The organism is Bradyrhizobium sp. Ses1 (assembly GCF_059512365.1).
This window is the reverse complement of sequence record NZ_JCAMOQ010000059.1, coordinates 1-51,510: the sequence shown is the minus strand read 5'-3', so window position 1 is coordinate 51,510 and position 51,510 is coordinate 1. Positions and strand designations below refer to the sequence as shown.

59 protein-coding genes and 6 pseudogenes are annotated in these 51,510 nt (G+C 60.9%); 31 read left to right on the top strand and 34 right to left on the bottom strand.

The window, feature by feature from the left end; translation table 11 throughout:
- From AC5ZG5_RS39465 to AC5ZG5_RS39450, 4 genes are all read left to right on the top strand, one after another.
- Positions 1-375: carboxyl transferase domain-containing protein (locus tag AC5ZG5_RS39465; RefSeq protein ID WP_283813365.1), on the top strand; the 375-nt coding region annotated here is incomplete at its 5' end.
- A gap of 2 nt (positions 376-377) precedes the next feature.
- On the top strand, positions 378-2,393 hold the full coding sequence (locus AC5ZG5_RS39460) for an acetyl-CoA carboxylase biotin carboxylase subunit (protein ID WP_496165513.1): 2,016 nt from the start codon (positions 378-380) through the stop codon (positions 2,391-2,393).
- A 736-nt stretch (positions 2,394-3,129) separates the two neighbouring features.
- A complete protein-coding gene (locus AC5ZG5_RS39455) occupies positions 3,130-3,585 on the top strand; it encodes a hypothetical protein (protein ID WP_456646194.1) in 456 nt (151 codons plus the stop codon).
- Positions 3,586-3,861: 276 nt separating this feature from the next.
- Entirely contained in the window at positions 3,862-4,149 is a 288-nt protein-coding gene (locus AC5ZG5_RS39450; protein WP_130231187.1) for an H-NS histone family protein, read from the top strand.
- Between the two features lie 497 nt (positions 4,150-4,646).
- On the opposite strand, the gene AC5ZG5_RS39445 is transcribed toward AC5ZG5_RS39450, so the two are convergent.
- The 10 genes and pseudogenes from AC5ZG5_RS39445 to AC5ZG5_RS39400 form a co-directional block, all read right to left on the bottom strand.
- On the bottom strand, positions 4,647-5,144 hold the full coding sequence (locus AC5ZG5_RS39445) for a hypothetical protein (protein WP_130231185.1): 498 nt from the start codon (positions 5,142-5,144) through the stop codon (positions 4,647-4,649).
- 613 nt (positions 5,145-5,757) lie between these two features.
- Positions 5,758-6,513: a Crp/Fnr family transcriptional regulator gene (locus AC5ZG5_RS39440; protein WP_456646193.1), complete on the bottom strand. Its 756-nt coding sequence runs from the start codon at positions 6,511-6,513 to the stop codon at positions 5,758-5,760.
- A gap of 596 nt (positions 6,514-7,109) precedes the next feature.
- Complete coding sequence (locus AC5ZG5_RS39435) at positions 7,110-7,391, bottom strand: hypothetical protein (RefSeq protein WP_456646192.1); 282 nt, start codon at positions 7,389-7,391, stop codon at positions 7,110-7,112.
- 4 nt (positions 7,392-7,395) lie between these two features.
- Positions 7,396-7,581 (bottom strand): hypothetical protein, encoded by a 186-nt coding sequence (locus AC5ZG5_RS39430; RefSeq protein ID WP_130231043.1) that lies wholly within the window; start codon positions 7,579-7,581, stop codon positions 7,396-7,398.
- A 200-nt stretch (positions 7,582-7,781) separates the two neighbouring features.
- On the bottom strand, positions 7,782-8,705 hold the full coding sequence (gene ligD / locus AC5ZG5_RS39425; RefSeq protein WP_456646191.1) for a non-homologous end-joining DNA ligase: 924 nt from the start codon (positions 8,703-8,705) through the stop codon (positions 7,782-7,784).
- A gap of 544 nt (positions 8,706-9,249) precedes the next feature.
- Entirely contained in the window at positions 9,250-9,474 is a 225-nt protein-coding gene (locus AC5ZG5_RS39420; RefSeq protein ID WP_130231047.1) for a hypothetical protein, read from the bottom strand.
- 182 nt (positions 9,475-9,656) lie between these two features.
- Positions 9,657-10,127 (bottom strand): hypothetical protein, encoded by a 471-nt coding sequence (locus AC5ZG5_RS39415; RefSeq protein WP_456646190.1) that lies wholly within the window; start codon positions 10,125-10,127, stop codon positions 9,657-9,659.
- A 106-nt stretch (positions 10,128-10,233) separates the two neighbouring features.
- Positions 10,234-10,497: a hypothetical protein gene (locus tag AC5ZG5_RS39410; RefSeq protein WP_130231051.1), complete on the bottom strand. Its 264-nt coding sequence runs from the start codon at positions 10,495-10,497 to the stop codon at positions 10,234-10,236.
- Positions 10,494-10,862, bottom strand: a pseudogene (locus AC5ZG5_RS39405) (SOS response-associated peptidase family protein); the annotation flags it as partial. The gene AC5ZG5_RS39410 and the pseudogene AC5ZG5_RS39405, both read right to left, overlap by 4 nt.
- A gap of 34 nt (positions 10,863-10,896) precedes the next feature.
- Positions 10,897-11,136 (bottom strand): hypothetical protein, encoded by a 240-nt coding sequence (locus AC5ZG5_RS39400; RefSeq protein ID WP_456646189.1) that lies wholly within the window; start codon positions 11,134-11,136, stop codon positions 10,897-10,899.
- A 268-nt stretch (positions 11,137-11,404) separates the two neighbouring features.
- Between AC5ZG5_RS39400 and AC5ZG5_RS39395 the strand changes: the two are divergent.
- The 4 genes and pseudogenes from AC5ZG5_RS39395 (at position 11,405) to AC5ZG5_RS39380 (ending at position 12,925) form a co-directional block, all read left to right on the top strand.
- Positions 11,405-11,567: pseudogene (locus AC5ZG5_RS39395) on the top strand (cold-shock protein).
- Between the two features lie 191 nt (positions 11,568-11,758).
- A complete protein-coding gene (gene rpsU, locus AC5ZG5_RS39390) occupies positions 11,759-12,049 on the top strand; it encodes a 30S ribosomal protein S21 (RefSeq protein WP_456646188.1) in 291 nt (96 codons plus the stop codon).
- A 61-nt stretch (positions 12,050-12,110) separates the two neighbouring features.
- Positions 12,111-12,404 (top strand): hypothetical protein, encoded by a 294-nt coding sequence (locus AC5ZG5_RS39385; RefSeq protein ID WP_456646187.1) that lies wholly within the window; start codon positions 12,111-12,113, stop codon positions 12,402-12,404.
- 284 nt (positions 12,405-12,688) lie between these two features.
- Positions 12,689-12,925 carry a hypothetical protein gene (locus AC5ZG5_RS39380; protein ID WP_130231058.1) on the top strand — a complete coding sequence of 79 codons (237 nt, stop codon included), beginning with the start codon at positions 12,689-12,691 and terminating at the stop codon, positions 12,923-12,925.
- Positions 12,926-13,237: 312 nt separating this feature from the next.
- Here AC5ZG5_RS39380 and AC5ZG5_RS39375 read toward each other — a convergent pair whose 3' ends face one another.
- From AC5ZG5_RS39375 to AC5ZG5_RS39365, 3 genes and pseudogenes are all read right to left on the bottom strand, one after another.
- Positions 13,238-13,450: a DUF6894 family protein gene (locus AC5ZG5_RS39375; protein ID WP_130231064.1), complete on the bottom strand. Its 213-nt coding sequence runs from the start codon at positions 13,448-13,450 to the stop codon at positions 13,238-13,240.
- Between the two features lie 302 nt (positions 13,451-13,752).
- The gene (locus tag AC5ZG5_RS39370) at positions 13,753-13,887 is read right to left on the bottom strand and encodes a hypothetical protein (protein ID WP_283813346.1); all 135 of its coding nucleotides are present in this window, start codon (positions 13,885-13,887) and stop codon (positions 13,753-13,755) included.
- Positions 13,884-14,126, bottom strand: a pseudogene (locus AC5ZG5_RS39365) (SOS response-associated peptidase); the annotation flags it as partial. The gene AC5ZG5_RS39370 and the pseudogene AC5ZG5_RS39365, both read right to left, overlap by 4 nt.
- A gap of 136 nt (positions 14,127-14,262) precedes the next feature.
- Between AC5ZG5_RS39365 and AC5ZG5_RS39360 the strand changes: the two are divergent.
- The gene (locus AC5ZG5_RS39360) at positions 14,263-14,550 is read left to right on the top strand and encodes a hypothetical protein (RefSeq protein ID WP_130231060.1); all 288 of its coding nucleotides are present in this window, start codon (positions 14,263-14,265) and stop codon (positions 14,548-14,550) included.
- A 68-nt stretch (positions 14,551-14,618) separates the two neighbouring features.
- Here the strand turns inward: AC5ZG5_RS39360 and AC5ZG5_RS39355 are convergent, their stop codons facing one another.
- A complete protein-coding gene (locus tag AC5ZG5_RS39355; protein WP_456646186.1) occupies positions 14,619-15,566 on the bottom strand; it encodes a PhnA-like protein in 948 nt (315 codons plus the stop codon).
- Positions 15,567-15,820: 254 nt separating this feature from the next.
- A complete protein-coding gene (locus tag AC5ZG5_RS39350) occupies positions 15,821-16,315 on the bottom strand; it encodes a DUF4142 domain-containing protein (RefSeq protein WP_456646185.1) in 495 nt (164 codons plus the stop codon).
- Positions 16,316-16,517: 202 nt separating this feature from the next.
- Between AC5ZG5_RS39350 and AC5ZG5_RS39345 the strand changes: the two genes are divergently transcribed.
- Positions 16,518-16,667 carry a hypothetical protein gene (locus AC5ZG5_RS39345; protein WP_496165512.1) on the top strand — a complete coding sequence of 50 codons (150 nt, stop codon included), beginning with the start codon at positions 16,518-16,520 and terminating at the stop codon, positions 16,665-16,667.
- A 98-nt stretch (positions 16,668-16,765) separates the two neighbouring features.
- Entirely contained in the window at positions 16,766-16,933 is a 168-nt protein-coding gene (locus AC5ZG5_RS39340; protein WP_165435436.1) for a hypothetical protein, read from the top strand.
- 348 nt (positions 16,934-17,281) lie between these two features.
- Here AC5ZG5_RS39340 and AC5ZG5_RS39335 read toward each other — a convergent pair whose 3' ends face one another.
- Complete coding sequence (locus AC5ZG5_RS39335; protein ID WP_456646184.1) at positions 17,282-17,857, bottom strand: NADPH-dependent FMN reductase; 576 nt, start codon at positions 17,855-17,857, stop codon at positions 17,282-17,284.
- A 96-nt stretch (positions 17,858-17,953) separates the two neighbouring features.
- On the opposite strand from AC5ZG5_RS39335, the pseudogene soxR reads away from it, so the two are divergent.
- Both soxR and AC5ZG5_RS39325 read left to right on the top strand, forming a co-directional pair.
- Positions 17,954-18,397: pseudogene (gene soxR, locus AC5ZG5_RS39330) on the top strand (redox-sensitive transcriptional activator SoxR).
- 90 nt (positions 18,398-18,487) lie between these two features.
- Positions 18,488-18,952: pseudogene (locus AC5ZG5_RS39325) on the top strand (transposase); the annotation flags it as partial.
- Positions 18,953-19,205: 253 nt separating this feature from the next.
- Here AC5ZG5_RS39325 and AC5ZG5_RS39320 read toward each other — a convergent pair.
- Positions 19,206-22,313 (bottom strand): efflux RND transporter permease subunit, encoded by a 3,108-nt coding sequence (locus tag AC5ZG5_RS39320; protein WP_130228593.1) that lies wholly within the window; start codon positions 22,311-22,313, stop codon positions 19,206-19,208.
- Between the two features lie 13 nt (positions 22,314-22,326).
- Entirely contained in the window at positions 22,327-23,676 is a 1,350-nt protein-coding gene (locus AC5ZG5_RS39315; RefSeq protein WP_130228594.1) for an efflux RND transporter periplasmic adaptor subunit, read from the bottom strand.
- 137 nt (positions 23,677-23,813) lie between these two features.
- Between AC5ZG5_RS39315 and AC5ZG5_RS39310 the strand changes: the two genes are divergently transcribed.
- The 3 genes from AC5ZG5_RS39310 to AC5ZG5_RS39300 all read left to right on the top strand — a co-directional run bounded on the left by AC5ZG5_RS39310 (position 23,814) and on the right by AC5ZG5_RS39300 (position 26,314).
- On the top strand, positions 23,814-24,470 hold the full coding sequence (locus AC5ZG5_RS39310; protein WP_130228595.1) for a response regulator: 657 nt from the start codon (positions 23,814-23,816) through the stop codon (positions 24,468-24,470).
- A 21-nt stretch (positions 24,471-24,491) separates the two neighbouring features.
- On the top strand, positions 24,492-25,808 hold the full coding sequence (locus tag AC5ZG5_RS39305; RefSeq protein ID WP_456646182.1) for an ATP-binding protein: 1,317 nt from the start codon (positions 24,492-24,494) through the stop codon (positions 25,806-25,808).
- Between the two features lie 149 nt (positions 25,809-25,957).
- Positions 25,958-26,314 carry a hypothetical protein gene (locus AC5ZG5_RS39300; RefSeq protein WP_456646181.1) on the top strand — a complete coding sequence of 119 codons (357 nt, stop codon included), beginning with the start codon at positions 25,958-25,960 and terminating at the stop codon, positions 26,312-26,314.
- 18 nt (positions 26,315-26,332) lie between these two features.
- Here AC5ZG5_RS39300 and AC5ZG5_RS39295 read toward each other — a convergent pair whose 3' ends face one another.
- Positions 26,333-26,953 (bottom strand): LysR substrate-binding domain-containing protein, encoded by a 621-nt coding sequence (locus AC5ZG5_RS39295; protein ID WP_456646180.1) that lies wholly within the window; start codon positions 26,951-26,953, stop codon positions 26,333-26,335.
- Between AC5ZG5_RS39295 and AC5ZG5_RS39290 the strand changes: the two genes are divergently transcribed.
- Positions 26,890-27,420, top strand: a complete 531-nt coding sequence (locus tag AC5ZG5_RS39290; RefSeq protein WP_456646196.1) for an NADPH-dependent FMN reductase — start codon at positions 26,890-26,892, stop codon at positions 27,418-27,420. The two genes, AC5ZG5_RS39295 and AC5ZG5_RS39290, sit on opposite strands and share 64 nt — an antisense overlap.
- A 65-nt stretch (positions 27,421-27,485) precedes the next feature.
- The gene (locus tag AC5ZG5_RS39285; RefSeq protein WP_456646179.1) at positions 27,486-28,817 is read left to right on the top strand and encodes an NAD(P)-binding domain-containing protein; all 1,332 of its coding nucleotides are present in this window, start codon (positions 27,486-27,488) and stop codon (positions 28,815-28,817) included.
- A 957-nt stretch (positions 28,818-29,774) separates the two neighbouring features.
- On the opposite strand, the gene AC5ZG5_RS39280 is transcribed toward AC5ZG5_RS39285, so the two are convergent.
- From AC5ZG5_RS39280 to AC5ZG5_RS39235, 10 genes and pseudogenes are all read right to left on the bottom strand, one after another.
- Entirely contained in the window at positions 29,775-30,383 is a 609-nt protein-coding gene (locus AC5ZG5_RS39280) for a sll1863 family stress response protein (protein WP_456646178.1), read from the bottom strand.
- Positions 30,384-30,514: 131 nt separating this feature from the next.
- Entirely contained in the window at positions 30,515-30,730 is a 216-nt protein-coding gene (locus AC5ZG5_RS39275) for a hypothetical protein (RefSeq protein WP_130228597.1), read from the bottom strand.
- Between the two features lie 27 nt (positions 30,731-30,757).
- The gene (locus AC5ZG5_RS39270) at positions 30,758-31,546 is read right to left on the bottom strand and encodes a 3-hydroxybutyrate dehydrogenase (RefSeq protein ID WP_456646177.1); all 789 of its coding nucleotides are present in this window, start codon (positions 31,544-31,546) and stop codon (positions 30,758-30,760) included.
- Positions 31,547-31,609: 63 nt separating this feature from the next.
- Positions 31,610-32,400 (bottom strand): annotated as a pseudogene (locus tag AC5ZG5_RS39265) (acetoacetate decarboxylase).
- Positions 32,401-32,429: 29 nt separating this feature from the next.
- Entirely contained in the window at positions 32,430-33,602 is a 1,173-nt protein-coding gene (locus tag AC5ZG5_RS39260; protein WP_456646175.1) for a DUF3734 domain-containing protein, read from the bottom strand.
- Positions 33,603-33,641: 39 nt separating this feature from the next.
- Complete coding sequence (locus AC5ZG5_RS39255; RefSeq protein WP_456646174.1) at positions 33,642-34,241, bottom strand: PepSY domain-containing protein; 600 nt, start codon at positions 34,239-34,241, stop codon at positions 33,642-33,644.
- Positions 34,242-34,264: 23 nt separating this feature from the next.
- Positions 34,265-34,546 carry a hypothetical protein gene (locus tag AC5ZG5_RS39250; RefSeq protein WP_456646173.1) on the bottom strand — a complete coding sequence of 94 codons (282 nt, stop codon included), beginning with the start codon at positions 34,544-34,546 and terminating at the stop codon, positions 34,265-34,267.
- A gap of 58 nt (positions 34,547-34,604) precedes the next feature.
- Positions 34,605-34,823 (bottom strand): hypothetical protein, encoded by a 219-nt coding sequence (locus AC5ZG5_RS39245; protein ID WP_456646172.1) that lies wholly within the window; start codon positions 34,821-34,823, stop codon positions 34,605-34,607.
- A 19-nt stretch (positions 34,824-34,842) separates the two neighbouring features.
- Positions 34,843-34,998: a hypothetical protein gene (locus tag AC5ZG5_RS39240; protein ID WP_456646171.1), complete on the bottom strand. Its 156-nt coding sequence runs from the start codon at positions 34,996-34,998 to the stop codon at positions 34,843-34,845.
- Complete coding sequence (locus AC5ZG5_RS39235) at positions 34,995-35,195, bottom strand: hypothetical protein (RefSeq protein ID WP_456646170.1); 201 nt, start codon at positions 35,193-35,195, stop codon at positions 34,995-34,997. The genes AC5ZG5_RS39240 and AC5ZG5_RS39235 overlap by 4 nt, the downstream gene beginning before the upstream one ends.
- Positions 35,196-35,684: 489 nt before the next feature.
- Here AC5ZG5_RS39235 and AC5ZG5_RS39230 point away from each other — a divergent pair, with 489 nt between their 5' ends.
- A complete protein-coding gene (locus AC5ZG5_RS39230) occupies positions 35,685-36,122 on the top strand; it encodes a hypothetical protein (protein WP_456646169.1) in 438 nt (145 codons plus the stop codon).
- Between the two features lie 56 nt (positions 36,123-36,178).
- Positions 36,179-36,775 (top strand): TetR/AcrR family transcriptional regulator, encoded by a 597-nt coding sequence (locus AC5ZG5_RS39225; protein ID WP_456646168.1) that lies wholly within the window; start codon positions 36,179-36,181, stop codon positions 36,773-36,775.
- A 40-nt stretch (positions 36,776-36,815) separates the two neighbouring features.
- Here the strand turns inward: AC5ZG5_RS39225 and AC5ZG5_RS39220 are convergent, their stop codons facing one another.
- Entirely contained in the window at positions 36,816-37,466 is a 651-nt protein-coding gene (locus tag AC5ZG5_RS39220; protein WP_456646167.1) for a TetR/AcrR family transcriptional regulator, read from the bottom strand.
- 255 nt (positions 37,467-37,721) lie between these two features.
- Between AC5ZG5_RS39220 and AC5ZG5_RS39215 the strand changes: the two genes are divergently transcribed.
- The 6 genes from AC5ZG5_RS39215 (at position 37,722) to AC5ZG5_RS39190 (ending at position 44,667) form a co-directional block, all read left to right on the top strand.
- Positions 37,722-38,549 (top strand): sensor histidine kinase family protein, encoded by an 828-nt coding sequence (locus tag AC5ZG5_RS39215; RefSeq protein ID WP_245474942.1) that lies wholly within the window; start codon positions 37,722-37,724, stop codon positions 38,547-38,549.
- Positions 38,546-39,661 (top strand): efflux RND transporter periplasmic adaptor subunit, encoded by a 1,116-nt coding sequence (locus AC5ZG5_RS39210; protein WP_456646166.1) that lies wholly within the window; start codon positions 38,546-38,548, stop codon positions 39,659-39,661. The genes AC5ZG5_RS39215 and AC5ZG5_RS39210 overlap by 4 nt, the downstream gene beginning before the upstream one ends.
- Positions 39,658-40,734, top strand: coding sequence for an efflux RND transporter periplasmic adaptor subunit (locus tag AC5ZG5_RS39205; RefSeq protein WP_456646165.1), 1,077 nt, complete (start codon positions 39,658-39,660; stop codon positions 40,732-40,734). Before AC5ZG5_RS39210 ends, AC5ZG5_RS39205 begins: the two co-directional genes overlap by 4 nt.
- The gene (locus tag AC5ZG5_RS39200) at positions 40,731-43,892 is read left to right on the top strand and encodes an efflux RND transporter permease subunit (RefSeq protein ID WP_456646164.1); all 3,162 of its coding nucleotides are present in this window, start codon (positions 40,731-40,733) and stop codon (positions 43,890-43,892) included. The genes AC5ZG5_RS39205 and AC5ZG5_RS39200 overlap by 4 nt, the downstream gene beginning before the upstream one ends.
- 14 nt (positions 43,893-43,906) lie before the next feature.
- Positions 43,907-44,413: a hypothetical protein gene (locus AC5ZG5_RS39195; protein WP_456646163.1), complete on the top strand. Its 507-nt coding sequence runs from the start codon at positions 43,907-43,909 to the stop codon at positions 44,411-44,413.
- A 74-nt stretch (positions 44,414-44,487) separates the two neighbouring features.
- Positions 44,488-44,667 carry a hypothetical protein gene (locus AC5ZG5_RS39190; RefSeq protein WP_130231109.1) on the top strand — a complete coding sequence of 60 codons (180 nt, stop codon included), beginning with the start codon at positions 44,488-44,490 and terminating at the stop codon, positions 44,665-44,667.
- A 31-nt stretch (positions 44,668-44,698) separates the two neighbouring features.
- Here AC5ZG5_RS39190 and AC5ZG5_RS39185 read toward each other — a convergent pair whose 3' ends face one another.
- Genes AC5ZG5_RS39185 through AC5ZG5_RS39175 form a run of 3 tightly spaced genes read right to left on the bottom strand, consistent with a single transcriptional unit; the run spans position 44,699 to position 46,654 of the window.
- Entirely contained in the window at positions 44,699-45,046 is a 348-nt protein-coding gene (locus AC5ZG5_RS39185) for a DUF1634 domain-containing protein (RefSeq protein ID WP_130231111.1), read from the bottom strand.
- Positions 45,043-45,915, bottom strand: a complete 873-nt coding sequence (locus AC5ZG5_RS39180; protein WP_207231172.1) for a sulfite exporter TauE/SafE family protein — start codon at positions 45,913-45,915, stop codon at positions 45,043-45,045. Before AC5ZG5_RS39180 ends, AC5ZG5_RS39185 begins: the two co-directional genes overlap by 4 nt.
- Complete coding sequence (locus tag AC5ZG5_RS39175) at positions 45,908-46,654, bottom strand: GntR family transcriptional regulator (protein ID WP_456646162.1); 747 nt, start codon at positions 46,652-46,654, stop codon at positions 45,908-45,910. Before AC5ZG5_RS39175 ends, AC5ZG5_RS39180 begins: the two co-directional genes overlap by 8 nt.
- Positions 46,655-46,764: 110 nt before the next feature.
- Between AC5ZG5_RS39175 and AC5ZG5_RS39170 the strand changes: the two genes are divergently transcribed.
- The 5 genes from AC5ZG5_RS39170 (at position 46,765) to AC5ZG5_RS39150 (ending at position 50,083) form a co-directional block, all read left to right on the top strand.
- Positions 46,765-47,289 (top strand): DoxX family protein, encoded by a 525-nt coding sequence (locus AC5ZG5_RS39170; protein ID WP_456646161.1) that lies wholly within the window; start codon positions 46,765-46,767, stop codon positions 47,287-47,289.
- A 93-nt stretch (positions 47,290-47,382) separates the two neighbouring features.
- Positions 47,383-48,267, top strand: a complete 885-nt coding sequence (locus AC5ZG5_RS39165) for a haloalkane dehalogenase (protein ID WP_028168524.1) — start codon at positions 47,383-47,385, stop codon at positions 48,265-48,267.
- A gap of 267 nt (positions 48,268-48,534) precedes the next feature.
- Positions 48,535-49,020: an HPP family protein gene (locus tag AC5ZG5_RS39160; RefSeq protein WP_080664103.1), complete on the top strand. Its 486-nt coding sequence runs from the start codon at positions 48,535-48,537 to the stop codon at positions 49,018-49,020.
- A 45-nt stretch (positions 49,021-49,065) separates the two neighbouring features.
- Entirely contained in the window at positions 49,066-49,260 is a 195-nt protein-coding gene (locus AC5ZG5_RS39155) for a hypothetical protein (protein ID WP_456646160.1), read from the top strand.
- 634 nt (positions 49,261-49,894) lie between these two features.
- Entirely contained in the window at positions 49,895-50,083 is a 189-nt protein-coding gene (locus tag AC5ZG5_RS39150) for a hypothetical protein (RefSeq protein ID WP_130231115.1), read from the top strand.
- Between the two features lie 251 nt (positions 50,084-50,334).
- On the opposite strand, the gene AC5ZG5_RS39145 is transcribed toward AC5ZG5_RS39150, so the two are convergent.
- The gene (locus AC5ZG5_RS39145) at positions 50,335-50,694 is read right to left on the bottom strand and encodes a hypothetical protein (RefSeq protein ID WP_130231117.1); all 360 of its coding nucleotides are present in this window, start codon (positions 50,692-50,694) and stop codon (positions 50,335-50,337) included.
- Positions 50,695-51,510 lie beyond the last annotated feature (816 nt).

Sequence of the window (51,510 nt, the reverse complement as noted above, 5' to 3'; positions counted from 1 at the left end):
TCGCAATGCACGGTGCCGCTCGTCACCATCATCACCCGCAAGGCCTATGGCGGCGCCTTCGACGTCATGGCCTCGAAAGAGATCGGCGCCGACATGAACTATGCCTGGCCGACGGCGCAGATCGCGGTGATGGGGGCCAAGGGCGCGGTCGAGATCATCTTCCGCTCCGACATCGGCGACCCCGACAAGATCGCCGCGCGCACCAAGGAATACGAAGACCGCTTCCTCTCCCCCTTCATCGCCGCCGAGCGCGGCTACATCGACGACGTCATCATGCCGCATTCGACAAGGCGACGCATCGCAAGGGCGCTCGCGATGCTGAAGGACAAGAAGGTCGAAGCGCCGGCGAAGAAGCACGACAATTTACCGTTGTAATCATGTTCAAACGCATTCTGATCGCCAATCGCGGCGAAATCGCCTGCCGGGTCATCAAGACCGCTCGCCGCATGGGAATTCAGACGGTCGCGGTCTATTCCGAGGCCGACCGCGACGCCCTCCATGTCGAGATGGCCGACGAGGCCGTGCTGATCGGCCCGCCGGCGGCGGCCGAGAGCTATCTGTTGATCGAGAAGATCTTGGAGGCCTGCCGCAAGACCGGCGCCGAGGCCGTCCATCCCGGCTACGGCTTCCTGTCCGAGCGCGAGGCGTTCCCGCGCGCGCTGGAGGCCGCCGGCATCGTCTTCATCGGTCCGAACCCCGGCGCGATCGCCGCGATGGGCGACAAGATCGAGTCCAAGAAGGCGGCCGCGAAGGCAAAGGTCTCCACCGTGCCGGGCCACCTTGGCGTCATTGAGGACGACAAGCACGCGGTGCGCATCGCCGACGAGATCGGCTATCCCGTGATGATCAAGGCCTCCGCCGGCGGCGGCGGCAAGGGCATGCGCATCGCGCATTCGAAGGCCGAGGTCGAGGAGGGCTTCAATCTCGCCAAGGCCGAAGCGAAATCCTCTTTCGGTGACGACCGCGTCTTCGTCGAAAAATTCATCGTCGATCCCCGCCACATCGAGATCCAGGTGCTCGGCGACAAGCACGGCAATGTGATCTATCTCGGCGAACGCGAGTGCTCGATCCAGCGCCGCAACCAGAAGGTCATCGAGGAGGCGCCGTCCCCGCTGCTCGACGAGACCACGCGCCGCAAGATGGGTGAGCAGGCGGTCGCGCTGGCGAAGGCGGTGAGCTACGACTCGGCCGGCACGGTCGAGTTCGTCGCCGGCCAGGACAAGAGCTTCTACTTCCTTGAGATGAACACGCGCCTGCAGGTCGAGCATCCCGTCACTGAGCTCGTCACCGGCATCGATCTCGTCGAGCAGATGATCCGGGTTGCCGCCGGCGAGAGGCTCGCCATCGCGCAGAAGGACGTCACGCTGACCGGCTGGGCGGTGGAATCGCGTCTCTATGCCGAAGACCCGTTCCGCAACTTCCTGCCCTCGATCGGGCGCCTGGTGAAATACCGTCCCCCGGTGGAAGCCAGCCAGGACGGCATCACCATTCGCAACGACACCGGCGTGCAGGAGGGCGGCGAGATCTCGATCCACTACGATCCGATGATTGCGAAGCTCGTCACGCATGCGCCCTCGCGCGCCGCGGCGATCGAGGCGCAGGCCACCGCACTCGACTCGTTCTATGTCGACGGTATCAGGCACAACATCCCGTTCCTGTCGGCGCTGATGCATCATCCGCGGTGGCGCGAAGGCCGACTCTCGACTGGCTTCATTGCCGAGGAATTCCCCAAGGGCTTTGCGGTGCGCGTGCCGGAAGGCGAGGTCGCACGGCGCATCGCCGCCGTTGGCGCCGCCATCGATCACGTGCTCGGCGAGCGCAAGCGGCAGATTTCGGGACAAATGGGCGGCCGCGTCGTGCAGCGTGAGCGCCGCCGCGCGGTCTGGCTCGATCGCCAGGAGATTTTGCTCGAGGTCGGCCGCGAAGGCGACGCGATCGCGATCCGCTTCATCGATGCCGAAGGCAACGCCGGCAATGCGCATCTGCTGCAATCGCCGTGGAAGCCGGGCGATCCGGTCTGGCAGGGGACCATCGACGGCCACTTCGTCGCGGTCCAGGCGCGCCCGGTTCCCAACGGCATTCGTCTGGCGCATCAGGGCGTCGAGGTGCCGGTTTATGTCTGGACCGAAGCGGAAGCAGCTTCCGCCCGGCTGATGCCGGTGACGACGGCCTCCGACAGCGGCAAGAAGCTGCTCTGTCCGATGCCCGGCCTCATCGTCTCGATCGCGGTGGGCGAAGGCCAGGAGGTCAAGGCCGGTGAGACGCTCGCGGTCGTCGAAGCCATGAAGATGCAGAACGTGCTCCGAGCCGAGCAGGACGGCACCGTGAAGAAGATCCACGCCAGTGCCGGCGCAACGCTCGCGGTGGATGCACTGATTTTGGAATTTGCGTGAAATAAGCGTCGAATGTCCAGACGGTCGCGGCTGCCACTGAGCAATTGTCGAACTCGATCGCCGAGATCAATCGACAGATGGGAGGGCGGCCGAAGCGACCGGTTCGACAGCAGCAAACGTGCGAGGGTTGGCGGACGAGCTCGGCGCGCAAGCAGAAGCGCTGCGCGCGAAGGTCGACGGTTTCGTCAACAGGATACGCTGAGCCAGACCGGGAACGACCAGTTCAAGGCTCCAGGTCGACTGATATAGACCGGGCGAATAAGAAGTATCAGCACTTTTCATTTTCCTTGAATATGCGAGGTCTCTGACACGTAACGATTCTTGCGGCGCACCTGGACGCGCCAGTTCCCGGACGGCAATTGAGTGAGGCTGGCCATGGCCGTGTGCACTCCCCAATTCGCGTGCGCTACGTGTGCACTGAGAGGTCAAAGCGGGTACAAACGTGTGGAATTTCGGCTAGTTTGGAGGTCGCACGTTCATGCTTCATCCTATTGAGAGCATAAGGTAAATCATTGAAATCGCAAGACTATCGCTTTTCTGTGGCCCCCATGATGGATTGGAGCGAGAGTTCAAGTCTTTCAACTGGTTAGAGGGCGGCGTGTGCACGACGTGTGCACCGAGAGATCAAGAAAAATCTATTGACGGCAAATCTGAGCAGTTGGTCTGAGAGATGATAGGGACGTCGGGCTGGACGCAGGACAGCCACCTGCGATTGAGAAGCTGATCTCATTTTCGCTTGGCGAACGGACCTGTCTTCGTTTCGCCAGCGGGGCAGGGCTTCGACGTATTTGCCATTTACGCCATCAGCGACATCATGGTCGCGTACCCGAAATGGGCAGATAGCGGCCTTCGTTGGTTCGAGATATTCGATCGCGTCGATATAGCCGCGGCCCAGCGCCAAGCCAAACTGAACCGGGACGTCGTGCCTCAGCGATACGGTGTCGCGTCGGTGCTCTTCAACGAGCTCCGTCGCCAGTTCGAACCTCCTGCACCAGCAAAACGCGACAAAAAAGCCGAAGCCGCGGCGGCACGCGCAACGACCGACGCGGCTCGGCTAGCGCATATAGAGCGTCGGATCGATCTGGGTGCAAGCTGGCGGCGCTGCGCGATGCCACGCCAAATAATAAGCGCTTCGGGCGGGCTGTTCGCGAGCAATTCGATCTTCACGACCCCTTGCTCGTCACCGAGATGATGCGCGTAGCCCGGCTATATGGCGAACGGCCGGAGATATTTCGCACCGTCGGCTGGCGCCCCCTGGTGGAATTGGCATCCTCGAGAACAACCGCGGTGCAGCGCCGCAAGTTCGAGGCCCGAATCTTGAACGGAGAACGGCTCAGAGGCGCCGAGATAATCCGCGCTCGCCACCAAAATCCGATTTAATTGCGCATTTTAGTCTCAGTTTAACCAAGATGAGAAATCTTAGTTTTTACCCCGGTGGGCCTGCGACTTCGAGAACGGGGACACATCAATGAGACGCGCTGAACTCGAAAGAATGGATCTTGACCATCTATGGACTTTGCACGTGGAAATCTCGGACGTGCTGAAGGAGAAGATCACTCAAGAGAGGCGACGGCTGGTCGACAGATTGAATCGATTAGAACGGCCTATTGCCGCACGGCGACCATATCCGCGAGTCTCTCCGAAATATCGAAATCCCGATGATCCGGCTGAGACCTGGGCCGGTCGAGGCAAGTGCCCGCACTGGCTGGCAAAGCAGTTGGCATCAGGCCGGCGGATGGACGAATTCAGAATATGACCCGAGGCTGGCTCCTACTCGAGGCGGCGTAGCTATCAGGCCACTTGCGGGACGGGCAATCTGAGCCGGATGGCGGACTCGACTGGTAACGACGCATTCGGTCGCGTGGAGCGCCTTGGCATGGTGGCCCGGTCGACTGCACCGCATCGTGACGAAGTTGCCGCAAGAGCATCACCGGGAGCCTTCAGGATTTCCGCTGTCACGGCTAGGGCGGACGTTGCTCAGCGTGAGCTTCGACGCCGGCTCGTGACTCAAATGCGACATCAATTCGATGGTGCCGCTCGAAGGTGAGTCACGTCAGCCTTCCCATCTTTCACAGTCGGTTTGGCAATGTGGCGACGCTGCAACCTTGGCGCTGGAGCTGCCGCTTTCGGTGATCTCTACGTGCCGGCCGAGTGGGTGCTGGCGCGCAACGAAAGACTGGGGGCAATGCGACCCGCTCAGGCTTGCCCGGCTCGGGTACAGACCTTTTTCGGATTGCCGCGAACCGCAGTCTCTCAAGGCCGCCGAAACGCCACTGCAGCGGATTTTTTCATCTCGGTTAGATACTGACGGGCAGCCTTGCTTATTGCGCGAATGGCTTGCCAGGCCTCGGTGTTTTTCAGCCATGCCTTGGCTTCGCGGAATTTTGTGTACGCCCAAGCAAAGGCAGGAATTGTCATCAGTTTGTCGCGGGTAAGACTGAACAGGCGCTCGACCAGGACGAGCTTTAGAAGCTCGCCGACGATCAACGTTACAACACTGCTCACCATCTGACCGGTAGCAGCCAGATAAGCCGCCACCGGTTTGACCGGTTCCAGCAGGATCACCGGCACCGAAAACAACGCCAACGACGGGTAGGGCCGCAACGATCTGATCCAGGCGCGCAATCGCCTCAGCACCACACGCCTGGCCAGCCAATCCGAGATCGGCTTGGCGATGGCCATGAAAACCGCGTCCGCCAAGAAATACAGGGCGGCCAAGACATAAGTGATCGGTTTCAGGATTCGCTTCAATGTCAACTCTCCTAGCAAATCCAAACACCGAGAGTTCGAAAGGTTTCACCTGCCAGTGCGACGCGGGTCTCATTTCACGGAACAGGTCAGTTCCCCTGACTCCATTGGTCTTCGATATCAGGGAGCTTATTCGCGCGGCTAGGCGGAGGATTATCGCCGTGAGGGGATGAGGTCAGATGAGAGCGGGTCTCATCCTTGCTGCTGCATTCGTGGTGACGGAGCGCCGGACCCCCACCGCACGCCATCCTGTGCACAGTCGCTCGGCCAGACAACGGACGGGCCGAGCGTATGGCGCGATACGCTCGGCCCGCGCGATAAGCTAACAGCGGCAGACCGGCTCGGAAGCCACCACACGCAAAACGAAGCCCCACTCGGGCCGATGTCTCCTCCATCGAGGCAAGCATGCCGCCAGTGCAGGCGGCGATCACTGCACTGGACCCTAGTGCGGCACTTACACTGTCTGGTTAGTCCCGATGCGGGGTGCGGGCAAACTGTAAAATGGTCCGCTGACCGAGGTGGACCGGAAGTGACCGGCCGACTTCTCAAATGGCGCTTTTGACCCTTCTGCGACATGGGCAACTGGATTTACTGTGATGCAAAACCACGCTTCCCCTCAGGGGATACGCCCTTCATCTGGTACGGCCAATGAGATAGGTCGGGCCGTGTTCATCGCGAAGATCTTCTCGAATTCGAGTCGCATATTGCCGTGGCATTCGCACGCCGCGGCCGCGAGCCGCAACCGGTCGATCTCGATTTGGCCTCGTCGATCAGATTTGATCGCTCCTGATGCGCGCAGATCGCGCATCAGGAGCGTCACCGTCGTTCGTCGCACACCAAGCATTTGCGACAAGGTCGCCTGGGTGAGCGGAAGAACGTCGTGGTCGATGCAGTCGCAAAAATGGAGTAGCCATCGGACCATGCGGTCTTTGACCGTATGCAGTGCATTGCAGGCTGCGCCCAGTTGAAACTGCATCAGCATCGCCCTGCCGTGCATCTGGACCGCGTGCCGGATCGTAGGGCTCCGGTTGAAAGCGGCCTGAAATCGCGACGCGGGGATTCGCGAGGCGGTGCCCGCTGCACGAACGATCGCGGTAGTGGCCGAAGGTGACGACCCGAGCACCGAAAGAAGGCCAAGTGCCCCCTCGCGCCCGACTACGGCGGTGTCGACCGTCCGTCCGTCCGCCATGTCGATCATCAGCGAGATGGCGCCGCTGCGAGGGAAGAAGACATAGTCGATCTCGTCCCCCGCTCGCGCAAGGATCGCGTCCTGATCAAGCGCGACCGTCTCCAGCGCGGGCCGCAACAGATCGAGATCCGATACCGGCAGTGTTGCCAGGAGGCAGTTAGGCATTCCGCCCGGACGCGTCACTGCAGATGACCCGCGGTGAGGCACTTCATTCCGGGCGGTGCGAAGCGGCGGCCTGACATATGTTTAGATCTGCTGTCGCTACTCGCGCTGAGATCCAACTCACTTGCAAATTCGGATATTCCAACCGGATGTCGGCTCAAGCGTGAGTCCTCATCGACACGAACGGATCAATTTTAGGGGCTTGCGCCGCGACATGAGCGCGGCGAGTAAGGGAAGAGAGTCAGTGCAAACGGCAGTATCGATGCAGTTGCAGCGCGAAAATACGCAAGCTGCAAAAGGTGCTCTTCTCCACCGGCGTTGGGTAGCACCGATCTTCGGTTCCACCCATGTCGAATATGAAGGTCAGCTGGCCTTTGGCGCATTCCGGGTGTCATACAATTGTTATAATTGGACCGGTGCGTCGATCGATAGGGACGGGCGAACAGTGCTGACGGGTAGTGGACTAGCCGTTGCCCGCGTTGGCACGATGGCGTTCTGATCGCCAAGAGGTAACAGATTTAGCGGCTTCCGGTTATGGCTCGACTCGGATACCTCGGGGAATGTCCGCCGTCTCGCCGCTGTTGAGGGCATAGCCGACATCAAACACACGCATAGCGTCACGGGTCGTTTGCGACGCGCGCCAGTTCCTGGCAGAGCGGGCAGGTGATCGCTTCGTCCTTAGCCAGATAAACCCAATCATTCGATGCGTCTTTGCCGCAAAGCGTCCAGTACACTCGCACATCGGGGTGGATGTCGGCGCCTTCACAGGCGTGCACAAGGTCGCGCTTGTCGCACCAGTAAATCGGGAGGCCGTTAATGGTGCGAAAGCTCGTGGCCGGTTCGGGCTCCGACCATGTGCGTTCTTCGGGGTCGTAAGGTTCGATTTCAATAGTTTTCATCGCTCTAGCTCCTTTCATCCGCTTTCGGCACCCCATATCGATCGGCCGACCCGGCGGGCAGCGGCTCGCTTATTTGGTGCTCGATGGCGACGCCCTCCGGATCGTTTTCCTTAAGCCACGCCTGCGCGTCATCTTCGGTATCGAATTTTTTGAAGGTGTTCCGTCCTTCGTAGATCCAGACTGTTGTCATCAGAGAGACTCCTCAATCTAGGTCATCATCCGCCGTTACCGTCGCCTCAACGTCCTCCGGCATCTCGGGCGGATTACCTCTGTTGCACCACGGGCACGGGGCGCCGGCTCCGCCGCATGTGCAAGCTCGCGGCCCTTCCCACGGCCTATCCAGGTGGTTCTCGCACACAAAGCGGCAGTTATCGCAACGCGCGCACCATCTCATCGCAAGTCCTCCCGCAAGCCTTTGAAGACGGGGTGCCGCACCTTGCCCTCCGCGGACTTGGCGCGATACTCGATCTCGGCGAGCAGCTTCGGCTCGACCCAGATGCCTTTGTGCGCAATGCGCCTGCTGTAGGGCTGGGTCTTCCTAATCAGCGGCGTCAGGCGCTTCTGCAAGTCCGCGGCCGATGCCTTGTCGAAGCCGTGGTCGACCTTGCCGGCATAGACCAACTCGTCGCCCTTGCGCCGACCGAGATAGATCCCGTCCCATTTGCCTTCGTCCAAGGCGAACCCAGCGATTGTCAGCGTCTCACGCTGGCGGCAAGTCACCTTCAACCACTCGGCGGCTTGGCCTGACGCATAGCGGCTACTGCGCACTTTCGAAACCACGCCCTCAAGTCCGACCTTGCAGGCGTGCTCGTACATCTCGCGTCCGTTGAGGTCGAAGCTTTCGCTGAATTGGATGGGGGTCTCCTCGATCAGCTTTCTGAGATGCGCCTTGCGTTCGTTCAGGGGCAGCTTCCGAAGATCGTAGCCGTTCAGATAGAGCAGATCGAAGGCCACCATCACGATCTTGGTGGACTTGCCCTTCAACTCATTCTGCAGGACTGAAAAATCGGTGGTGCCGTCCGGAGACGGGACGACAACCTCGCCGTCGACGATCGCGGATGCCGCATTGATCACGTAAGCGTCGGCGGCAATCTTCTTAAAGCGCTTGGTCCAGTCGTTTCCGCGCCGCGTGAATACCTTGATGTCGTCGTTCGCAAGGTGAAGCTGGACGCGATAGCCATCGAACTTGATCTCGTGAATCCAGCGCGTCCCGGAAGGCACCCGATCGACCTGGGTCGCCAACGCCGGCTCGATGAAGCCGGGGGTAGGGCCCTTGGTGCCGATCGCGGCCGGCTTCTTACGCTGAAACGCCACTCGGATGACTCCACGCGACGAAGGCCGATTCAAAGTGGCGCAACATGATTCGTTCCGGCCCAGAGTGGTCCAGGTGTTTTGCCGCTGTTCCGACTCCGGAACTTGGAAACCTTTTTTGGTATTGCCGAGTTTTCCTGATGCCGGTTGGACCTACCTCAGAGAGATGCCATGCAGGAGTATCGCATTTTCGTTCTAGGTCGGGACGGACGCATTATGGACCGATACGAATTCTTGGCTCCTGACGATAACGCGGCGAAAGAGCACGCCGAGCAGATGGTGGATGGCCACGACATCGAGCTATGGGAGCGAGGGCGAAAGATAGCGGAACTGAGGAGCAAGGAGTGCCGGGCGCGATGACGATGGAAGATATGCTTCAACTTGCCTTGGTGGTTGTCTTTGCCGCGGTTTTGATGGCGACTAGCCAAGCTTTCACGCAATATCGATCGTCAAGACATGCCGACGTGCCTGCTCTCGCAGTGATCTTGCGTGCGGAGAGACCGACGTTCCCTCCTATTTGAGCATGTCTTGGTATCAAGGGAAAATGTCAGCTCTGATTCCTGCGGCGTCTGATCAGCCAGTAGACGCCGTAGCCAATGGCAAGGATCGGAAGACCTGCACCAGCGATTGGCCCGGGGGCTCCGCTGACGTTTTTGTTCTGACCGGGCGCGTTCTCGCAATTTCCCCTGTCATTGCAGGCTTGCGCAGGCAGGGTGATCGTCGTCAGAGTGAGGGCCAAAATCGCGGCGGCTATGCCAAAACCGCCCTTCATCGCCTTCTCCTTTATTACTGACCGACATTTAATGTGAAATTAAATTATATATTAAAAATATAAAGGTTCAATGTGTTTATTACCGAACTTTCCCGGTCATATCAGGTTACTTCCTTTTCAGGAGGGCGGCTGGTATGCGCGCTTCAACACGCAGTGCCAAAGAGCTTTGCGAGCTACTCGCGTCAGATACCGATGTGCTCGCACAAAAGATGTCGGATTTGCTTTCGCTTCGAAAATTCGTTGCCGACGCTGAAATCGTCGCCGCTTCGCATGGCAGCATACCGAGCGCGCCGCTGATGGACCTTGGCGGCCCCGCTGCTGGCGGAAGGAGTTGGCGTTTGCCGGATCGAACTGTTCAATAAATCTCGCAATGCAATCAAATTGTCCAGCGTCATAACAATGCGAGCACGCACGACGCTTTCATGTTCAATCCGATCCGAATCGAATAGCGGACCTGCCTTTGGGCGAACGTGTGTAAATGTGAGTGTCATGAGCGTCCCAGGCCCCGACGCCAGATTGATTTTTCCTATGCAAAGCACTTCTGGAATATTGCCTGGGTCTACCGTGAGCGGTTTCTCAGCCCATAGATGGTCTCCCACGAAGTTTTCCGATGTTACGAGATTTATCACCCCGCTTGCGGAATCTTCGCCCATCCCAGAAGTACGCTCTTGCGACTGCTTCGTTCCTCAATGCGCGGTGAAGCACGTCGGTGGCCATGTCACCGGCCAGCCACATCAGCGAATGATGAATTGATGCTAGTCAAGCAAACAGCTTGGCGCCTTCCGGAGTGATCTTCACGTAGGTGCCGCTTTCGTGCATCCAGAGCCAGCCGCGCTCGATCGCGAGCGCTCGTCCAGCCCCGTACTCGACCGGCGAGCCACCGTCTTGGAAGACGAACGGATAGTTGATTTTCTCGACGTGAATGCGCCCATCTTGCACCGGCACGACTTCGTGCGCGAGCTCCATGATGCGGCGGGCGGCCTTCTCCGGATCGGCGTAGGGTCGGTCCTCGATGTATTTCATGCTGCGAGTTTATCTTCTTTGTCTGGGCCGCGCATTACGATCTTCAGGGCGTCGTCAGGGAGTGGCCGCTGAAGGGCCTTGGCCTCATCCCACGGCGCGCGCAGCCAGACGTCGCGCTCCTCGTCCGTCGTCAGGTCATGGATCGGCTCCACGACGGCGTTTGGCTCGGTGGTCAGGAAACCATATACGAGGTGAGGGCCGGGGACCGGCTTCGACTTGGTGCCGCGGTCGCCCTTGAACTCGGTCCAGATTCCGGCAAAGGACGTAAGCGGCCGGTCCTCGTTCAGGGCAAACCACACGACGTCCTTTTTGTTGGTCACCGGGTTCGGTTCAGGCGCGTACTCGGCGAAGCTGTTGGAGGGGACGGCAGCCAAGCGGTTCCGTTCCAGCCCAGTAGGTTTATTTCCGACGATCCGACTCGGACTTGTTCGCTGCCTTCAATCGGCCTCGGATATATTCAGCCAAGTCGCCGACCTCATCACGCATGGCCTTTTCCGTGATCCCCTCGCTCTTGGCCATTTCGACGCAGCGCCGCGTTAACTCGGCCACGTCTTGCGAGGCGCCGGGCGTCCCGTACTGCTCAGCGGCGTGAACGCTATTCTCGATCCAGAACTCGATAAATTCGCGAGCTGTCGGCAACTCTCATCCTCTTAGTGACAAACTCAATAGTAGCATGCCATGGCAAATTCTCTCGCATTTCCCCTTGTATTCCCAGGGGAGCTATATAGCTTCAGGAAGTTCGATTAGCCGTTGTGCCTTGTTGAATGGTCTAGGCGGCCCTTTTCAAAAGACATCGTCGGATTGAATTCGGAGCTCGTGTGTGTTCACGCGAGATGCGGCGCTTTGGAGAGTTATCATGGCGACGGGTACGGTTAAGTGATTCAATGACCAGAAGGGGTTCGGATTCATCCACCCCAACGATGGCGGTAAGGACGTGTTCGTTCATATCAGCGCGGTCGAGCGAGCGAGCGAGCCTTGGTGGACTCGCCGAGCGCCAGCGGGTGAACTACGAGGTCAGGACCGACCGGAAGAGCGGTAAAGACAGCGCAGACAATCTGTCCCTCGCATAAAAGTTTTCCGTCATTCCACGGATGTACTGGAATGACGGTGCGGCCCGCTCGATCTCGGGATTGAGCGGGCTGTTGCACGCGAAGGGCAATCCGTTCCTTCAATCTGGGATCATCGGCCGCGTCGTCGCCACGGTTCGCGGCTGCAGCACTATAGCTGATCTGGTGCCCATAACTCGGAAGGAGCAGCAACTTTGCAAGTAATTGTTCGCGAAAACAACGTCGACCAGGCGCTTCGAGTTCTCAAGAAGAAAATGCAGCGCGAGGGCGTGTTCAGGGAAATGAAGCGCCGTCGCTCCTATGAGAAGCCCTCGGAAAAAAAGACCAGAGAGAAATCAGATGCCATCCGCCGCGCCCGTAAGCTGGCTCGGAAGCAGGCCATCCGCGAGGGGCCCATCGTCGTGCCACCCAAAAGGGAAAGGGTCGTGAGCAACCGTATGCAAACGCTGCCCGCCACAACAGCGCAGCCAACTAACGAGGTCTGAACGACGACGACGGAGGAACCTACGAAGGGGCGCTTCAGGGGCTGAAGATCAGGAACGGATCATGAAGTTGAATGAAGCCCAGATAACGAGAACGCTCTCGCAGTTTCAAGCGCAAGTGCTTGCTGAGGATCATCCGGCAGTCGCACAATTCCGCGAAATGTTTGGGCAGCACACTTTCTTTCTAGATGCCAGGGGACTGCACGTGTTGGAACTGCTCGAAATTCCTGGGATGGAAGCTGAGGAAGGAGAGGTAATAAGTCTCGCGGATTGGACTGATGAGGACTTTACGACATTGAGGACACATCGGCCCGAACCGACGGGCGTTGTTGTCCGCTTGAAAGAAGTTCAGCACTGAGACGACTTCGACGGGCGAAGGACGTGGCGCGCCTTGGTTGGATGAAGCCGCGGATCCTTTCCAAAATAACCTAAGTGAACCGCTGTCGTAGAGGCTACAAGCGTTCTGGCGCTAATTCACGATCCTACTTCGATATATCAGGCTGTCAGGGCGTTCAGCAAAATCGCGAGGGAAGCTGAAATTGGAACCGTCAGGACCGCCAGGAGTCGGTCGTGATCGCTCCTGGCAACCCGCTCCGCGAGACCGGCGCCGAGAGCTACTTAGGGGCCTTGGAGGAGGCAGAAATGACTTATACCCACGAATCGAAGAAGCCGACCGCGGCCCGGCGAGAGGCTCAAAAGGCCTTTAGGGAAGCGGATGCCAAGGTCGCGATGTCCGAGTATGAACGCAATCAAAAGGCGTTTCATGCAAACCGAGAGCGGTTGAGGTCGGAGCGACTGGCTCGCGAAGCGGCAGCAACAGCTAAAGCTGCACAGAGCGAAAGTGCTGACCATGTCAGAAAGAAGAGAATTGTATCGTAGTCCGAACGGAGACACGTGGTTCCTCGGACGCGAGCCTACAAATGGAAATGCGTTCATAATCCATCAGCCGAATGCGCCTTCCGGTGGTCGATTGTCACATATCGAGGTAGGCGAGTTCTTGCGCAGCGACGTCAAAGGACCTGAGCACCAGGCCCTCTTGCGCTTGATCGGGACGTTGGTCGACGTCCCGCCTTAGGCGTAGAACATCCAAGCGCTGCTGGCCTGACGGACGTCCCACGCGGTGCTGGTCCGCTCGTTCCTGGCGCTCGCCTACTAAGTGGCTGAGGCGGCAGAGCCGGTCGCACTCGATGTTCATCCTTCTTCGCTCGTGATCCTGATCCGGTAAAGCACGCGGTCGCCAGCCTTGACATCTAGGCTCCAGCTCTCCCCCGGCTGCAGCGAACTTTCGATGTCGCGGGTGAGCGACAGAGCTTCCCGCCAAGCGGCGCGATTGTCTCGAAGCTCCGTTCCGGTTTCGTCGCGAAACGGGAACTGTCCTTCGATATGAAAAAAGTAACGAGGCATTGACCGCAAACCACGACATTCCGACGGCAAAACGACGAGCTTCCGCAACCGTTCCTAAGCCGCTTTGCTATTAGGAACGTTAAACGAGTGGGGAATTTGGGCTTCTACGCAGGGCCCATTGGCGCGAGGGAGCGAGCGCACAGATCGGTGTGTCGGTTATGGCTGATCATGCAGAAATTTGTCGCACGCGAGCCGAGCAATACCGCCAACAAGCTGCGCAGACGGTTTGTCCGATAGACAAGCAGCAACTGCTGCGGCTTTCCGAAGAATGGCTGAGGCTCGCACAATCACCCGCGCTCGGCTCAGACGCGGACTTGGCTGCCGGCGGCCGTCAGCCTCGCGTAGGTGCCGCTCTCATGCATCCAGCCTCGATCGATTGCGAAGCGGCGCGCGGCTTTCTCCGGGTCGGCGTAGGGGCCGGGTTCGATGTATTTCATGCTGCGAGTTTATCTTCCTTGTCGGGGCCACGCATGACGATCTTCAGGGCGTCGTCTGGCAAGGGCCGCTGGAGAGCCTTGGCCTCATCCCATCGCGCGCCGAGCCAGTCGTCGCGTTCCTCGTCCGTCGTGAGGATGACCGGCATGGCCTTGTCATGGATCGGTTCTACGACAGCGTTCGGCGCGGTGGTCAGGAATCCATAGACTAGATGAGGGCCCGGGATCGGCTTTGACTTGGTGACCGCCGGATGGCGGCATGGCTGGTGTTTCGGGGCCATGGCACATTATAGGATAGAGAAAAAGCCGTGAACAAGCTTTGGAACCGCGGCCTACTACCGTCTGTTCAGGCTCATGAGCTGACTAAGAGGTGCGACCATGAAACGCCTCGGCATGGGCCAGATAACTCTCTTGGCTGTCCTATTCGGTATCTTGATCCTCACAGTCGTTTGGGCCGTCTCAGTATGGAATGAGAGCGGTGAGGCCGTCATGGACAAGCACGGCTGGATCGCGCTCGGCCTGGGAACATTCTTTTCCCTCTCGATCGGTTGCGGACTGATGGCTCTGATGTTCTTCAGCAGTCGCAGCGGACATGATGAGGTCGCCGATCCCTTCCGAAGACGGGAGCCACCTGAGTCAAGCGGCCGTGATTTCCCGTCTGGCTAGGACGGGTGGGTATTGCGGCCCCAGCGGGGCCGCGTCCAACGTGGGCTAGACGTCTTCTTCACATTATTTCAAGTGAATGATCGTACTGGTCCACGCGTCACCGTCGGCGTTACCGCACTGACCTGACCTGCAAAAAACGCCGCCAGAGCACCAAGCAGAAGAGCCAGAGCACCGAAGAGGGCACCGCGCGACACCGTCTTGGCCGTGGTATCAACCGCTTGCTTTGCTTGTTCTTTGGTTTTGGCGAGCGCTTCTCGGTACTGCTGTTGGTACTGTGCAACCTGAGCCTTGGCTTCATCGACGGAAATATTCTGCGCCTTGGCCAGAGCATCAGCAGCCTTATCCGTCGCAGCGGCCTGTTGTGCGGGGTCTCCCGAGAGCGCCGCACGAACGGCTGTTGCTGCGGCGTCCCGAAGTGCCGCGGGATCCCGGCCGCCGGAGGCACTGCGAACCCTGTTCTCGATGGTCGCCGCCGGATCGCTGATGGTGTTCAAGGAAGGCGCTGCGGTCTGGACCGCAGTTTGAACGGACCCGCCGACGGCTTTACCGGCTCCTCCCAGTGCTGACGATGCCGTGCTCAGGGTGCCGCCAATCAGACCCGAGGCTGCCGACGAAAGCAGGTACACGACGATGAGGGTGGAAACCGCCCACGCAATCAGACCGTGATACGCCGTCGTCGTGTGGGACGCCTTTCCTGAAAGCCGCCCAGCGATGTAGCCTCCGATTGCAGCCGCAACTATTCCGGAGATAACCCACCAGATACCAGCTCCAATGGAAAGTGATCCGGCGCTCGGAGTATCTCCCGCCGCGACGTCGATGGTCGACAGCCCTACGCCGATTCCAATCATGTTCAGGATCATTTGCATCACGAGAGCAATCGTGGCACCGGCCAAGACAGCACCCCAAGAGACCTCATTCAGCATGATGGTGCGGACCTCGTCGGCGGGAGCGACTGCACTCGCCTGGGGAGGATTTCGGTGGTCGCCTGGACGACCCACTTCCGGGGAATAAGCCATTTTGAGTGCTTCTAAAAAAGAACTTGGGTCCGTAACCTCCTCGTTCCAACGATGTTCCTACGCTTGCGAGATCGCTCCTGCGTCCACCTGACACAGGCAGACTGCGTTTCCACTCCAAATTCCAGGCGACCACGAGTCCCATTCAGGCGGGTGAGTGCGGACCCAACCCCACCTTGGGGAGCGGGGTTTGGCTCGGCACAGGTTCGAAGAGCGTTCGATGCCCAAAGCGAATGGTCGACCGTGGTAAGCGGACTCTATCGACCCGATATCCGCTTCGAGTTCAGCGATTTGGCCGTATCGAGGTGCTCCTCCAGCACCGGAATCTGGGCTTTGGCGTATTCCCCGGCCGCGTCGGACTGCTTCGCTGCCTTCTTGTGTTCTGCGATGTCCTTCTGATGATCGGCGACCATATGCCTCGCGAACTCCTGGTCGAATTTCGCGCCGGTCATTCTAGCCATCTTCTCATAGTCGGATTTCTGTTTGGCGTTTGGGCCGTCAGGTGGGGCAACGCCTTCGGATTTCGCCGCATCCATCGCCTTCTCGTTGGCGGCAGAATGATCGTTCGACAGAGTCTGTCCGAACTTCTTTACACCATCGCTTTGGCCGTTCTGCTGCGCGAGCTGCCCCATTTTAACTTCCGCGAAGTTACCTTCGATGGCTTTTTTCAAGAAGCGCTGACTAGCCGACTCGGCTGCATGGGCTGATGAGACCAGAAGCAGTGCAAAGGCGGTAATGGATAGAACCTTCATGGTCACCTCCGGCAATACACGCGCTCCCAACCTAAGAACCTGGCTCTTAGTTCCTAATCGAGCGTAGAGACCCAACTTCTAGAAGGAGCGTGCACCCACACATCAAGAAAAATTTCGTCACAACCAACGTGAGTAGGTTTTGTGGCGCATGTACAGGTCTGGGCTTCCGATGGCAGGTGGCTGGCGAGAGTGCTTACGTGTAATGTTCCGGTATTCGGAAGTGGGACAATCTTCGGCCGAGACCGCGGCACCGAAGAAACCGGCCAAAAAGACGAGGAAGGCGGCGGCCGGTCAGAAGGAGATGCTGATGCCGATCGCCGGCAAGAAGCCTGCGAAGGAAACGGCGGCGTAAGAAGCCCGCGTCCGGCCGGCAACGGAAGTCGGCGTGAGCGGCAAAGCACGCGCAGCAGGAGGTGGTATCCCTGGGGCAAACAACCCAAGGAGCAGTACATGAGCCCAATCTTTCCCGAAGAATTTTCGGCCAGGTTGACCGACCGGAATCCGTTCGCGATCATTGACGGCATGCCGCCTCGAGATCCCGACGAGGAGGAAGAGGAGGACGACGAGGACGAAGGCACCGACGAACCGGCGGTCGTGCGCGAGCCGGACGAAGACTAGATGAGCAGTCTTACTTCGTCAGCTCGCGGACTTCGCCTGGACTGAGATCCAGGGTCGCCTCTTGTTTCGGGGCTCAGGCGGTAGTCGGCGAGGGAGGCGGTCCAACTTTCCGGTACGGCGCACAACAGTAAGCGGTGTTTTCCTCGCACATTGACCAAGCGCGGTAGACCGTTCCGAAATCTACGGCTGCAACATCGACGGCAACACTGCGCCAAAGCAGACTTTTGTTTCTGCTCACCTGTGACCCAAAGTTTGAAGCGAGTGCCGTCGCCGTACCAACGATGGGCAGCGAAGCGCGGTACCCTGGCACGCTTCGCTGATTCTGAAGGAGGAATTCCCGCTAGGTGTTCAGGCGACCTTCGCCAAGTTGTCCTGACGTTCTTCGATGTTTGCAATAAGGTGCCGCACTGCCTCCAGCATGAAGTCCAAAGTATCTGTATCGACAAGCCGCCCGTCTTTCACTCGCTCATGAGCGGATGATATGACAATCTGCGGCCTGATGGTGATGTAGGCCCCGATGCCAATCAGCGTTTCAGTGAGCTGAGCTTGTGCCCGAACACCGCCCGTTGCTGCTGGGGATGAAGAAAGCGTAAGCGTGGGTTTGCCCTTCAATGAAGCTGAGCCGTAGGGGCGAGATGCCCAGTCTAGCGCATTTTTGAGCACGCCTGACATACCGTAATTATATTCCGGCGTCGCAAGAATGATGCCGTCGGCATAAGCAATTGCCTGCCTGAAATCCTGCACCGCAGCCGGCGGAGTGTGGTCATGGTCGCTGTTGTAGAGCGGAATATCATTCAGCGGGTAGACGAGCATTTTTGCCTCTTGGTCTACGGCCTCAGCGAGACTGTGAAGGATCGCGGTATTAAATGAGCCTGCTCTAAGGCTCCCTGAGATGCCGAGCAAACGGAGGGGCTGTGTTGACATGAAATCTCCTACGATGAGTTAGCCGTGACGGCTTGCAGGTGAAAGCCAACAAGGCTTATAAAACCTCATGTATAGATGAGGTCAATGGCGATAATCATGACACCTACAAAAATTCTCTCTGTCGGCGAAGTGGCACGGCGCAGCGGCGTGACCGTCGCCACCTTGCATTTTTACGAGTCTAAGGGGCTCATCAGATCGAGCCGCACTGCCGGAAATCAACGCAGATACGCGCGGCGGGTGTTAAGACGCGTGGCTGTGATCAGGATCGCTCAAAGAGCCGGTATTCCGCTCTCGATAATCAAGGAAAACCTCGACCGTCTACCCGAAGACACATCCCTTTCGGAGCGAGATTGGCATTAGTTTACGACGCAGTGGAAGGAAATGTTGAACGAACGCATTACCGGCCTGTTGCAGCTTCGCGATCAGCTTGACGATTGTATTGGCTGCGGCTGCCTCTCGCTTTCACAGTGCCCTCTCAGAAATACGGAAGATCATCTTTCTCGCGAAGGCGCAGGACCCCGCCTTCTTCTCCGTCGATGACTGCTTTGGGCAGATTTTGTTGAAAAAGGGCGCAGTTGCGACTCAGAGATAGCAGTGATTCAGTCTGTCTAATTGGCAGGACTGAAGATCATGATGGGACATCAAGTCGAACAGGCTGCTTTGTTCTATGAGTTCGCGCTCGAGAGGCACTTCCGACCCCTTACTTCGCTCGATCGATAGATTTGTCGATCTTGAACAGATTAGCAGGACCTGGCGCCCTTCTACAGTAAGATCGGGCGGCCTTCGATCGATCCTGAGCTGATGATACGGATGCTCCTGATCGGCTATTGCTTCGGCATCCGATCGGAGCGGCGGCTGTGCGATGAGGTTCACCTCAATTTGGCCTACCGGTGGTTCTGCCGGCTCGACCTGGACGGTGCGGTGCCGGATCACTCGACGTTCTCAAAGAACAGACATGGTCCTTTCCGAGAAAGCGGTCTCTTCCGTCGCGTGTTCGAGAGCGTCTTGCAACGTTGTATCGAGGAGCGGCTGGTCGGAGGTGAAGGATTTTCCGTCGACGCGAGCCTGATCAAGGCCGACGCCAATCGGCAAAAGGGGATTCATCTGGTCGATTCTTTTTTCCGACGGCGCTTCCCGCCCTTTTCGGCGCTGGGACCTTGAATCTCGGGAAGAGGTCGGCGTTCGAAAGGCCGACAAATTTCAGCACCGCAGATGGGAACTACCCGTCGCCTCGGCGCACTTGAGACACGTGCTTCAACGGCAGGCCCTACGTGAAGCGACCGCAGCGGACGACAGCAGGCCTGCCGTGGACGATTGAACGCGCGCGTCTCGGCATCGTCACCTGTCGTCACTCTGCCGGTTGCGGCGCGTGGGAAGCATCGAGCGCGTCCGCGCGAACGGAGCGGCGCGCTTGGCAGAACCAAGGATAGAGAGCAGGGAGCACCAGCAACGTGAGCAAGGTCGCGCTGATCAGGCCGCCGATGACGACGGTCGCGAGGGGGCGCTGCACTTCGGCGCCGGAGCTGGTCGAGACCGCCATGGGCAAGAAACCAAGGCTGGCTACGGTCGCCGTCATCAGCACGGGGCGCAGCCTCGTCATGGCCGCCTGCCAGGCAGCCGAAGCGGCAGCGAGACCCTCCTTACGCCGCTCCTCCATGTAGCTCACCATCACAACACCGTTCAGAATGGCGATGCCGAACAGGGCGATGAAGCCGATCGCGGCCGAAATGCTGAACGGCATGCCGCGCAGCGCGAGGGCGAAGATCCCGCCCACCGCCGCAAACGGCACGTTGAAGAAGATCAGCGTCGCGAGCCTCGCGCTGCCGAACATCAGATAGAGCAACAGGAAGATGACGGCGAGCGCCAGCGGGACGACGCTCGACAGCCGCGCCATGCCCTCCTGAAGATCCTGGAAACTCCCACCCCAGGAGATCGTATAGCCCGGCGGCAGGCGGACCTGGGCGGAAACCGCCTGCTGCGCATCGGCCACGAAGCTCGCAAGGGGCCGTGCGCGCACGTTGGCCTGCACCGTGATGACGCGCTTGCCGTCCTCGCGCTCGATCTGCGCGGGGCCGGGCTCCCAGCGGATGTCGGCTAGATCGCCGAGAGGCGCTGAAACGCCGGCGCCGTTCATCACGCGCAGCGTCCGGATATGGTCGATGCTGCCACGGTCCTGCGGAGCCAGGCGGACGCGGATATTGTACCGCTCTTCCCCATCCTTCATGGTGCCGACGGTGCGTCCGCCCAGAGCTTCGACGAGATCGAGCACCTGGGTCGCATTGAATCCTCGCCGCGCGATCGCGTCGCGATTGACGATGACGCGGAGATACGGCTGGCCAACCGTTTGTTTTGCCTGCACGTCGGCGGCACCGGGAACGGTCGAGACCACGCGCGCCACGCGGTCGGCGAGGTCGTGGAGTGTTGCCGTGTCGGTGCCGTGGACGACGATGGCAAGGTCCGCCATCACACCCTGCAAGAGGTCGTCCATACGCATCTCGATCGGTTGCGCCCAGCTTTGGCTAATACCAGGGACGCTCTGATCTAGAGCCTGCTTGTAAGCTTCAATCAGCCCAGCCTCGGTTTGCGCGGTGCGCCATTGTGATTTCGGCTTCAGCGTAATGAAGGTGTCGCTTTGCTCGATCCCCATCGGGTCGGTCGGTATCTCCGAGCTGCCGCCGAGTGTGGTGACAGTCTCGACTTCGGGGAATTTCTTGAGCGTCTTCTCCACCATGGTCTGGGTAGCGATCGCGGATTCGAGCGAGATGCCGGGCAGCTTGGTGGTGGTGACGGTGAGGGCGCCTTCCTCCAAGCGCGGCAGGAACTCCGCGCCGAGACGAGAGCCGATCATGAGGGCGCCGCCCAGCATCAAGGTCGCCACGAGAATGGTGATTCCGGGATGGCGCATCGTCCTCGTGAGCACGGGCGCGTAACCGCTCCGGGCAACGCCGATGATCCGGCTGTCGCGCTCGGCGACCGGCTTGCGCAGGAAGAACGAAGCGAGCACCGGCATCAGCGTGAGTGTTAGTACGAGCGACGCGACCAGCGCGAACATCACGGTCAGCGCCATCGGGCGGAACATTTTGCCCTCGACTCCCTGCAGGCTGAGGATCGGCAGATAGATCAGCGAGATGATTGCGACCGCAAAGGCGACCGGGCGCGCCACATCATGCGCGGCCTCGCGCACCACCTGCTCGACCGGGAGAGATGACGCCTCCGCACGACGGCGCACGATGTTCTCGATCATCACCACCGCGCCGTCGACCAGGAGGCCGAAATCGATCGCGCCGAGGCTCATCAGGTTGCCGGAGAGGCCGGCGAAATACATGGCCGTGACGGCGGCCAGCATCGACAGCGGGATGGCCAGCGCCACGATGACGGCGGCGCGGAAATTGCCCAGCAACAACAACAGAACAATAATGACCAGGAAGGCGCCTTCGGCCAGGTTGTGAGCCACCGTCTGCAGAACGCTGTCGATCAGATCGGCGCGGTTGTAGTAGGGAACGACGCTGACGCCAGGCGGCAGCGTCTTGTTGATCTCTTGCACGGCGGTTGCCAGACGCTGGGCGACCACGCGCGTGTTCTCGCCCAGCGTCATCAATGCGACGCCGACCACCGCCTGGCCGTCGCCTTGGCTCGTCACCGCCCCGAGCCGCGGCATCGGCGCCTCGACCACCTCGGCAACGTCCTTGACGTAAAGCGGCGTCCCGCCAGCTGCGGTGCGCAGCACGATGTTGCCGATGTCGCCGAGCGATTCTAGCAGCCCTTCGCCGCGGACGACGGCCTGCTCGCCGTTGCGCGCGATCGTCGCGCCACCAATGGCACGATTGTTCTGAGCCACTGCGTTGTACATCTCCTCGATGGATAGACCAAAGCGCATCAACTCGGGTTCGGAAACTCGGACCTCGTAGGTCTTGAGTTCGCCGCCGTTGACGTTGACCTCGGTGATGCCGGGGACCAGCTTGAGCTGTGGCGCAACCTGCCAATCCAGGATCGACCGCAACTGCATGAGCGAGTAGTTCTTGCCCTCAACCCTGAATTGGTAGATCTCGGAGAGGCCGTCGGAGAGCGGGCCGAGCCTGGGCGCTCCTGCTTCTGCAGGGAGCGCTGTCTGACTCAGCCGCTGCGCAACAAGCGTGCGGTCGGTCAAAATGTCGCCGCCATCGGCGAACTTCACATAGATGACAGACAGTCCATAGCGCGAGATCGAGCGGTAGCTCGTCATACCGGGCAGGCCCTGCAGCGCCAGCTCGATCGGCGTGGTGATCGAGCGCTCCACGTCCGGCGGAGCCAAACCCGGTGCTTGGGTGGTGACCAGCACCTGCAGCGGCGAGATGTCAGGGTCGGCGTCAAACGGCAGGCGTTGCATGCTCAAAAGACCGGCGGCGACAAGCCCGGCAATGAGGACGAGGACGAGCATACGGTTGCCGAGGGCGGCATCGACGATCCTGTTGATCATGGCGATGTCTGCCTTAGCCCTGGTCCGGAATAGTGGACTGCATCAGAGCCGCCTTGAGCCAATAGCTGCCCTCGCCGACGACCGGCGTGTCCGCCGCAAGGCCGCTCGTGATCTGGGTCTTTCCGTTTGCTACCTGGCCGGTACGAACCGCACGCCAGGCGAACTGGCGGTCTCCCGCCGGAATGAACACGACGCTCTGCCCGTTGACTTCCTGCAGGCTTTCGCTCGGCACCATCACAGCGTCGCCGCCCTGCGGCGAAAGGATGGTAACGGTCGCGAACATGTTGACGCGCAACGCCTCGTCCGGATTTGGCACCTCGCAGCGTACTTTAGCCATTCCGGTCGCCGGCTCGATCGCGTCGGGGATGTAGGTGACACGGCCGGTAAACACTCGCCCGGGAAAAGCCTTCACTCTCACTTCCACGGCATCCCCGACCTTGATCGTGCCGAGATCCCTTTCCGCCACGTCGGCCTGAATCCAAACGGTCAAGAGGTCGGATACGGTCAGGATCGAGGTTGCCGGATCGACGATTTCCCCTTTCGCAACGGAGGCTGAATCAACCACGCCGGCGAATGGCGCGACAATGGCGCCCCGCGTGTCGAGCGTTGGCTGATCGCCGTCGGGGGCTGCCCCCGCGGTGCCGGCGCGCATCGGCAAGAACCGGGCCTCCTCTTCCCGGTACTGCTGCAACTCGGCTTGCTTGGTGCGGAGATCGGCTTCCATGGTGGCCACGGTGGCGCGCCGAGTCTCAACCTCGGCCTGCGTGACGAGGTCGCTGCGAATAAGGTTTGCCGCGCGGTCGTAAGCAGCATTTGCCGCTTTGAGTTGCGCCTTTGCCTGATTGAGTGCCGCCTCGGCGCCAAGAACCCTGCTATGGGCGGCACTGAGGTCGAAATTGTCGAGGACGGCCAACCGCTGACCTGCAACGACCCGATCGCCGGCGTTTACGTCGAGCGCCTCGATCCGGCCGCGCGCCATGGGCCTTATGCGGGCAAGGTGGAGCTGATCATATCCGACGCTACCCGTCGCCGACACGGCACGCACCAGCGGACCGGACTTCGCCTTTTCGATCTGCAATTGCACGTTCGCGAGCTTCCGCTCCGAGAGAGTAATTGTTGCTGGCAGTTCCGGATCGGCGACAACTGCCGCGGGGGCGCTCACGGACGCCGCGATCGAGGCGAAGGGCAGCAAGCGGCCCGCCGCGAATCCCGTAGCTAAGGCGATAGCGACCGTCGCGACGCTGAGGAGCAACCGGGGCTTCGCAAGCGTCGATGCCCCACGAAAAGGCACTGAGCCATGGTTGGACCCCGACCCATTGATCGCGAATACGTGAGCTGTGCGTGATAGGCTCGTATGGTTCATGTTCACTGTCCGACAAAAATCGTTGGCCGGGATCGTTAGCGGGCTTTTCTGACGCGGGCCTGAAGCCTACTCTCGGTCGCGTTCAGGCTGGCTTCAGCTTTCTGCTGCAATTGGCCTTCATGACCACGAGTGGGCCTATGCGAGTGTTGCTGGTTGAAGACGAGCCGCATCTCGGATCCGCTGTGCAGGAGCATGTTCGCGCGGCCGGACACGCCGTCGACTGGTTCGAGCGGTTGGAGCTGGCGGAGCACGCGGTGCGCACAGTGTCTTACGATGCGCTGCTGCTTGATCTGCACCTGCCCGATGGGCGCGGACTGGATTTCCTGCGCAAACTTCGCCGCCGCGGTGACGCGCTGCCGGTCGTGATCCTGACCGCGCGCGATCTCGTCAGTGACCGGATCGAGGGGCTGAAAGCGGGAGCTGACGATTACATCGTCAAGCCCTTCGACCTCGACGAAGTGAATGCACGTCTGGAGGCCGTCAGCCGCCGGTATTTCGGCAACTCAGTGCCGGTCGTTCAGGTGGGGCCGGTGGAGCTGGAGTGGGAATCGAAAATCGCGCGGCTGGACGGGCGATCCGTCGAACTGAGTGCGCGGGAGTGGGCCGTGATCGAAGTGCTGGGTCGGCGGCGGCAGTCCACGGTGTCGAAGGAGCAGATCGAGGATGCGCTGTACGCATTCGGCGAAGAGATCGAGAGCAACACCATCGAGGTTTATGTCAGCCGCGTTCGCCGCAAGCTCGGGCGCGATTTCATTCGCACGATACGCGGTCTCGGCTACCGCTTGGGAGACTAGGACGTGGCAGGCAGGAGTCTGGTGTCGCGGCTGATCTGGGTCTTGAGCTCGTCAATGGCGGGGCTGTGGCTGCTGGGCAGTGTTGCTGCTGGCACGCTGACGATATTCGAGGTCCACGAGCGGCTCGATGATGCGATCGAGGAGGTCGCGCAGCGGCTGGTGCCCGCCACCTACGATGCCACCCAGCAACCGCAGGCCATGCAGCAGATGGCCAAGCGCCTCGTCGCAACGATGGATCCAAGAGCCCTGGCCTATCAGATCGTCGGTCCGGCGGGCGAGATCGTCATGCGCTCCGAGAACGCGCCCGCGGTGCCGTTTCCGGTGCCGCGCCAGGCGGGATTTCACGACATCCCGCAATACCGGGTCTATTCTCAACCAGCGGCTGTCGATGGCTACTTCATCCAGGTTGCCGAGCCTGCCATGCACCGCTCCGAATCGCTGCGGCGCGCCGTCGCACTTACGGTCGGACCGCTGTTGCTGTTCCTGCCGCTGTCCTGGTTCTTGATCCGCTGGGCTGTGTTCCAGAGCATGCGCTCGCTGGAGCGGTTGCGGAGCGAGATTGGCCGCCGCGACGGCTCCAATCTGTCGCAGATTCCCGATATGGGCCTGCCGACGGAGCTCGCGTCGATGCTGGCGGCGGTGAACCGGCTCTTGGAGCGGCTGGAGCGTGCGCTGGCTACAGAGCGGCAGTTTGCAGCAAACAGCGCACATGAATTGCGAACGCCAATCGCGGCCGTGCTGGCCCAGATGCAATTATTGTCGGCCCAGCTCGCCGGCACGCAGCACGCAGAGCGCGCGGCGCGTATCGTCAGCCAGATAAAAGGGCTCAGCGGCCTTGCCGAGAAACTGCTGCAACTGTCACGGGCCGGGGCAGGCATCGGCATGCTGCGAGAACGCATTGATATGCTGACAGTCGTGCAGGTCTTGGTCGATGAGTTTCGCCGTCGCGAGGACGTGGGCGCCAGGTTGGTCGTCACCGCCGAATGTCCAGACGAATTTATCGTGCAAGGGGAAATCGACGTCCTCGGCATAACGCTCCGAAACCTGATCGAGAATGCCGTCCGCTATGGCGCCCCCGAAGAGCCGATCGAGATCGTCATCGGCCGCGACCGGCAGATTCGCCTGCTTAATGGCGGTGCCGTCATTCCGGCTGAGACACTCGAGACTTTGAAAAAGCCTTTTGTCCGTGGCTCCTCGGTCGGTGCCGGCGGCGGTCTCGGGCTCGCCATCGTCGACAGTGTTATGAAACAGATTGGCGGCAGCTTGACGCTCATTTCTCCCGTGATGGGTCGTAGCGCCGGCTTCGAGGCACGGTTGGTCTTCCCTGAAACGATCTGAAGTCTACGTCGCATGCGACGAGATGAGGTAACGACGACGTTATCCGGCTCCGACGTCGGAGCGTCAGCGATCTGTTCAGCTAGACGTCAGGTCTTCCTGCCATGTCCACAGCGTCTGAACGCTGGTGGGCCAATTGCAGGATGTCTCGAATGAAATTGATACAGATCTCGGCAACCACCATCGTGTTGACGTTCACGTATCCGGCTATTGCCGTGCCGGTCGTACCGCCTGATCCTCCCTTCAGTGCGGCGCGCATCGAACGTCTTCCTCCCGAGGTAAGAAGGGTGGTTCTTTCGAGATGCGGCGCGCACGCGGAAGCCGGCCACTATTTCGCGACATACGACAATCATTCGAACGTAATCCGGCTCGACTACTCGGCCCTTTACTGCCCGAGTGCGCCGAAGGTGTGCGATGGGCCGGCCTGTCTGCTGCAAACTTATGTGCTTCACGGCGGCAAGTATGTCTTGTCGCAGTCCCGAAGCTACCATCCGCCCTTCTCGCGATAGAAACGGCGACAATCAGACTTAGGTATCGCTGTTCAACAGCTTCAGAAAGGTACGGGCCGCGTGGTCGGGCGGTCCCGGGTTGTCTGCGTCTTCCGAAGCGAGATAAGCCACGACCAATTCCCAGCAGATTTCAGGCTCGGCGAGCCGGGCTATTCCAAGCGAGGGCTGGCGTGCTTCTGCAATCGCCTCGGGAAGAAGAGCAATTCCCATCCCCCGCCTTACCAGCTCAAGCAACGTCTCGAGATCGCTGACTTCGAATGCGATATGCCGGCTGATGCCAGCCCCGAAAAATCCCTGATCGACTAATTTTCGCGTACCCCAATCGGGCTCGAAATCGACAAAAGGCTCATCCTTCAGACTGGCGAGGGAGACGTTACTCGCGTCGGCCAAGGGATGGTTCGGAGCACATGCAACGACAAGGGCCTCGCAGGCGATCATGTCGGCTTTGATGTCGGCAGGGGATTCGCCCATCGGCAAGAATGCTAGGTCGAGCCGGCCGCCTCTGACCCTTTCAATGAGCTCTGTTGCACTGCCTTGACGCAATCTGACCTCGACTCCGGGATGCTCGGCGTGAAATCGCTCGCAAGGCCTCCTATTCAGCCGCCGTATTGTCCAGCCTTCGAGATCATCTTGCCCCAATGGCAACGCTTGAGATTCGTGATCTGCGGCTGCCGCTCTACAGTGAAGATGACGATGGGGCAGCCACGCCGGGGGAGGTGCGAGACTTTCGGCAAGCCATAGATGCCAGCGACGGCGTTGTCATTGTCACGCCGGAATGCAATCACGGTATTCCCGGCGTGCTGAAAAACGCGCTGGACTGGGCGTCGCGTCCGTTCGGGAAATCTGTGCTGATCGGAAAGCCTGTCCTTGTCATGTCGGTTTCGCCGGCCTTCACGGGTGGCGTGCGTGCCCATGCACAGCTCAACGAGACGCTGCTCGCGATCCAGGCGCGCATTGTCCCTGGTCCGCAGGTTGTGATCGGCGGCGTCGCCGAGAAGATAAACGACGGTGTTCTGGTCGACGAGGCCTGCCAGCGGTTTGCGCTGGCTGCGATTGATCGTTTGCTCGCGATGCCGCGTACGATCAACGGATCGTTGCCAGCCTAGTTGTGCTGCGGCGCAATCCGAAGCTGATCGCTCGTGGCGAATGCGAACGACGGAGGAGCGAAGTTATGAAGGTTGGTTTCATAGGATTGGGCCAGATGGGCTCCGGCATGGCGGCGTCTCTGCTGAACGCCGGGTACGAGGTCACCGTCTACAACCGCACCCCATCCAAGGCGGACGGGTTGGTGAGAAGGGGCGCCATTCCTGCCAAGCACGCATCGGATGCGTGCGCCGGAGACGTGGTCATCACGATGCCCGCCAATGATGCCGCGGTCGAGAGTGTCGTCTATGGTAATCAGGGGCTGCGCGCCAGTCTCCGCAGGGGCGCCGTCCACATTTCATCAAGTACGATCAGCGTGGCTCTTTGCGAACGACTTGGCGCCGACCATCTCGCTGCCGGCCAGCGCTTCGTTGCGGCGCCGGTGTTCGGGCGTCCCGATGTCGCCGCGGCCGGAGAACTGACCGTTGTTGCCGGCGGTAGTCCGGATACCATCGCCGAGGTGAGTCCGGTGCTGGAAGCAATCGGCCGACGGACCTTCGTGATCTCCGATCAGCCGAAGGCAGCCAGCCTCCTCAAGCTCAGCGGCAATTTTCTCATCGCCTCGGTCATCGAGGCTCTCGGCGAAGCCATTGCGCTCGTGGGGAAGGAGGGCATTGACCCGGAGCAATATCTTGAGATTTTGACCTCAACCCTCTTCAGCGCTCCTGTCTACAAGACCTACGGAAAACTGATCATCGAGGGGAAGTTCGAGCCGCCGGGTTTCGCTGCACCGCTCGGCTACAAGGACATCCGGCTCGTCCTCGCCGCCGCCGATGAACTGCGCGTTCCGATGCCGCTTGCGAGCCTCTTGCGAGATCGGTTTCTGACCTTGTTCGCGCACGGCGGTGATAAGCTTGACTGGTCCGCAATCGGCCGATTGGCCGCGCGGGATGCCTATTGCGACGAACTCTGCTCCTGGTCGCCGATAACCCTGCGGCTCCTAAAGCGAGGTCTGGTCAGAGGGGTCGAATGCATCGACATGGAGAGCCAGCTCCGGTTCGAGCTCGCCAACATCCGTCGTGCCTTCGCGAGTGAAGACGCTCAAGAGGCCCGGCGCGCCTTCAAAGCGAAGCGGTCGCCCAAATTCGTCGGCAATGAGACTTCCCGTCCCACCAAAGGTGCTGCAGGAGCGAACGTAATGGATCACTCGTCCGCGGAGGGTAGAACCGCATCATTGCCCGCCGCTGACAAGCTGCGTAAGGTGCGGTCGCAGTTGGCGCTCGAAATCGCGGCGCCCGACGCGGCCATCGTAGAAGCGTGGGGTGACGATGTGCAGCAGATGGCATCGATCGTTGAGGGCAAGCGGGTGATACTCCAAATTTCGGATGATGCGATAGATCGATCGTCGGCAGCCGGCTGATCGAGCGGCGGATCGGGAAATTCAGGATGCACTGGTCGGCAGGCTGGACGAGTCGACAGGCATGGCACTTGCGCGGATCTAGCGAGTGCGAGCACTTCTCTTATCCGCTTGAAAGCGGACCTTGAGCGGGCGGGGTCTGAGGTCAGCTAAGGGCACGATCCGAATTGACGGAGAGGGCAGCTTACGAATGCGGAGCGGACCTGTATGGCAGTGGGAGGAGCGGCCCGGGACCAAAGGTCTTTTCCTGATCTCTGACGGTATCTGCAGCTCTGTGCCAGTCGAGCTGTGTCGTCTTGATTGCGCACGCGGCGCGCCATCTAGTCGATAGACTCCGATGGTGGCGGAATTGCCAATGCTTCGTGAGGGCCAATTATTTCTGTGAATTCAAGACCGAAAAAATTGCGGCGGGTATGCCGTCGGCATTTGTCCGTCAAACTTGAAAATTTGTGCTTGTAAATCAACGACGAAACGTCGTTCGAAATGATAGAGTGGGAGTAGTGTGGCTGGCTACTTTCGCGGGGTTTTTCGTAGGTTTTGGTGGGGCAGTTCTCCAGCTCCTTTCATATAGGCCAGTACTTAAGCTATCGCGCTCTGACCTTCATCCTGCTTTCGCGAACTGTGTATTGTGGGGCATTCTAGCGTGCAAAAGGACGGAGCTGGGAGGGCCTAAGCCTGAGTTGAAGGAGGCAGCACTCTTGGCGCAAACCGGACGTTCGGCCCGCATGTCCCAGAAGCGTATACAAGGTGAACCATGTATTTTGAGCTTCTCTCATAGCCGCCCTTCGGTGCGGCCTCGCTGAAGCGGTTTATCGTTCTCGCAACACTCCCGTTTACCGGACACGAACAGCAGGTCGGCGCGCTGGTTACATTGAGTGCCTAGCACCTGGCTCTGTAGGAGCGCATGGGCCGACCTGCCAACGCCGGATCGATGATGTCACGTGTTGATCCGAGGGAGTGTTAGCTCTTCGAGCCAGAGCCCCTCAGCGCATTCCAAGCTGCCTGATTGGCCTGATCGAACGCCTTGCGGGATTCCGCGAGCGCTGCGCTTAGAACGGACCATGACTCGCCACCGGCCTGCTTCAGCTTCTGCAGACGAGCTTCCGCTTCGGATGCATCGGATTTCATCTGCTTGAGGGCGGCATCGAAGTCCCCGGCGTGACTTGCGGCCACCTTGCTGGCCGCCTCACGGAACTTGTCGGCGGCCTCGCGCCAGGCCTTTGCCTGCGCGGCGGCGATGTCCTTGAAGGTGGCCTGCTGCTGCTCGACCTGCCTGCCGGCGCTTTCGAAATAGATCTTCATCCGCCCTTCGAAGCCAGCCCATTGCTTCTCGAGCTCCGTCCTGCTGCGTGCCAAGGCCGCTTCGCCGGCTTCGGCTTGTGCCTTGAGCTGCACCTGGAATTCGTCGCGGCGCTTCTTCAGATCGGCGATGATCTGCTCGGCCTTAATCTTGGATTCGGCCTTGGCCGCGCCGACCCTCACGTCGAACGAGGCGAGGGCGGCATCCATTTCGTCGATGCGCTCCTTGGCCCAATTCAGATACAAATGCGTGCTGCTATGCTCTGGCATGACTGTCTCCGTTGACTGTTCGAATTGGATGATCTCCTGGTTCGGCTTTACTGATGTTGACTTGGGTCAACAGCCGGTTCGTTCTCTGTCGCGTCCATCAGGCCGCGAGACAGGGAAGCAGCCTTACCTCTTCATCCCGGGGCATTGGACCGAGTGCGCGGCGGTCCTGAAGCAATCGCCGCATAGAAGTCGCTCGGAGCCCTCAGCTCGGCATCGGGGGGCGGCACATCCGCATTGAAGACCTCCTCGCCCATGCGCAGGGCGTTGACCAAGCGGTTATCCTCTTCGAGATTGAGCTCAGAAACGCGCCTAGTCTCCTTTAGCCTCGTTTCTTCAACTACAGCCATGATTGAAAGCTCCATGAATTGAACGAACTACGCGGCCGTCCAGCCTCCATCCATCGAGAGGTTTGCGCCGGTGATCTGCGCAGCGTCGTCGCTGCACAGAAACAGCGCGAGCGCAGCGACCTGCTCCACGGTGACGAACTCCTTCGTGGGCTGCGCGGCGAGCAAGACATCGTTGATGACTTCGTCCCTCCGCATGCGACGAGCCGCCATCGTGTTCGGGATCTGCTTCTCCACGAGGGGCGTCCAGACGTAGCCGGGGCTGATGCAATTGCAGGTAATCTTCGAGCGCGCGAGCTCCAGCGCCACCGTCTTGGTGAGGCCCGCAATACCGTGCTTGGCCGCGACATAGGCGGACTTGAAAGGCGAGGCGACCAGCGAATGCGCCGAAGCCGTGGTGATGATGCGGCCCCAGCCGCGCGTCTTCATACCCGGCACCGCCGCGCGAATGGCGTGGAAGGCGGCGGACAGGTTGATCGCGATGACCGCATCCCACTTCTCGGCGGGGAACTCTTCGATCGGCGAAACATGCTGGATGCCGGCATTATTGACGAGGATGTCGACGCTGCCGAAAGTGTTCTCTGCGAGCGCGATCAACTCGGCGATCTCGCTCGGTTTGGTCATGTCCGCGGGCGAATAGATCGCCTTGACGGCGAAATCTCGTTCGATCGCAGTCCGGGCCTTCTCGACATCGGCAGGCGCGCCCATGCCATTGATCACGACGTTGGCGCCGGCGCTGGCGAAGGCCCGCGCGCAGGCGAGGCCAATCCCGCTGGTCGAGCCCGTGACGACCGCGGTCTTACCGTTCAGAATTCCCATCTCTATAGTTCCTCTTAGATGCTGATAGGGTCGCCGCTCCCGGGTCGCGGCGCGCAGTTGAAATTAAAAGACCAAGGCTCTCTCACGGGCTCGAATCGAGCCGCGAGCCGGCTGTCCCAGATAGTCGTGCATCACCGTCCCGAGCCCGAGCGTGAGGTCAGCACGGATGTGAACGGCGGCGACGATCTCCAGTACCGGCAGTTCTGCTACCGGCGCTAGTGCGTGTGGTGAGAGCGCCAAGGCCGCCGGTCCGGTCCAGGCGCCCTTCAGCACGATGTCCTCGAGATGGTACTGAACGAGCTCGCAGATGCGTGGGGTGCCGTCGACGTGCGGGATGATCTTGAGCAGGAAGTTCGGCTCCTTGAGAGCAGCGTTGACGTTCGCCAGATCGGCCTCGCGGTGCTTGTAGCCCATCGTGCCCGTGGCGACCCGGAGCGGGCCGTAATCCAGCGTACCGATCAGCGTGTCGATCTCGGTTCGCAGGTCGGTTGCGCAAGCTTCTTCGGAAAGCCCCAGAGCTCGCGTCCGCCCGCAATCGGTCCTTCGTCGTTGAGAAACATGCAATGTGTGTAGCCGCCCTTGCGTCCACGGAAGGAGACGGGGATGACCTGTCCGCTTTCCGTGTAGTCGCCAAAGCCGTTGGAATCGGGCATGCGGATGAACTCGTATTTGACGAGAGCTTCTCGCTCGTCGACCTCGAGCGGATCCGGAACCACTGCCCGGAGCTTTGTCGGATCAGTACGATAGGTGATGATCAGGTATTCGCGATCGACGAACCGGTATGGCCCGGGTGGATAGGCCGGGTTGGTCAGTGGCATTGCGAAGGCTCGTTGTTTCACATCTGTCTCGCGCATTTGGGTTATCTCCAGGCGATGAGGTTGGGTTACTCGCGGCCGTCATGTTCGAGATCGAAGGTGAAGACCCCGTCGGGACTCGATGGCCGGGCGAGCACCTCGGGATGGCGCAGAGTGCGCAGAGCGTCGTGGTAGCCGGCTTGCCAATGGTCCTGCATTGACAGGCGCGAGAACTCGTAATCCTTGGAGTGCCCCTCGTGATTACGCGCGCGATAGATCAGGTGGACGATATTGTAGACGTTCCGCGAGACCGCCGTGTTGAGCAGTTTCACGGTCTCATGCTGACTGAGATCGTCGGGCAGCCTCCCCAGTAGATCCGTTAGTGCGCGCCGCAGGCGCTGCACATGCTTGAACTGGTCGGTGCTGGCGCGCGTGCGGCTCGAATACTGGATTTCCTTGTGCCGCGTGACGACCTCAGCCATGTTGCGGGGAAGTTGACCGCGCGCGCTCCAGAGGTCGACCTGGAATGCGAGCATGTCCTGCGGAGCATCAGATTCGATTACCCATTGCAGCGGCGTGTTTGAGACGAGACCGCCGTCCCAATAGTGCTCGCCCTCGATCTCCACCGCCGGAAAGCCTGGCGGCAGTGCGCCGCTCGCCATGATGTGCTCCGGCCGGATCGTATGGATCGTGTTGTCGAAATAGACGAAATTACCCGTTCGGACGTTGACCGCGCCGGCGCTGAAGCGCGTCAGACCGGCATTGATACGATCGAAGTCAACCAGGCGCTCCAGCGTGGTCTTGAGCGCGCACGTGTCATAGATGCTGGTCGCATCGCTGGCTCCGCCGGGCTGCAGCCAGGGCAGAACGGGACGGGCAGAGAAGAATCCGGTAGCGCCACACGTGGCCGCCAGACCGGCGCTCATCTGGTTGATGAGGTTTCGCGTATTGTCGCTCCGCGTCCAATCCAGGAAGGGATTGCCGGACCAATCCCAGGGCGCGGTCGAGGTGACTTGGGTCCAAAAATCGCGCAGGCGGTCAACACGGGACTCGGGCGGGTTGCCGGCGATGATGGCGGCATTGATGGCCCCGATCGATATGCCAGCAACCCAGTCGGGATGAATGCTGGCTTCGGCCAAGGCTTCGTACACGCCCGCCTGGTACGCGCCAAGCGCACCTCCGCCTTGCAGCAGCAGCGCGATGCAGTCGAAAGGAAGCTGCCGTTGTGCCGATGATAGCTGTGATCGAGGCTGGAAGTTCATGGCTTGTGTGCTCTTTGAGTGCTGATGAACATGCTCGTGTTAATGGCGACTCGTGTCTTGCTTTCCGATCTTGGGAGGCTCGAGCAGCACCTCCTTCAAATGGTCCCCGGAGGCGACGACGATCACGAAGTTGAGTTTGCCATCCTGTCGTATCAGTCCACCGGCCAGCGCGCTGCCGGCCGCGGCTTTCTCGGCGACCTGCACGGCATCGGACAATTCGGGCTTGATCCCCTTCAAGGCAAGGATGTTGGCGAGGTCCTCCCGATCGAGTTCCTGCAGCGACGACGTCATCTCCTTCCCGGTAATGCTCTCGGTATTTGCGTCGATGGCGTTCTCCCAAACGTGCTCATTCCGGGTCGTGCGAACGCGGTAGACGGGCTGGCTGTCGATCTCGAAGCTGATGTAGGCGGTCTTCGAACCGTCATGCAGGCGCTCCGCGATCGCGATCGCCCGGCTGAGCGGGACGCGTATCGTGCGGAATTCCGAGAGAACGCGCTGGATAGCGGCCTCCTCGGCCTGGCTTTGCGCGCTCGTGCTTCGGCTGTCTGCAGCTGCAGATTTTTGAACGTCAGCGACGGCGGCTGTCGCGGCGAGCGTGGCGGACCACATGATCAGGGCAAACAAGTGCTGCTTCGACATCGGATCAATCTCGGTCTGGTTGGTCAATCGCCTGCGACGGCCGTGTGAGCGACGACGATCTCCTTGTCGGAGAGTGTGAGCGGCGACTGATTTGTATCGATCACGACGCGCTCCGGCCCCTTCACGTCCGAGTCGATGCGGATCGGAGGCCGCGCAGTATCCGGCTTTGCGAAGCGGCTTGGCGGTTGGGCCGGGAGCACCCAGCCGCTCGCCCAAAGCAAGCAGAGCAGGGCGCCGCCGACCGACAGAAAATAGCCGCACAAGGGAAGGGCGGTCCCGTTCGATCGGCTCGCGTGCATTGACATGACGGATCGTCGGCTCACGGCACGCGGCTCCCGACAACGGCATTACGTTGTCGCATCGTCAGATACTCCACGGGCGCAGATGCCGGCGCGCACGTTCGGCATCGAGATAGCCGCGCTCGTCGGGCCATTCGGTTGGACAATAGGCTGCGGCCTTTGGATCGATCATGAGTCCGTCACGCTGGAGCGCTGTCCGTGTTCCGGTCACACCGGTCCACACGACTTCGCCGCTGGTCCGGTCCACTTCCATCCCGTCAAAGACTTCGATGAAGTTCAGCATCTCGGTTCCCACTTCTTCCTCACGCCGTGTGCGTCAGCGGGTCGATTTCATCAAGCGCAATGCCTCTGCGCGCGAGCTCGGACTCGATCACGTCGAACACGCATTCGACCGGCGCGATCCAGACGTTGACCCAGTAGATGATGCAGTCGCGGGCGATCAGCAGGGGCGGCGTCATGCGACCGTCCTCCGCTCCAGCCCGACGGTGCTGGGCTGGCGCGCGGCGAGCGTATGAGCCCACGCGATCATCGCGATCGTGACGCCAAGCAGCACGCTCAGTGCCACGAGGCACAATGCGACAATGACGTTCAGCGATGCGGCGGCGAGGCCGGGCAACGGATTTTCGCGTATCAACGCGAACAGCAGTGTTGACATTCCGCGCCTCCTTAATAAAATACACCGTATAGTTCATATAAATCACGCGCCAGTGCCTGAGTCAAGACGAGTGCGTCACAAGCGCGTGTGCAGGATCAAGGTGGCGAGGCTCCGCCAGGTTCAACCAGAAGCCTCGAGCAGAGAAGGGATCTGGCATGACGAGATTGATGCCGGCGTTATTCGCAGCGGCCGTAGTCGCGCTTGGCAGCGCAGCAGGTTTTGCCCAGGAGAACCAGGGCACACTCGAGCAGCGAGCGGCTTGCACCCCCGACGCCTTTCGCCTGTGCAGTGCCTACATTCCCGATCCATCGGGAGTCGAAGCGTGTCTGCGCCTCAGGAAATCGGATCTGAGCGAAGGCTGTAAGGCTGTGTTCGAGCAGGCATCCACCGGATCAGTCAGGGGCAGATAACGAACGACGTTGCGGCGTGATGTGACCAGGCACTGCCTTGAACCACATCCGCACTGCGACAGGAGACAGGAGCGATCTTATGAGCACGGTATACATCCCGGCCTTGGCTGCCTTCGGCGGCTCTGCGTTCGGCGCGGTCTCGACCATCGTCAGTGGATGGTTTAGCGGACGCCGAAGGCGTCGCGAGCGTCATCATGCCCGCTCGTTTTCGAAGCGCGAACAATTGTACCATAGCTTCATCGAGGAGGGATCACGGCTCTATGCCGAGGCCCTGGTCAATGATCAGGCCGAAATTCCGCAGTTGGTCAGCCTCTATACGCTGATCGGACGCATGCGGATCTTGTCGAGCAACGAGGTCGTTCAGGCCGCCGAGAGAGCCGGGCACCTGATCATCGAAGCGTATCTCTCGCCCAATCGCACATTCGTCGATCTCCCCAAATTCATCGAGGAGATGGATCCCTTGCGCGATTTCGGAGAGGCCTGCCGCCGCGAGTTGGTGAACCTTCCGGCGGAGTGAGCGACGTTATGCGCGAAGAGATTGACGACCGAACGAGGAGCGCTCGCCGAAGGATCGTGCAGGCTGCTATCCATCTCTATCGCGAGATGGGACACAACAAGACCACCGTCGCCGATATTGCGCGGCACTTGTCGATGTCCTCAGCCAACGTCTATCGGTTCTTTCCCTCGAGGGGGGCGATCGAGGAGGCTGTGGTGCAGGAGGTGCTCGAGGAGACGGTCAGTGCCGCGGCCGAAGCGGCCCGCGCCAGTGGGCCAGTGCTACGGCGCCTGGCCGCAATCCTGAAGGCCATCGCCGACTGCAATGAAGCTCGACCGGCGAAGCATCGGCGACTGCAGGATTTGATAACTCTGGCCGTCCGTCAAAACTGGACGGTCATCCTCACCTACGACGACAGGATCCGAGGGCTGGTGCGACCGATCGTCGGCGCCGGGCAAGCACGCGGCGAACTGCAGGGCGGCAGTCCAATGGCGCTGACCTGCTGCCTGCTGGAAGCCATGGATGTCTATCTCAACCCATCGCGGGTCGGGGCTGCGACGCTGCGGCCAAGCTTCGACGAGATGTTGAGATTTTGTACGGGTGCTTTGCGTCGTGGGCCATTCCTGCAGCCGGCCGAGATGACAGCTCACGTGCAGCTCAAGGCCGCCGGCTGATGCGAATGCTTCCAGGCCAAGCGTCCAAAGCAGACACTTACTATGACCAGTCCGTTTCGCAGGCTGCCAGGAAAAAGCCGACGCGCTCGCGCACGAAGCCCGGAAGTTCCTTCTTCAGGTCCTTCTGAGTTTCACCGACCAGCGACCGGAACAGCATCGGTAGCAGAATCAGGTCGAGAAAAATCTGCGCGGTAGCACGGCTTCGCTTGGCGCTGAAAGGGCCCCTCGGGGTGCGCGCGAGTCTTTGCGTGGCGTCGTCCAGCAGTTGGGATACCGCGGCGAGCGAGCGATCGCGCGCAGCGTCGTGCACGTTGCGGCTCAGTTCGGGAAAGCGCTGCGATTCCGCGATCGTCGCGCGCACCATGCCCAATGACTCTTCGATGACCCTGTCGACAAGGGTTGTGCCGAGGCTCATCAACTTGTCCTCGATGGTGCGGCCTTCGGGCGAGAAGTCCTCGAAGTCCATCAAGCCGTCGACGGTGCGGGCCACCACCGCCGCGAACAACGCTTCCTTGCCGGGGAAGTGGGCGTAGATCGTCGGCTTGCTTGCAGGCGCAAGCTCGGAAATGTCGTCGATGCTGGCGCTGCGATAGCCCTTCTCCAGAAACAGCTGCTGGGCTGCATCGAGAATGCGCGCCGGCGCGTCGCCGGCCAGATCCTTGGGCGGTCTGCCTCGCTTCGTCTTCTTCATTGTGGGTCCTCCGAAATCACGAGTCTGTGCGCGTCGCTTTCCCACTTGACATGGCTCGCGAAGAAAGGCAAGAAAAAGAAAATATACGGTATAGTTTATTTATCCGCCAGCTCATCGTGTTTCGTGAGCCTGGCGAGTGATCTCAAGAGATCGGGGTCCCAAAGGTGCCGGGACGGTGGACCCCCGTCGTTCGAGCCGAATGAGGAGAATGTCGTGACTGTTTTGAGCCCAGCCCCGTCCGGCTTGCAGGAAGGCGTGCTGCTGCGCGAGCTGAATCGCAGGGTCACCAACGGTGTTGCCTTGGCCATCGACCTGGTCTCCGCCGCGGTCATCCGGGTCGAGGGGACGGAAGCCAAATGCGCGCTCGGCGATATCGTCGAGCTGCTGCATGGCTACGCCGACGTGCATCGTGCGCTGGCCATGCCAACGAGCGACACGCTGATCCATGCCGCGACCCACCTTCGCAAGCTCGGCTGTGGCATGCGCCGGGCGCTGCTGGACCGGATGAACATTCAACTGGCATTCGCGACCCAGTCCATCGCGCTCCAGCCGAAGCGCTGCTGGCATCTGGGCCTGATCGTCCATGAGCTCGTGATGCACGCGGCACGGCACGCCTGCTTCGACGCGCGGGCCGGGCAGATCAAGATCAAGCTGACGCGCACCGGCGCGCTGGTGAACTGCGTGATCCTGGACAACGGAACGCGTCCCGCCCGCGATGTCTCGGATCGCGAATTGCGAATTGCGAAGGAAATCGCGAGGGCGCTCAGCGGTCGGATCGAGCAGGGTTTCGGCGCCGAATTCACCTCGATTGTTTTCTCGTTCCCGCTGACTGAGCGCGAACGGGGCGCAAACTGGTCAATCGCAACGCGCCAGATGAGGGCTCCGCGCCGCACCAGAGCCACCGCTTCAAATGAAGCCCTGCTCACGGCAAGCGCGGCGTCCGATCAACGCGAGCCCACCGTTGAGACCGATCCCCTTGCGGGACTCCTGCGCCAGCAAGAAAGCGAAATGATTGTCCCCCGCCAATCCGCCGATGCGCTTGGCGCGCTGTTGTCTCCTTCCCATCATACGGACGCGCTATGAAAAGCCAAATCTCGAACCCCGTTCGAACGCCTCATGCGGCGAAGACCCTCGCCGCAGCGGCGGTGCTTGCCAGCGTTGCGCTGACCGGTTGCAACGATCACGCGGCGCAGACGGCCACACGGGCAACGCTGGTCCGTACCACGATCGTGCAGCCGCGCGACCGGCAAGCCGCCATCACGTTGACGGGCGAGGTTCAGGCGCGCTTCCGTGCCGATCTTTCGTTCCGTGTCAGCGGACGTGTGATCGCTCGTACCGTTGACGTCGGTGATCACGTCAACAAGGGCGACGTCCTCGCCCGTCTCGATCCCGCCGAGCAACAGGCTGATGTCGATGCTGCGACGGCGGCAGTGGCTTCCGCGGAAGCCCAGCTGCGCGTGGCGAAGGCAACGTTCGAGCGACAGAAAGCGCTGATCGCAAGCGGCTTCACCACCCGGACCGTTTACGACCAGGCCCAGGAAGGTCTGCGAACCGCAGAGGGTGTGCTGGAGGCGGCCAGGGCGCAGCTGGGTACCTCGCGCGATGCGCTCGGATATACCATCCTGCGTGCTGAAGCGGACGGCGTCATTACCGCGCGAAGTATCGAGGTCGGCCAGGTCGTTCCGGCTGCCCAACCCGTGTTCTCGCTCGCGCAGGACGGGGAGCGGGATGCGGTCTTCGAGGTCTACGAATCAGTTTTCCTGGGCCAGACCGACAGCCGCCGCGTGACGCTGGCGCTGGTCTCCGATCCCAGCGTGGCAGCAACGGGTGAGGTGAGGGAGATTTCACCGGCCATCGACGCGAAGAGCTCCACGATCCGCGTCAAGGTGTCCATCGAGAACCCGCCGGCTCAGATGACGCTGGGCAGCGCCGTCTCGGGAACGGTCAAGGCGAAAGCTCAGAAGGAGATCACCTTGCCCTGGAGCGCGCTGATGGCCGCGGGCAGCAGGCCTGCCGTCTGGACCGTCGACCCGAAAACGCAGACAGCGTCGCTGAAGCCGGTCACGGTCGGCGCCTATGAAGCCGGTCAGGTGCTGATCAAGGGGGGCCTCGAGCCCGGCGAGCGCGTCGTCGTCGACGGCGGCAAGCTTCTGAGCCTGGGCCAGTCGGTCACTGAGGAGGGAGGTCGGTCATGAAGCGACAGGTCATGATGATCGCCGGCACGCTCGCGGCGGCCTCGTTGCTCACCGGCTGTCAGCAGGAGACGAACGCGCCGGAGCCCGTGCGCCCCGTGCTCTCAATGCTGGCCAAGCCCGACAACAATGACAGCACGCTTGCCGTCGGCACGGTCGAGCCGCGCTACAAGACCAATCTTGGTTTTCGCGTACTCGGACGGCTGACTTCGCGCCCGGTCTACGTTGGCGACATCGTCAGCGAAGGGCAAATCATCGGGACGATCGATCCCACCGCACTCGATCTCGCCGTTCGCGCGGCCAAAGCTCAGCTTGCGAAGGCCGAGGCGCAGCTTGCGACGACCAAGGCCACGGAGGAGCGGCAACGCGCGCTCATCACCAGCGATGCGACCACCAGGCAGACGCTGGACAATGCCGAGCAGGCCCGCGCCGGCGCCGAAGCAAGCGTCGCGCAGGAGCAGGCGAACCTGACCAAGGCGATCGAGCAACTCGGCTATGCCCAGATCAAGGCCGACTTCGGCGGCGTCGTCACCGCCGTCGGCGCGGAAGTCGGCCAGGTGGTCTCGCCCGGTCAAACCGTGGTGACGGTCGCGCGCCCGGACATTCGCGAGGCGGTCGTCGATATCGGGGAAGACCTGCCCGTGCCGCTCGAAGTTGGTCTCCCGTTCAGCGTCAGCCTGCAGCTCCTCCCCACCGTTCAGGTCGAGGGCAGGATGCGCGAAATCGCGCCGCAGGCCGATGCGGTGACGCGGCTGCGACGCGTCCGGATTGCGCTCGACAACCCGCCCGAAAGCTTCCGTCTCGGCGCGACCGTCACGGCAAAGCTCGGCAAGGACCAAGCCAAGGTCTTGCGCTTGCCGTTGTCGGCGGTGCTCGCGAAGGACGGGACTGATTTCGTCTGGGTGGTCGATAAGGCCACCAACACCGTCTCACTGCAGAAGATCGATGGTGTCACCGAACAGGCGGGTATCCGCGTCACCGGCGGGCTTGCCGCAGGCACCCGCGTCGTCACCGCCGGAATTCACAGCCTCAAGCCGGGACAGCACGTCCGCATCGAACAGGATCAAGAGCCATGAAGTCGTTCAACCTTTCTGACTGGGCGCTCGGCCATCGCTCCCTCGTCTGGTATTTCATGATCGCCTTCATGGCGGCCGGCTTGTTTGCCTATCTCCAGTTGGGGCGCCAGGAAGACCCTGATTTCACGATCAAGACCATGGTGATCCAGGCGCAATGGCCCGGCGCCTCGCCCGAGGAGATGACGCGCCAGGTCACCGATCGGATCGAGAAGAAGCTGGAGGAACTCGAATCGCTCGACTACACCAAGAGCGTGACGGTCGCGGGCCAGACCACCGTCTTCGTGTACCTGCGCGATTCGACCAAGGCGGCCGACGTCAAGCCGACGTGGGTGCGCGTCCGCAACATGATTGCAGACATCAAAGGCGATTTCCCGCAAGGTGTGATCGGACCCGGCTTCAACGACCGTTTTGGCGACGTGTTCGGCAATGTCTATGCCTTCACGAGCGACGGCTTGAGCCAGCGACAGCTCCGCGACCAGGTCGAGGACATCCGGGCCAAGGTGCTGACGGTGCCCGATGTCGGTAAGGTCGACATTCTCGGCGCGCAGGATGAGGTGATTTATCTCGAGTTTTCTACCCGCAAGATCGCTGCCCTCGGCCTCGATGTCCACGCCATCATGAATTCGCTGCAGGGCCAGAACGCGGTGGCGCCCTCCGGCGTGTTCCAGGAGGGGCCGGAGCGGATCAGTGTCCGCGTGAATGGCCAGTTCACATCGGAGGCTAGCCTCAAGGCGGTCAATCTCCGCATCAACGATCGCTTCTTCCCGCTGACCGATGTTGCGACCATCGCGCGCGGCTACGCCGATCCGCCGTCGACGCTGTTCAGATACAACGGTCAGCCCGCCATTGCGCTCGCGATCGGCATGAAGTCCGGTGCCAACCTGCTCCAGTTCGGCGAGGCGCTGAAGGAGGAGATGACGAAGATCGTCGCCGACCTGCCGATCGGCGTCGGGGTCCACCTCGTTGCCGACCAGCCCGTCGTGGTCGAGCATGCCGTTTCGGGCTTTACCGAAGCGCTGTTCGAGGCCGTGATCATCGTGCTCGGTATCAGCTTCCTGAGCCTGGGCTTGCGGGCGGGGCTCGTGGTCGCCATCGCTATTCCGCTCGTGCTCGCGATCACCTTCGTCGTGATGGCCTATTGCGGCATCTCGCTGCAACGCATTTCGCTGGGGGCCCTGATCATCGCGCTTGGCCTCTTGGTCGACGACGCCATGATCGCGGTCGAGATGATGGTGGCGCGGCTTGAGATCGGCGATCCCTCGGAGAAGGCGGCAACCCACGTCTATACCTCGACCGCATTCCCGATGCTGACTGGAACGCTTGTCACCGTGGCCGGCTTCATCCCGATCGGGCTCAACAGCAGCAACGCCGGCGAGTTCACCTTCACCTTATTCGTGGTGATCGCGGTATCTCTGATCGTCTCTTGGATCGTGGCCGTCTTGTTCACGCCGCTTCTCGGTGTCACCATCCTGCCGGCCAAAATGAAGGGACATCACGAGCAGAAGGGCCGCCTGGCGCAGATGTTCGCACGCCTGCTCCTGTTCTGCATGTATCACCGCTGGAGCACCGTCGCCGTGACGGCCGGCGCGTTCCTTCTCGCCCTGTTCGGCTTGCAGTTCGTGCAACAGCAGTTCTTCCCCTCGTCCGACCGTGCCGAGCTGGTGATCGACTGGAACCTGCCGCAGAACGCTTCGATCACCGAGACCAACACGCAGATGGCGCGCTTCGAGCGCGAGCAGTTGCAGGGCAATAATTCGGTCGAGCACTGGTCCAGCTATGTCGGCACTGGTGCGCCGCGCTTCGTGCTGTCGTTCGACGTGCAGACCGCCAACACCTGGTTCGGTCAGCAGGTGATCGTGACCAAGGGCGGCATCGCCGCGCGCGACAAGCTCAAGTCGCAGTTCGAGGACTATTTGAGAAAGACGTTCCCGGGCACCGACACCTACGTCAAGCTGCTCGAGGTCGGCCCTCCCGTCGGCCGTCCGGTGCAATACCGCCTGAGCGGTCCCGACATCGCCGAGGTCCGCGACCTCTCGCAGAAGCTTGCAGGCGTCATTCGCAGCAGTCCCGACCTCGGCAACGTGGTGTTCGACTGGATGGAGCCGGCGCGCGTCGTCAAGGTCGATGTGCTCCAAGACAAGGCGCGTCAGCTCGGCGTCACCTCGGAAGACATCGCCACCACCCTGAACTCGGTGCTGCAGGGCTCGTCGGTCACGCAGGTGCGCGACAGCATCTATCTCGTCAATGTCACCGGACGAGCGACCGCGCGGGAACGCGCCTCGATCGACACGCTGCGCGATCTCCAGATGACCGGGCTCGGCGGCCAATCGGTGCCGCTCGGGGCCGTCGCCAATCTGCGCTACGAGCTGGAGCAGCCCACGATCTGGCGCCGCGCGCGGATTCCGACCATCACGCTGAAAGCCGCCGTCGTCAGCAACGTTCAGCCGAAGACGGTCGTCGACCAGCTCGCGCCGAAGGTGGCGGAATTTACCAAGCAGCTTCCTGCGGGCTACGCGATCAAGATCGGCGGCTCAGTGGAGGAGAGCGCCAAGAGCCAGGGGCCGATCGTCGCGGTTGTGCCGTTGATGCTGTTCGTCATGGCGACCGTGCTGATGGTACAGCTGCAGAGCTTTTCGCGCCTGTTCCTGGTGTTCGCGGTCGCGCCGCTCGCGTTGATCGGCGTGGTCATGGCCATGCTGCCAAGCGGCGCGCCGCTGGGCTTCGTCGCCATCCTCGGCGTGCTTGCCCTCATCGGCATCTTGGTCCGAAACTCCGTGATCCTGATCGTGCAGATTGAAAATCTCAAGAAAGAAGGCAGGCCGGCCTGGGATGCCGTGGTAGAGGCAACCGAGCATCGCATGCGACCGATCCTGCTCACGGCCGCCGCCGCAAGTCTCGCGCTCATTCCGATCGCGCGCGAGATTTTCTGGGGGCCGATGGCCTACGCCATGATGGGCGGCATCATCGTCGGCACGCTGCTGACGCTGCTGTTCCTGCCGGCGCTGTATGTTGCCTGGTTTCGCATTCACCCCGATCACGGCGGTCAAACATCGACGGAGGAGCCGGCCGTGCCTGTGCACGACACTCCCGTGCACGGCGCGCCTCATGAACACGCTCGCGAGTCGCAGCCGACTCCCATCCCTGAAACGCAGTCTTGAGAAACAGCAACACCATGTCACGCACGACCATTCTGATGTTAACCCTTGGCACGATTCTCGGCACCGCGATGCTATCGCCACCTGCGGCGTTTGGACAATTCCCGCCGCCGCCTCCAATGGCCGGGCCTCCGCCAATCGCAGCCGGCGGGCCGCCGCTGGCTGCGGGGGGCCCCCCGGCATTCGCGGCTCGCCCTCCGATGGGGCTTGGCGGTGCACCACGTGCCGGCCTCGGTGGTCCGGCGCCTCGTCTCGATGCCGGACCTGGGCCGCGCGGTGCTCTCGCAGAGGGCGGGCGGGGCGGACCGGCGCTTGCGAACGCCACGCGCGCCACATCGGTGACCTACAACCGGTTCGGAAGCTACGGCCGGTACGGTGGGTCACGGTACGGCTATCGCGCGGCTTATGCAGCGAGCGCTTACGCCGGCGCCGCTGCGGGCTATGCCTATGGACGCGGCTACTCTTCCGAGGGCGACTGCTACTACGCCTACAGTCGCCACCGACGCGTTCTGGTTTGCGATTAACAATCAGTAGCAGGTGATTTTGGACCGGGCGAGCTCCAACGGCATGCCCATCACCTTCAATCTAGGAGAAGACAATGAACAAGCGACTGATAGCGACTATCGCCGGCTGCGCCTGCCTTGCCGCCGCGACGGCCGCCGAAGCACGAACCTCTTACGATGGCCCCTGGGATCTACTCTTCGTTACACAGCGCGGAAATTGCGATCCGAGCTACAGCTTTTCGGTGAACATCAGCTTCGCGGGGGGCTTTTGCTGAGGTGAATATCCTCATCGACAAAATCTCGCCTTCAGTGGATTGCAGGTCCATAAAGACCGGCCACTACACTGACGCCAATCGTTATGAGAACGATGCCGGAGATCGTCCCGAAGAGATAGTCCCGCTCGCGCAAGAACACGATCAGCATCAAGATAACGCGTAGGATCGGGAGCAGGATGATGAGCGCGATGCCTTTCCCGACGATGCTCGTGCCCAGCGTCATGGTATGCCCATGCGGGACGATGCATCGGCCGAAGAGGGCAACGATCATCCCGAGCGCGGTCACGCCCGACGCGAGCCAGATACCGTATTTGAGCTGCCGTGCAAGGAGCCGATCCATCCTGCGGGTTTCATCGAGCGCCTTGTCGTCCGCGATCATGCGGCCTTTCCGAACAACTCGATGTGGAAGGCAGAGAGCAGCATCTGCGCCGCAAGGGCTATAAGCACTACAACAAACAGGGCCCTCACTTTTTCATTTGAGACTCGCATCAAGATGCGGGCTCCGACGACTGATCCCAGAACCGACCCCAAGGCGACGGGACCGGCAATGGCGGGAACGATGGAGCCTCGTATGAAGTATGCCCCCGCGCTGGCAGAAGCGGTCACCCCTATCATGAAATTGGAGGTTGCCGAGGACACCTTGATCGGCAGGCGGAGGGCGGTGTCCATCGCAGGGATCTTGAGTACGCCGCTGCCAATCCCAAGCAGCGCCGAGATAAGACCGGCACCGTACATCAGGAACATTCCTCGGGGCAGCTGTCGTACCTGGTAGGTGACGCTACGGCCGAGCACATGGTCGGGATAGCTCGCGTGGAGTCGAAGTTTGTCCGCCCAATTGCCGGGCGGGTCGGCAATGCTGATACCGACCGGATCGCTGCGCCGGGCGAGCATCTGATGCGCCGATACCAGCAACACCACAGCGAACAGGCCGTAAAGGAAGGACACCGGGACGAGCCCGACAAAGAACACGCCCGTGAGAGCCCCGAGCGTCGTCGTAGTCTCCAGCACGATGGCGAGGCGAACGTTGGTGAGTCCTCGCTCAAGGAAGGATGCAGCGCTGCCGCAGGAGCAGGCGATCACCGAGACGATGCTTGCGCCGATGGCAGTGCGGAGGTCCACGCCGCCGAACAGGGTAAGGATGGGTACAATGAAGATGCCGCTGGCCATGCCGAGCATGCCGCCCAGCGCGCTCGCGCCAAACGACATGACGAACAGCCAGGATCCAAAGCCTGCATCCATGTCAGGCATCTCTGGTTTGCGTTGAGGTCCTCGTGCGTCGGGCAAGGCGCGTCACGAACCGGATCAGATCGCCGCGATAGTGTAACCGCTCATAGTCGACGGGCCGATTGCCGGTGGTGTAGGACGTGCGCTCGATGAGGAAGATCGGACTGCCGGTCGGCACTTGAAGCGCCTCGGCAGCGACAGCGTCGGCCGCGGCCGCTTCCAGCTTGTATTCAGCTTCGACCAGAGGCGTATCGTACTTCTCCTCCAAAAGTGCAAAGACCGGTTCGGCCTCAAGGTCGTTTCCCGCGACCTTCTCGCCTAAGCCGCGAGGCAAGTAAGTCTCGTCGAAGGATATGACTACACTGTCGGCTAGGCGAACACGCTGGAGCCTGAACACTAGCGTCCCAACTGGCAAGGCAAGGTGGCGTGCGACGGTTTCGTCGGCTGCCACAATGCGCTGGTCGAGCAAGCTGGTGCTCGGCGTTCGCCCCAATGCCTGCATGTCTTCGACGAAACCGGTTAGCTCGGTCAGCTCCTGCATGATCTTCGGTTGGGTGACGAAAGTGCCCTTGCCCCGCCTGATCTCGACGAGCCCGCGCTCGATCAGGTTCTGGATCGCCTTCCGCACCGTCGGGCGACTGACCTTGAATCGGTCAATTAGGCTTTCCTCGGGCGGCAATTGAGTTCCGGGCGGCAGGCTGCCGTCAGCGATGCCGGCCGCCAGAGCGGACGCGACACTTTCGTAAAGGGGCATAGGCGACATAACGTCATCGTGACGTCATGACCTCTTGATGTCAAGCCCAGCTCGCGGTAAATTCTCGTCATACCACGGCGTCCACACAGCCGGATTTAGATCAATGGAATCAATGAGCTATGTTAAGGAGAGGCCGCGAACTGATCAGCTGTTCGGCGATCGCCCGCTGGGCTCCGATCCCGCTGCGCCTGATTGTTGGATATGGCTTCATGGAACACGGCTTCGCCAAGGCGGCGAGGGGCTTCGATGCATTCCCCGCCATCCTGCAGGCGATGGGCCTTCCCGCGCCTCATTTGCTGGGCTGGCTCACCATCGCGGTGGAGATCCTGGGCGGGCTGGCTGTACTGCTTGGTGCACTGGTGCCTCTCGCCAGTATCCCGATGGCGATCGTTCTTTTGACCGCGATGTTCACCGTGCACCTTCCGTATGGCTTCAGCTCAATCAAGCTTCAGGCAATAACGGCCGCGGGCGCGCAGTTCGGGCCGCCGGGTTATGAAACCGATCTCCTTTACCTCGCTTGCCTGGCGGCTCTCGTCTTGGGCGGACCCGGACCGCTTTCTATCGACCGCCTTCTGGCGGATCGCACAAGTGAAGCGGCATCAACTCCAAACTCGATCGCGACGTGCAATGTATCGGGACAGTAGACGCAGGACCGCGCAGACGGAGAAGCGACACGTAAGGCGTCCGCAATTCGGCTCAAAGGCTTTCTCGGTTGGCGAATATGAGGAGAAGCGAACATGATCTCTGCGGCATTTCCGTACCAAAAGCAGCGGCGGCGGGTCCTCGGCAGCGAGATGGCGTACGTGGAGGTGGGAGAGGGCGACCCGATCGTGCTGCTGCACGGCAATCCCACCTCGTCGTACCTCTGGCGCAACGTGTTGCCGCACCTGCAGCCACGAGGCCGCTGCATTGCCCCCGACCTGATCGGCATGGGCGACTCCGACAAGCTGCCTGACAGTGGCCCCGGCTCGTATCGCTTCGTCGAGCACCGCCGCTACCTCGACGCCCTGCTCGAGGCCCTGGATGTGCGCGAGCGGGTCACCTTGGTCGTCCATGACTGGGGTTCGGCCCTCGGCTTCGACTGGGCCAACCGCCACCGCGAGGCCGTGAAGGGTATCGCGTACATGGAGGCGATCGTGGGGCCGCAGTACTGGGATCACTGGGACAAGTTCGGAATGCGTTCCGCCTTGCAAGGGCTGCGTTCCGAGCAAGGCGAGACGATGGTCCTGCAAGACAACTTTTTCATCGAGAAGATCCTGCCGGGGGCTATCCTGCGCACCCTCTCCGCCGAGGAGATGGCGGAGTACCGACGGCCGTTCGCCGAGCCCGGCGAGGGGCGACGGCCGACGCTGACGTGGCCCCGGCAGATCCCCATTGAGGGCGAGCCCGCCGACGTGGCTGCGATCGTGAACGCCTACGCGGACTGGCTGGCGGCGAGCAATGTGCCTAAGCTGTTCTTGAGGGCAGAGCCCGGTGGTATCCTCGCCCACGGCCCGGTTCTCAACTTGGCCCGCAGCTTCCCAGCGCAGACCGAGGTGACGATCTCGGGGCTCCATTTCGTCCAGGAAGATTCGCCGCACGAGATCGGACGGGCCGTCGCTGATTGGATGGCGAAGTTATAGAGTGCAATTACCTGGAGATCGTCGGACTCCGAACGATCATCGATGCCTCGGGTCCTGCACTTCGAAGAGATCGCCGCAGCCGCGGTGGCGCTCTCCGAGCCCGAGTTCCGAGTGCTCGATCAGGTCTCGCCAGCACGCTCAGGCAAACATGAGCGCGTTCCGGCGTAACGGCTGCTCGCGGCCAACTTATCTGGCCATCATCAAACTTCCAACCCGAATACGCTTGGCCGGCGCCGACGCCAACCGTGACCTAGAAATCAGGCTCAGATGCCCTACCGACCTCGCTTACTTGCCATCCTTGCCGGAGCGGCCGGGAGCGCAATCGCGATCGGAAACATGGAGGCGTTCTCTATTGAGAGCACATTTCCGCTCTTCGCGGTTCCATTCGCGACATCGATCGTGACGGTATTGGGCTCACCAAAAGCAGAACCGGCACAACCCCGTGCCCTTGTCGGCGGTCATCTTATCTCCACGCTGGTTGGGCTACTGGTTGTGAAATTGTGCGGTCCAGCGCCGTGGGCCGCCGCCATCGCAGTTGGTTTGGCAATGATCGCAATGCATCTGACCGGCACATTTCACCCGCCCGCCGGCATCGATCCGCTGGTTGTTGTCGTCGACAACATGTCCTGGAGCTTTCTGGTCGTGCCGGTTGGCATCGGCGCCATGCTGCTCGCGACGTTTGCTTTTGCTTGGAACAATGTCCTCACGGGACGCGCCAATGAAGGCCATGTCTGGCCGATCCGGTGGTGGTGACCTTTCATACGCCTTATTGCGGTTGGCCGGGGAAAAGGTGTGCCAATGGCCGCGCCGCAGATACGCACCAAACAGTTCGTGCTCGATGGCGAGGCCGTGCTGCTCGGCGTCGATGGCATCAGCGACTTCGCCGGGCTGCACTCACGTAAGCACGACGACGAGGTCCAATTCTATGCGTTCGATGTCCTGACAGCTGAGCGCGAGGACTACCGCAAGCTGCCCCAACCCTGCCGCCGGTGATGACGCCGCAACCGGCTTCGGTCATTGCGTGACTTGATCTAGTTCTCTCGCTCCCGGTGGGTGAGTTTATAGCCCGGAGCGGGCAAACCAAGCGGTGTGTACAGATAGCTGACGACCAGCGACGGGACGCCACGGCTCGCGATTTCAATCAGCCTGCCGTGATCTGGATTGTCCTTAATATCCTCCAGTGATGTGAGCAATGCCTTTGTTTGTGATCTGATTGAGCAGCCGGGTCCGGGGCGAGTGGCGGTTCGAGCGGTTCGTCGAGCGGAGCAGGCGGGACGGGTTCGAGCTCTGGCGCAGCCGGTGGAGGAGATGCGGGCTCGGCAGGCCAAATGTCGCCGAAGAACAAGAGGTGAGATCGACGCGGTCCCGCAGCTAGGGCGTGTACTCATTGAGCGACTGGCCGAATGATGTTCGCTCAACCCCCAACAGCGGCGAAAGAGCGGACATTGCCCGAGGTCGCAGAAGGGCCATGTGTGGACCAATACGGCAGGTCTGGCCACAGATGCTGAGCACGCTTCTTCGCCCCCAACCACGATCGGCCCCGCCGCAGCGTTATCTCGCAAGTGTCGCCTTGTAGGACCGGTTGAAATGGACACAATATGCTCGCTTCGGGATCGAGGAGGATGCCATGCCCGAAGCACCAAGCGACATTGATTATACGGTTGATGTAAGCAGACACGAGACGATGCTCCGTGCGAACACACCCAAAGGAGAGGAATTTCTCGGCGGCGCTGACCTTACAATGTCCAATGAGGAAGCGCATACATTCATACAGGATGCCCGCGCAGCAGGGCTGACGGTCAAATCGTTTTTCTAGCAGCTTCGCAAACAGACGCTCGGCTTCGTCGATATTTTCAAGGCTTCGGAAAGTGAAAGTAACCGGCCCCGGCGGCCCGCGCGTTAGTCGGGGCTGTTTATCGTTAGAGCAACAACGCCAGGACCACGCACGCCGCGGCAATGCACATCGCCAGTACGAATATCACTATGACCATATCGCCTCGGTCGGGTTGGCAGCCGAACCATGCAATGTTACCGCAGTGGGAACTGCTGATCGCCCTGCGCTCGCGATCAGCCCATGCTCCCCGGCATGAAGCATCTGACGCCAACGGAAGCGCCGTTCAGATAGTAGGGCCAGACCATCGCGCGACCAGCGCGGTTCGGTCCATCCACGACAGCGTCGTTCGGAACATCAACCCACTCGCCATCAATGCGCACGCGATAGTGACCATCCTTAGTTTCCCAATCGGCGTCATCAACGCGCTTCGCATCACTGCCATCGCAGCAGGGCCCTTTGCCGCTGTGCAAGCTCTCATACCAACTGCTCAACTCAGGGTGCTGATAATCGTGGGCGCGGGCGTGACCGATTGTAGAAATCGGCGGCAGGACGGCGAATACAATAAGTGTTGCATGCCAAATGTGATTGTTCATCTCACACCCAATCCCGGAATCTCTCTGTGCAAGGAAATTCATCCATCCGCATCAACATGCGAAGCTGTCTCAGCTCGCCGCTGGTAGTCGTCAGCGAGGGCCTTAAGCTGAGCCGCAATCGCTGAGTCGGTCATGGTTTTGGCGGCGCGGAGCAAAGTCTGTGCTATCTCTAAATATTCCTTGCCTCGTCGTGAGTTCTGGGCCGTCATCAAGCCCTCGTGCGGTTCTCGGGCAGCTGGTCGAAGGCGATTTGGAGCCAGCTCACCCAATTGCGGTCACTTTCCCGGCGAGTTCTGAAGCGATCGACGCACTTCTTGGAACAAAGCGGGGTTCGCCACGAGTAGTGCCGGACGAGACCAAACTTGCCATCACACACTGCGCATCGCGCGGCACCGCCAGATCTAAGATTATCGGAGCAATGGGGCATCGTAGTCTCCTCTTGGTACTATCGTCGCTGTTCGTCGATCATCCTTTTCCACCGTCGCACTGCATGGGCCTGTGCGCTTTTCCTACGCGTGCAACTTAGGACGATCGCGGTCAGCCGCTCAATTGAACGTAGGTAATGCGCCTGCCATCCAAAGCGGCCAGGGAATGATACGAAGGTTTAGAGAGCGCGCCCCTAAAGCCGACCACTTCCGCAACGGGTCAATCGCGTCGGTTTGGCCGGACTACGGCGACTACCGGTCTACCCCGGTTAACGGACATTCTCAGGTAGGCGGACATGTCTCAAAGGGGCCAAGGGACTAAACCGCTCGCGCGGTAGGCCGCTGCGGCAAACAGGGTGGCCAAGCCGATAGCGCCAAGGGGCGTCCTGTC

Excerpts from the sequence above, each read along its gene's own strand:
- AC5ZG5_RS39460 (WP_496165513.1), top strand. The coding sequence starts at position 378 with ATGTTCAAACGCATTCTGATCGCCAATCGCGGCGAAATCGCCTGCCGG.
- AC5ZG5_RS39450 (WP_130231187.1), top strand. The coding sequence starts at position 3,862 with ATGAGACGCGCTGAACTCGAAAGAATGGATCTTGACCATCTATGGACT.
- AC5ZG5_RS39435 (WP_456646192.1), bottom strand. The coding sequence starts at position 7,391 with ATGAAAACTATTGAAATCGAACCTTACGACCCCGAAGAACGCACATGG.
- AC5ZG5_RS39430 (WP_130231043.1), bottom strand. The coding sequence starts at position 7,581 with ATGACAACAGTCTGGATCTACGAAGGACGGAACACCTTCAAAAAATTC.
- AC5ZG5_RS39420 (WP_130231047.1), bottom strand. The coding sequence starts at position 9,474 with ATGAAGGGCGGTTTTGGCATAGCCGCCGCGATTTTGGCCCTCACTCTG.
- AC5ZG5_RS39415 (WP_456646190.1), bottom strand. The coding sequence starts at position 10,127 with ATGGGCGAAGATTCCGCAAGCGGGGTGATAAATCTCGTAACATCGGAA.
- AC5ZG5_RS39410 (WP_130231051.1), bottom strand. The coding sequence starts at position 10,497 with ATGAAATACATCGAGGACCGACCCTACGCCGATCCGGAGAAGGCCGCC.
- AC5ZG5_RS39385 (WP_456646187.1), top strand. The coding sequence starts at position 12,111 with ATGAAGTTGAATGAAGCCCAGATAACGAGAACGCTCTCGCAGTTTCAA.
- AC5ZG5_RS39380 (WP_130231058.1), top strand. The coding sequence starts at position 12,689 with ATGACTTATACCCACGAATCGAAGAAGCCGACCGCGGCCCGGCGAGAG.
- AC5ZG5_RS39375 (WP_130231064.1), bottom strand. The coding sequence starts at position 13,450 with ATGCCTCGTTACTTTTTTCATATCGAAGGACAGTTCCCGTTTCGCGAC.
- AC5ZG5_RS39370 (WP_283813346.1), bottom strand. The coding sequence starts at position 13,887 with ATGAAATACATCGAACCCGGCCCCTACGCCGACCCGGAGAAAGCCGCG.
- AC5ZG5_RS39360 (WP_130231060.1), top strand. The coding sequence starts at position 14,263 with ATGAAACGCCTCGGCATGGGCCAGATAACTCTCTTGGCTGTCCTATTC.
- AC5ZG5_RS39355 (WP_456646186.1), bottom strand. The coding sequence starts at position 15,566 with ATGGCTTATTCCCCGGAAGTGGGTCGTCCAGGCGACCACCGAAATCCT.
- AC5ZG5_RS39350 (WP_456646185.1), bottom strand. The coding sequence starts at position 16,315 with ATGAAGGTTCTATCCATTACCGCCTTTGCACTGCTTCTGGTCTCATCA.
- AC5ZG5_RS39345 (WP_496165512.1), top strand. The coding sequence starts at position 16,518 with ATGTTCCGGTATTCGGAAGTGGGACAATCTTCGGCCGAGACCGCGGCA.
- AC5ZG5_RS39340 (WP_165435436.1), top strand. The coding sequence starts at position 16,766 with ATGAGCCCAATCTTTCCCGAAGAATTTTCGGCCAGGTTGACCGACCGG.
- AC5ZG5_RS39335 (WP_456646184.1), bottom strand. The coding sequence starts at position 17,857 with ATGTCAACACAGCCCCTCCGTTTGCTCGGCATCTCAGGGAGCCTTAGA.
- AC5ZG5_RS39320 (WP_130228593.1), bottom strand. The coding sequence starts at position 22,313 with ATGATCAACAGGATCGTCGATGCCGCCCTCGGCAACCGTATGCTCGTC.
- AC5ZG5_RS39315 (WP_130228594.1), bottom strand. The coding sequence starts at position 23,676 with ATGAACCATACGAGCCTATCACGCACAGCTCACGTATTCGCGATCAAT.
- AC5ZG5_RS39310 (WP_130228595.1), top strand. The coding sequence starts at position 23,814 with ATGCGAGTGTTGCTGGTTGAAGACGAGCCGCATCTCGGATCCGCTGTG.
- AC5ZG5_RS39300 (WP_456646181.1), top strand. The coding sequence starts at position 25,958 with ATGAAATTGATACAGATCTCGGCAACCACCATCGTGTTGACGTTCACG.
- AC5ZG5_RS39285 (WP_456646179.1), top strand. The coding sequence starts at position 27,486 with ATGAAGGTTGGTTTCATAGGATTGGGCCAGATGGGCTCCGGCATGGCG.
- AC5ZG5_RS39280 (WP_456646178.1), bottom strand. The coding sequence starts at position 30,383 with ATGCCAGAGCATAGCAGCACGCATTTGTATCTGAATTGGGCCAAGGAG.
- AC5ZG5_RS39275 (WP_130228597.1), bottom strand. The coding sequence starts at position 30,730 with ATGGCTGTAGTTGAAGAAACGAGGCTAAAGGAGACTAGGCGCGTTTCT.
- AC5ZG5_RS39270 (WP_456646177.1), bottom strand. The coding sequence starts at position 31,546 with ATGGGAATTCTGAACGGTAAGACCGCGGTCGTCACGGGCTCGACCAGC.
- AC5ZG5_RS39260 (WP_456646175.1), bottom strand. The coding sequence starts at position 33,602 with ATGAACTTCCAGCCTCGATCACAGCTATCATCGGCACAACGGCAGCTT.
- AC5ZG5_RS39255 (WP_456646174.1), bottom strand. The coding sequence starts at position 34,241 with ATGTCGAAGCAGCACTTGTTTGCCCTGATCATGTGGTCCGCCACGCTC.
- AC5ZG5_RS39250 (WP_456646173.1), bottom strand. The coding sequence starts at position 34,546 with ATGTCAATGCACGCGAGCCGATCGAACGGGACCGCCCTTCCCTTGTGC.
- AC5ZG5_RS39245 (WP_456646172.1), bottom strand. The coding sequence starts at position 34,823 with ATGCTGAACTTCATCGAAGTCTTTGACGGGATGGAAGTGGACCGGACC.
- AC5ZG5_RS39240 (WP_456646171.1), bottom strand. The coding sequence starts at position 34,998 with ATGACGCCGCCCCTGCTGATCGCCCGCGACTGCATCATCTACTGGGTC.
- AC5ZG5_RS39235 (WP_456646170.1), bottom strand. The coding sequence starts at position 35,195 with ATGTCAACACTGCTGTTCGCGTTGATACGCGAAAATCCGTTGCCCGGC.
- AC5ZG5_RS39230 (WP_456646169.1), top strand. The coding sequence starts at position 35,685 with ATGAGCACGGTATACATCCCGGCCTTGGCTGCCTTCGGCGGCTCTGCG.
- AC5ZG5_RS39220 (WP_456646167.1), bottom strand. The coding sequence starts at position 37,466 with ATGAAGAAGACGAAGCGAGGCAGACCGCCCAAGGATCTGGCCGGCGAC.
- AC5ZG5_RS39210 (WP_456646166.1), top strand. The coding sequence starts at position 38,546 with ATGAAAAGCCAAATCTCGAACCCCGTTCGAACGCCTCATGCGGCGAAG.
- AC5ZG5_RS39205 (WP_456646165.1), top strand. The coding sequence starts at position 39,658 with ATGAAGCGACAGGTCATGATGATCGCCGGCACGCTCGCGGCGGCCTCG.
- AC5ZG5_RS39200 (WP_456646164.1), top strand. The coding sequence starts at position 40,731 with ATGAAGTCGTTCAACCTTTCTGACTGGGCGCTCGGCCATCGCTCCCTC.
- AC5ZG5_RS39195 (WP_456646163.1), top strand. The coding sequence starts at position 43,907 with ATGTCACGCACGACCATTCTGATGTTAACCCTTGGCACGATTCTCGGC.
- AC5ZG5_RS39190 (WP_130231109.1), top strand. The coding sequence starts at position 44,488 with ATGAACAAGCGACTGATAGCGACTATCGCCGGCTGCGCCTGCCTTGCC.
- AC5ZG5_RS39185 (WP_130231111.1), bottom strand. The coding sequence starts at position 45,046 with ATGATCGCGGACGACAAGGCGCTCGATGAAACCCGCAGGATGGATCGG.
- AC5ZG5_RS39180 (WP_207231172.1), bottom strand. The coding sequence starts at position 45,915 with ATGCCTGACATGGATGCAGGCTTTGGATCCTGGCTGTTCGTCATGTCG.
- AC5ZG5_RS39175 (WP_456646162.1), bottom strand. The coding sequence starts at position 46,654 with ATGTCGCCTATGCCCCTTTACGAAAGTGTCGCGTCCGCTCTGGCGGCC.
- AC5ZG5_RS39170 (WP_456646161.1), top strand. The coding sequence starts at position 46,765 with ATGTTAAGGAGAGGCCGCGAACTGATCAGCTGTTCGGCGATCGCCCGC.
- AC5ZG5_RS39165 (WP_028168524.1), top strand. The coding sequence starts at position 47,383 with ATGATCTCTGCGGCATTTCCGTACCAAAAGCAGCGGCGGCGGGTCCTC.
- AC5ZG5_RS39160 (WP_080664103.1), top strand. The coding sequence starts at position 48,535 with ATGCCCTACCGACCTCGCTTACTTGCCATCCTTGCCGGAGCGGCCGGG.
- AC5ZG5_RS39155 (WP_456646160.1), top strand. The coding sequence starts at position 49,066 with ATGGCCGCGCCGCAGATACGCACCAAACAGTTCGTGCTCGATGGCGAG.
- AC5ZG5_RS39150 (WP_130231115.1), top strand. The coding sequence starts at position 49,895 with ATGCCCGAAGCACCAAGCGACATTGATTATACGGTTGATGTAAGCAGA.
- AC5ZG5_RS39145 (WP_130231117.1), bottom strand. The coding sequence starts at position 50,694 with ATGAACAATCACATTTGGCATGCAACACTTATTGTATTCGCCGTCCTG.